This is a genomic window from Actinopolymorpha cephalotaxi, assembly GCF_013408535.1.
Taxonomy (GTDB): domain Bacteria; phylum Actinomycetota; class Actinomycetes; order Propionibacteriales; family Actinopolymorphaceae; genus Actinopolymorpha; species Actinopolymorpha cephalotaxi.
This window is the reverse complement of record NZ_JACBZA010000001.1, coordinates 1,431,738-1,489,408: the sequence shown is the minus strand read 5'-3', so window position 1 is coordinate 1,489,408 and position 57,671 is coordinate 1,431,738. Positions and strand designations below refer to the sequence as shown.

The following is a 57,671-nucleotide window of genomic DNA, read 5'->3' as shown; positions in this document are numbered from 1 at the left end:
ACCGGGGCTGGATTCCCAGCCTTCGGTCCACCGGCGCACCGAAGGCGCCCACCCCGCCCGCCGGCGAGGTCACCGTGATCGCGCGGGTCCGGGCCAGCGAGGCCGCGGACCGGCAGGTGCCGGTGAACGACGGGCAGGTCCGGTTCATCCAGGTCCGGGCGATCTCGGCGGCCGTGCCGTACCCCCTGCTCGGCGACTACATCGAACTCGCCCGCCAGATCCCCGCCCAGCGCGCCGACCTCCCCCACATGCTGCCGCCGCCGGAGCTGTCGGAGGGGCCGCACCTGGCGTACGCGTTCCAGTGGTACATGTTCGCGCTGATCGCGGTCGGCGGCGCGATCTTCCTGGCGTACGACGAGGCACACGAGGGCCGGCTGCGCGAACGGCTCCGGAACATGCGGGTCGAACCCAACGAACCCCGCCAACCCGGCCAACCCCGCCAAGCGCCCGGGCGCACCGCACCCGGACGCACACCCCCGGGGCGAACCCCCGGACCGCCCGACCGCCCCGGCCCGCCCGGTCCGACAGGCACTCGCGGGCACTCGGGTGGGAGCGCGACACTGGAGGACGAGGACAGCGCACGGCGTTCCACCTGACGGCGGTGAGGAGCGTGGGCATGGCGGCACCCATCGAGGACTACGCCATCGTCGGCGACATGCAGACCGCCGCCCTGGTCAGCAGGTCCGGCTCCATCGACTGGCTGTGCTTCCCCCGCTTCGACTCCGGCGCGTGCTTCGCCGCCCTGCTCGGCGAGGCGGACAACGGCCACTGGACGGTCGCTCCCCGCGGCGGCTCGGCGCGTGCGGCCCGGCGGCGCTACCGAGGCGACACGCTGGTCCTGGAGACCGAGTGGGAGGTCCCCGAGGGTGCGGTCCGGGTGATCGACTTCATGCCGCCCCGGCACCAGGCGCCCGACATCGTGCGCATCGTCGAGGGCATCTCCGGGCGGGTGCCGATGCGCAGCTGCCTGCGGCTGCGCTTCGACTACGGCACCGTCGTCCCGTGGGTCCGCAAGATCGACCAGCAGATCGCCGCGGTCGCCGGTCCGGACGCGGTCTGGCTGCGCTCCGACGTACCCACGTACGGGCGGGACTTCGCGACGTACTCCGACTTCGAGGTGTGCGCGAACGACCGGGTGCGGTTCGTACTCACCTGGCATCCCTCCCACCTGCCGCCGCCGACCCCGGTCGACGCCGACGAGGAACTCGCCCACACCGAGGCGCTGTGGAAGGCGTGGTCGGGGCAGTCCATCTACGCCGGCCCGTGGCGGGAGGCGGTGCAGCGTTCGCTGCTGACATTGAAGGCGCTGACGTACGAGCCGACCGGCGGGATCGTGGCCGCGGCCACCACCTCGCTACCCGAGGACATCGGCGGCAGCCGCAACTGGGACTACCGCTACTGCTGGCTGCGCGACGCCACCATGACGTTGTCCGCGCTGATCCGCAGCGGGTACGACGAGGAGGCGGCCGCGTGGCGCCAGTGGCTGCTGCGCGCGGTGGCCGGATCTCCGGCCGACCTGCAGATCATGTACGGCGTGGCCGGTGAGCGCCGGCTGCTGGAGTACGACCTGCCGTGGCTTTCCGGCTACGAGGACTCCCGCCCCGTCCGGGTCGGCAACCTGGCGGTCGACCAACTCCAGCTGGACGTGTACGGCGAGGTGATCGACGCCCTCGCGCTGGCCCGCCAGGCCGGGCTCGACCCGCACGAGGAGTCGTGGTCGCTGCAGGCGGTGCTGATCTCCCACCTCAGTGAGCACTGGCACGACCACGACGAGGGGATCTGGGAGGTACGCGGTCCGCGCCGGCCGTTCACCCATTCCAAGGTGATGGCCTGGGTGGCGATGGACCGCGCGGTGAGGGCGGTCGAGGAGTACGGGGTGCGCGGCCCGGTCGGGAAGTGGCGCGCCGTCCGGGACGAGATCCACCGCGAGGTGTGCGCCAAGGGGTACGACGCCGACCGCAACACCTTCACCCAGTCGTTCGGTTCCCGCGACGTGGACGCCGCGCTGCTGCTGATCCCACAGGTCGGCTTCCTGCCGCCGGACGACCCGCGCGTGGTGGGCACCATCGAGGCCGTGCAGCGCGAGCTCACCCGCGACGGGCTGGTGATGCGCTACCCCAGTGACGAGGGCGGCCGGCGCGGCACCGACGGGATGCCCGGGACCGAGGGGACCTTCCTCGCGTGCACGTTCTGGCTGGCCGACGACCTGGCGATGATCGGGCGTACGCGCGAGGCATGCGACCTGTTCTGCCGGCTGCTGGACCTGCGCAACGACGTCGGACTGCTCTCGGAGGAGTACGACCCGCGCCACCGCCGGATGGTGGGCAACTTCCCGCAGGCGTACAGCCACATCGCGCTGATCAACTCGGCCCTGCACCTGGACGGCGGCACCCCGGTGCGCAGCGACCCGAACCACGCCGCCTCGCAGGAATGAGCTCCGGGCTCGGGACGTCCAGGATTCTTCCGCGGAAGAATGCTCGTGCCGCCGAACGGCCTCCGCCCTTTTTCCGCGGAAGAATCCGCCACTCCGATCCCTTGTGAGTGCCGGCTTTTCCGAGGACGTCCGGTAGCCCGGGCAAGCGTGAAGACCGGCGGTGGTCCTGGGCACCGGTCGTCTTCACGCTTCGCCGCGGCGGGCCAGGTCGAGGCGAGAGTGTGAAGAGTGAGGGTGGCTCTGACCACCCGGACTCTTCACGTTCGCCAGGCATCGGCCCGTTCGCTTCGCGTCGCCCCCCGCACGACCCTGGCGCCTGTCGCCTTGTCCTCGGCGTTCTTCCGCGGAGGAACGACCTGGGATCGGGACGAGCTGGGAAGACTTATGGGGCCTATGGCACCCACAAGTCTTCCCAGCTTGGGAAAACTCCGCGAACCCCGCGGCGGTCAGGCTCCGGCGGTCGCGTCGAGGTGCTCGGTCAGCCGGTCGGCCGCCAGCGCGAGCGCGGTGTCCAGCCGCTCGACGTCGCGGCCACCCGCGTGCGCGAACGAACCGTTGCCGCCCGCGCCCCCGCCGATCGCGCGACCGGCCGGTGTCAACAGCTCCTTGGCGGTGCCGCGACCCGCCGACGACGGGTCGACCGCCAGCACCAGCTGCGCCCTGCCGTCGTACGCGCGAGCGAGGACGACGCCGCCGGGCCGGTCCCGCGGACCGCGTTCCAGCACCGCCTGCGCAAGCTCCCGGAGGTCGACGTCACGCGAGTCCACACCGCCCGCATCGACACCGCCGGGCTCGTCCACCCGGCTCGCCACCAGCCAGCCGCCGGACGCGGTGTCCCGGCGCCTGCTCACCAGCCGGTCCGCACCCGCCAGCAGGTCCGCCCGGCGGCGCTTGCCGAGCTCCCGTTCGGCGTCGGCGAGATCTGTGAGCCGCCGCCGGAGCTGGTCGAGGATCCGGTCCCCCGACGCGCCGGAGCCTGACCGACCGGACCCGCCGGACCCGCCGAGCAGGTCCTGGATCTGTTCCAGCAGCCGGTGTTCGTGGTCGGCGTACCGCAGCGCGTCCACGCCGGTCAGCGCCTCCAGCCGGCGTACCCCGGCACCGACGGAGGACTCTCCCACGATCCGTACCGGCCCCGCCGCGCTCGCGTGCCCGACGTGCGTGCCGCCGCACAGCTCTCGGGAGAAGTCGCCGATGTCGACGACCCGGACCACCTCGCCGTACGTCTCGCCGAACAACGCGATCGCACCCGCGGCCCGCGCCTCGGCCTGGCTGGTCTCCCACACGCGCACCTCGGGATCGGCCAGCAGCCGCTGGTTGACCCCGTCCTCGACCGCGCGCACCTGGTCGGGGTCCAGCGGCGCGAAGTGCGACACGTCGAACCGCAGCCGTCCCGGCGCCACCAGAGAGCCCTGCTGGCGCGCGTGGCCGCCGAGGTGCTCCCGGAGAACCGCGTGCAGCACGTGCGTCGCGCTGTGCGAACGCGCGGTCGCCTGCCGGCGCCGCACGTCGACGGTCGACTGAGCCGGCTCACCCGGCCGGAGTTCGCCGTGGACCACCTCGACCTCGTGCACGTGCAGGCCGCCGGGCCCACGCCGGGTGTCCAGCACCCGCAGGCTGGTGTCGCCGTCCGGCCCCGGCGACCCGGAACCGGACGCCACCCGGATCGTTCCGGTGTCACCGACCTGGCCACCGGACTCCGCGTACATCGGCGTGCGGTCCAGGACGAGCGTGCACCGCTCCCCCTCGGTCGCCACCGCGAGCTCGCGGCCGTCGCGCACCAGCGCCAGCACGGTGCCGTCCGCCTGGTGGCGGTCGTAGCCGACGAACCGGGTCGGCCCGTGTCGCTCGGCGAGCGCGCGGTAGGGCACGTCGACGTCGCCGGACGCCGAGGTTCGCGCCTGCCGCGCCCGCTCACGCTGGTGCTCCATCAGCGCCGCGAACCGGTCGGTGTCGACCGTGAGTCCCGCCTCCGCCGCCACCTCGACGGTGAGGTCGACCGGGAAGCCGTAGGTGTCGTGGAGTTCGAACGCCGTACGGCCGGACAGCGCGGGCCGCCGCCCCGAGGATCCCGCGGTCCGCGCCGGCTCCAAGGACCCCGAGGGTCCCGAGGGTTCCGGTGTTCCGGACTCCGCCCTCGCCCGCCGGATCGCGGTGTCCAGCAGCCGGGTGCCGTGCGTCAGTGTCCGGCCGAACGCCTCCTCCTCGTGCGCGATCGCCTGCCGGACCAGCGCGCGGTGCCCGGAAAGCTCCGGCCAGGACTCCATGTGTGTGTCGACCACCTGGTCGGCGAGGTCGGCGAGCACAGGCGACTCGACCCCGAGCAGACGCGCGTGCCGGACCGCCCGGCGGACCAGCCGGCGCAGCACGTAACCACGCCCGTCCGGGCCGGGCAGTACGCCGTCGGCCAGCAGGAACGATGCCGCCCGCACGTGGTCGACGACGATCCGCGCGGACAGCTCCGGCGACCGGGTGCGTGATCCCGACGCCTGGCCGAGCACGCTCGACAGCACCGGCAGGAGCGCGTCGGTGCGGTGGATGTGGGGTACGTCCTGCAGCACCACGGCCGCGCGTTCGACGCCGAGCCCGGACTCCACGCACGCCTGCGGCAGGTCACCGACGATCGGGAAGTCGTCGTCGGTGCCGCCCTCGCCGCGTACGTGCCGCATGAACACGAGGTTCCAGACCTCGAGGAACCGGTCGGGGTCCGCGGCCGGTCCGCCGTCGCGGCCGAACTCCGGGCCCCGGTCGTAGAAGATCTCCGTGCACGGCCCGCACGGCCCGGGCCCGCCGGTGGACCAGTAGTTGTCGGCCATGCCGAGCCGCTGGATGCGTTCGGGCGGGATGCCGATCCGCTGCCAGCGGGCCGGGGTCTCGTCGTCGTCGCGGTAGACGGTCGCCCACAGCCGGCCGGGGTCAAGGCCCAGGCGTTCGGTGAGGAACTCGTACGCCCACGGCACCACCTCGTCCGGTCCATAGGAGCCGAAGGAGAAGTTGCCGAGCATCTCGAAGAACGTCGTGTGCCGGTCGGTGTGCCCGATTCCTTCGATGTCGACGGTCCGCACGCACTTCTGCGCCGAGGTGAGCCGGGTCGCGGGCGGGGTGGAGAGCCTCAGGAAGTACGGCTTGAACTGCACCATGCCGGCGGTGGTGAAAAGCATGGTGGGGTCGTCGGTGACGAGGGAGGAGGACGGTACGACCTGATGGTCGCGGTCGGTGAAGAAGTTCAGGAAGGTACGGCGGATGTCGACGGTGCGCACGAGAGGCCTCGGTTCTTCGAAGATCGGCGGAGCGAACGGGAATCGCGTTCACGCCGAGCCGGACCGAGGGCCGGTCGAGGAGTCAGCGAAGACGGACCTCGGCGCCCAGCTCGGCGCACCTAGCTCGCTGTCCGACCCGCATCGCTCGACCCTTCTCGCTCACGTCGTTGTTGTCGACTGCTGCCGACGGCTCACGCCGCCCGGCCGGTGTCGTGCACCGGTCACCCGGACGGCTCTCGTCCGTGCCACGTGTGCCCAGCCACGTGTGCCGAGCCCAGTATGCCGAGCCCGGCCTGCCGGCTCCAGCGGGTTTTCCGGAGCCGGACCACCGGTCAGGTCGCCGGCGCGTCCACCTTCTCCGCGGAGAAGTCCGGTTGCTCCTCCAGGTCCGGCGCCCGGGTCACTCCGGTCCGGTGCGCGGTGACCTCCGCCAGCGCGGCGCCGGCTCCCGTGAGCCGGATCTCCAGCCGATCGGCAGTCACCTCGCCGAAGGGATGAATCCGGCGTACCCCGATGGTGCCGCCGGCCGCCACCACCGTCCCGTCGACGAGCACCTCGTGCGCGGTGACGTGCTGCCCGGCCGCGAGATCCTCACCGAGAACCACGTGGTCGAACGACATCCGCGCACCGAGGTCGACCCGGACCACCGTCGTGACCGCGTCCGTCGTGCCCGCGTCCGTCGGCGCCCCCGAACGTGTCGTCGGGTCCGGCTCGGCGGTCAGCACACCCGGCCGCCCGGACCCGAAGCGGCGTCGCAGCTCCGCACCGAACTCGCCCAGCCGAGCACGGTCGTGGTCGTCCAGCAGCCCACGCCGGTCCGGCGGGACGTTCAGCAGCAGGCCGGCGCCGAGCCCCACCGAGCGTTGGTGGATCGCCAGCAGGTGCTCCAGGCTCTTCAGCGTCGCCAGGTCGTCGGACTGCCAGAACCAGTGCCGCCGGATCGGTACGTCACACTCCGGCGGCAGGTAGCGACCCTCGCCGAGCCATGCCCGGTCACCGCCCTCGCTGCCGGTGTCGCCGTCGACCGCGGAGACGACGTACTCACACGGGTCGGCGGCCAGCCCGTCCTCGTTGCCCACCCAGCGGATGGTGGGGCGGCCCATGTTGAACACCATCGCGTCCGGCTGGTGCCGGTCGAGCACGTCCATGATCCGGTCCCAGTCGTAGACCCGGCCCTCGGAGCCGGCGCCGTCGAACCACACCTCGAACAACGGGCCGTACCGCGTGCAGAGCTCGGTCAGCTGGCGGACGTAGAAGTCGTCGTAGGCGGCCGGGTCGGCGTAACAGGCGGCGTTGCGGTCCCAGGGCGACAGGTAGAGCCCGAGGCCGAGCCCCGCGTCCCGGCAGGCCTGGGCGAGCTCCTCGACGACGTCGCCGCGCCCGCCCCGCCACGGCGAGGACCGGACGGAGTAGTCGGTGGTGTCGGTCGGCCACAGGCAGAAGCCGTCGTGGTGCTTGGCGGTGAGCACGACATAGCGCATGCCGGCGTCGACAGCGGTGTCCACCCACTGCCGCGCGTCCAGGTCGGTGGGCGCGAACCCCGAGGGCGGCAGCGTGCCGTCGCTCCACTCCTTGTCGAAGAACGTGTTGATGCCGAAGTGGCAGAACATCCCCATCCCGGCGCGCTGCCAGGCCAGCTGTGCGGGCGTCGGGCGTCGGCTCGAGGGCACGGCGTGCGTCATGGGCGCTCCCTGGGGTCCGTCCGGGTCACTTCAGCCGCCTCTTCTGTTGCGATCTTCTGTCGCGATCTTCCGAGGCGGGTCGAACCCTAGGCCATCCCTCCGACAGGCCGTCCCAGGACTTTCTACGAGAGCTCCGGGTGGCCGGTCGCCTCGTCGGCCAGCCGGGGCAGCACCTCGCCGATGGGAGTACGCAGGACCGCCGACGCCACGTCGTCGTACGGCGTCGGCTGGGCGTTGACCACGACCAGCCGGGCACCCGCCCGCAGCGCGACGTCGCACAGGCCGGCCGCCGGGTGGACCTGCAGCGACGTACCGATCGCGAGCAGCAGGTCACACGCGCGGGCCGCCTCCTGCGCGGCCAGCAGCACCGCGCGGTCCAGCGACTCCCCGAACGAGATCGTCGCCGACTTCTGGATGCCGCCTCAGCGCAGGCAGCGCGGGTCCGCCTCGCCGGTCTCCACCCGGGCCAGCACGTCGCGCATGGGCGTACGAAGCCCGCAGTCCACGCAGGTCACCCACCAGATCGTGCCGTGGATCTCGATCACCCGCCGCGACCCCGCGCGCTGGTGCAGCCCGTCGATGTTCTGCGTGACGACCGCGGCCACCAGGTCGGCTTCCTCCAGCCGGGCAAGTGCGGTGTGGGCGGGGTTGGGCCGGGCCGACCAGGCCGGGTGGTCGAGTCGGCGGCGCCACGCCTCGGCGCGCAGGCCGGGGTCGGCGAGGTAGTCCTGCAGAGTGGACAGGCGCTCGGCCTTCGGGTCCCGGGTCCACACGCCGTTCGGGCCGCGGAAGTCCGGGATGCCGGAGTCGGTGGAGATCCCGGCGCCGGTGAGGACGGTGACTGTGCCGGCCGTACGCAGCCAGGCGCCCACGGAGCGGTCGTCCTCGAAGACACCACCGGACCCGCCGCCAGCCGCCATGCCACCGACCGTACGCGAGGACGCGGGCGGACCGCGACCGGCCGCAGCGGACCGTCCCGCGGCGCCGCACCCGAGCGCACCCGGCGTGACGGAGGCCGGCCCGGCGCTCCGGGATGCCCAGACTGGTCGGACCACCCAGCGTGTCAGTGCGCATGGCGTGACCGTCATGAGGAAGGATGAGGCACCGTGGATCTTGGCGTGCGGGACCGGGTGTTCCTACTCAGTGGTGCGAGTCGCGGGCTGGGCCGCGCGGTGGCGGAGGTGCTGGTCGCGGAGGGTGCCTACGTGGTGATCTCCGCGCGCAGCGAGGAGGGCGTGCAACGCGCCGCCGCGAGCCTGGGCACCGCGCGGGCCGTCGGTGTCGCGGCCGACAACGCCGAGCCCGCCTCGTCCGAACGCCTCGTCGCCACCGCGATGGCGAAGTGGGGACGGCTGGACGGCGCGCTGATCAGCGTCGGCGGGCCCGCGCCCGGCACCGCGATGGACGCCGAGGACGAGCAGTGGCGGTCGGCGTTCGAGTCGGTGTTCCTCGGTGGCCTGCGGCTGGCCCGCTCGGTCGCCACGGCCTGCCGCGACGGCGGCTCGATCGCGTTCGTCCTGTCGAGTTCGGTGCGCGCGCCGATTCCGGGGCTGGCGATCTCCAACGGCCTGCGCCCCGGCCTGGCCGGGCTGGCCAAGACGCTGGCCGACGAGCTGGGGCCGGCCGGCGTACGCGTCAACGCCCTGCTGCCCGGCAGCTTCGACACCGAACGCACCCGCGAGATCGCCGACCAGAGCCCCGATCCGGAGGCCTACCGCCGCCGGCGCGAGGCGGAGATCCCGCTGCGGAGGTACGGCTCACCGCTGGAGTTCGGCCGGGTGGCGGCGTTCGTGCTCGCCCCGGTGGCGTCGTACATGACCGGTACGACGGTCTCCGTCGACGGTGGCGCCACCCGCGCGATCTGAGGTCGTACCCCAAGTAGCGCGGGCGCCCCCGCGCTACAGCGTGCCCTGCGCCTCGGCCTGGGGTCGGAACTGCGTCCGGTAGAGCTCGGCGTACAGCCCGCCGGCGGCCAGCAGCTGCTCGTGCGTCCCGCGCTCGGCGATCCGCCCCTCGTCCAGCACGACGATGAGGTCGGCGTCGCGTACGGTCGACAGCCGGTGGGCGATCACCAGCGACGTCCGGCCGGTCAGCGCGGTGGCGAGGGCCTTCTGCACCGCGGCCTCCGACTCCGAGTCCAGGTGCGCGGTCGCCTCGTCCAGGACGACGATCCGGGGCGCCTTGAGCAGCAGCCGGGCGATCGCGAGGCGCTGCTTCTCCCCGCCGGACAGCCGGTAGCCGCGTTCGCCCACCACGGTGTCCAGCCCGTCGGCCAGTCCGCTGACGAGCGTCCAGATCTGCGCGGCCCGCAGCGCCTCGACGAGCTCGTCGTCGGTGGCGTCCTGCCTGGCGTACAGCAGGTTGGCCCGGATGGTGTCGTGGAACATGTGCGGGTCCTGGGTGACCACCCCGATCGCCGACCGCAGCGACTCAAGCGTGAGGTCGCGGACGTCGATGCCGCCCACCCGCAGGGCACCCGAGGTGACGTCGTACATCCGGGTGACCAGGTGCGTCATCGTCGTCTTGCCCGCACCGGACTGCCCGACCAGCGCCACCAGCTGCCCGGCTTCGGCGCGCACCGACACCTCGTGCAGCACCTGGGCGGACGCGGTCTGGTCGAGGACGGCGACGGTCTCCAGCGACGCCAGCGAGACGTCGGCGGCGCGGGGGTACTCGAAGCTCACCCGGTCGAACTCGATGCTCGCGGGCACGCCGGCCGGCAGGTCGCGGGCGCCGGGGAGGTTCTTCACCAGCGGCTCCAGGTCGAGCACCTCGAACACCCGCTCGAAGCTCACCAGTGCGGTCATGATGTCGACGTGCACGTTGGACAGCGCGGTCAGCGGGCCGTACAGCCTGGTGAGGTACGCCGTCAGCGCCACCAGTGTTCCGACGCTCAGTGCTCCGGCCACCGCCTGGACACCGCCCCAGCCGTAGACCAGCGCCACCGACAGTGAGGCGACCAGCATCAGCGCGGTGAAGAACACCCGGCTGTACATCGCCTGGGTGACGCCGATGTCGCGGACCCGGGCCGCCCGCTGCCCGAACGCCTCGTCCTCCGCCTCGTGCCGGCCGAACAGCTTCACCAGCAGGGCGCCGGACACGCCGAGCCGCTCGGTCAGCATCGAGTTCATCTGCGCGTTGAGGTCGTAGGACTCCCGGGTGATCGCCTGCAGCTTGCGTCCCAGCCAGCGCGCCGGCAGCAGGAACAGCGGCAGCATGACCAGCGAGACCAGGGTGATCTGCCAGGACAGCACGAACATCGCACTCAGCGTGAACACGGCGGTGAGGAGGTTGCTGACGACGTTCGACAGCGTGGAGGTGAACGCCTGCTGTGCGCCGAGAACGTCGTTGTTGAGCCGGGACACCAGGGCGCCGGTCTGGGTACGGGTGAAGAACGCCAGCGGCATCCGCTGGATGTGCGCGAACACCCGCGAGCGCATGTCGTAGATCAGGCCCTCGCCGATCCGAGAGCCGCAGTAGCGCTCGACCAGGCCGAGGGCGCCGGTCAGCACGGCGATGCCCGCGACCACCAGGGCCAGCCGGACCACCAGGCTCGAGTCCTTGCCGAGCACGCCCTCGTTGATGATCTCCCGGAAGATCAGCGGCGTGACCGCGCCGGCGGCGGCGTCGACCGCCAGCAGCACCGTCAGGCCGACGACGAACCCCTTGTAGGGCCGGGCGAACGCCGCGATCCGCCGGATCGTGCCGGGCGCCAGCCGCCGGCGGGCAGCCGAGCGGTCCCGGGTGAAGGAACGCATCGTGCCCCAGCCACCACCGTGCATGCTCAAGGCGCGGTTTCCCTTCGTCGGCGACCGTCCGCACGGACCGTCCGCACAGTGAACCCCCTGGCCGGTGAAGGTCTTCCCCGGCCAGGGGGTTCTTTCGTCAGGGCATCATGGTCTCGCAGAGACCGGCCCAGCCCCCTGGTGACCCCCGCGGTCCCAAGGCCGTGGCCTGCCTTCCGTACGTGTGCTCCTCGCGTCTGACGGGGGGCGTACGGCGGCGCGGCGTCAGGCCCGCACCTTCTTGGCCCGGGTCGCCCCGCCCCTGCTGCGAAGCCGCACCCCGGACTCGCTCAGCAACCGGTGCACGAACCCGTAGGAACGGCCGGTCTCCTGAGCGATCGTGCGGATGCTCTTTCCTCCGTCGTACCTTCGTCTCAGATCCGCGGCGAGCTTGTCCCGCTGTGGTCCGGTGACCCGAACGCCCTTCTTCAATGTCTCGACCACGCTTGCCTCCGCTGGCGAGTTGGCGGTTGCCCTGGGGCTCACATGGCAGAGCCGCACGGCATTCGATCAACCCACCAATGCCCGATGATCGGTCGGACCATGCGCGTCGGCAACACCTGATCGCCACGATTACCGATTCGCAATCCGGCGGATGTCGTCCGAACCGCCGAAATCGGGCGTCCGGGCCGGCTCAGGCGAGCGACACCAGGTCGGCGTAGTCGGCGTTCCACAGGTCCTCGACGCCGTCGGGGAGCAGCAGGACACGCTCGGGTTCGAGCGCCTCGACCGCGCCCTCGTCGTGGGTGACGAGCACGATCGCACCCTTGTAGGACCTGATCGCGCCCAGGATCTCCTGCCGCGACACCGGGTCGAGGTTGTTCGTCGGCTCGTCCAGCAGCAGGACGTTGGCGCTCGAGCACACCAGCCGGGCCAGTGCCAGCCGGGTCTTCTCCCCGCCGGAGAGCACCCCGGCCGGCTTGTCCACGTCGTCGCCGGAGAACAGGAACGAGCCGAGCACCTTGCGCGCCTCGGTGTCGGTGAGGTGCGGCGCCTCGGCCAGCATGTTCTCCCGGACCGTACGCGTGGTGTCGAGCGTCTCGTGCTCCTGGGCGTAGTAGCCGAGCCGGAGGCCGTGACCCGGCACCACCTCGCCGGTGTCGGGCCGCTCGACCCCGGACAGCACCCGGAGCAGAGTCGTCTTCCCCGCGCCGTTCAGCCCGAGGACGACCACCCGGCTGCCCTTGTCCACGGCCAGGTCGACGTCGCTGAACACCTCCAGCGAGCCGTACGACTTCGACAGCTCCTGCGCTGTCAACGGCGTCTTGCCACAGGGCGCGGGCTCCGGCAGCCTGATCCTGGCCACCCGGTCGGCCTTGCGCTCGGCCTCCAGCCCGGAGACCATCCGCTCGGCCCGGCGGGCCATGTTCTTGGCCGCGGTCGCCTTCGTCGCCTTGGCCCGCATCTTGTCCGCCTGGGCCATCAGCGCGTTCGCCTTGCGCTCGGTGTTGGTGCGCTCGCGCCTGCGCCGCCGCTCGTCGGTCTCGCGCTGGTCGAGGTAGGTGCGCCACCCGACGTTGTAGACGTCCAGCTCCGCGCGGTTGGCGTCCAGGTGAAAGACGCGGTTGACAGTCGCCTCGAGCAGGCCGACGTCGTGGCTGATCACCACCAGGCCGCCCTTGTAGGAGCGGAGGTACTCCCGCAGCCAGGTGACCGAGTCGGCGTCGAGGTGGTTGGTCGGCTCGTCGAGGAGCAGGGTGTCGGAGCCGGAGAACAGGATCCGGGCCAGCTCGATCCGGCGCCGCTGACCGCCGGAGAGGGTGCGCAGCGGCTGGGCCAGGACGCGTTCGGGAAGGCCCAGGCTCGCGGTGACCTGGGCGGCCTCGGACTCGGCGGCGTACCCGCCGCGGGCGAGGAACTCCTCCTCGGCCCGGGCGTACTTCCGCATCGCGCGGTCGGTGCCGTTGCGGGCGCCGACGCCGGCCATCTCCAGCTCGGCGGAGCGGAGCTGGTCGACCACCTGGTCCAGACCGCGTGCAGACAGCACGCGGTCGCGGGCGGTGATGTCGAGATCGCCGGTACGAGGGTCCTGCGGGAGATAGCCGACCGAGCCGGACCTGGTGACGGTGCCGGCGGCCGGCTGGCCCTCGCCGGCGAGGACTCGGGTGAGGGTCGTCTTGCCGGCGCCGTTGCGGCCGACCAGGCCCACCCGGTCGCCGGCGGCGACGCGGAAGGAGAGGTCGGAGAGGAGAAGACGGGCGCCGGCACGAAGTTCGAGACTGCTAACGGTAATCAAGGGGGAACGCTCCGGAGTCGAACGGACACAGGGGACACGTGGGCAACGGAGTGTCCGGTCACGCAATCCGGATGAGCATGTCCGCCAGTGTAGAGGCCGATCTCGGTGAGCCGCGACCCGGTTGTTCCGGGTGAGCCGCGACCCGGCGGTGGCCCGGCGGTGGAGGCCCTGGTTGTGGGGTCACGCCAAGCGGCAGGACCGGACGTTGGCGCGGAGGGCAGGTCGGACCGGCGGGCCGGCCGCATACCCTCGATGCGGCCCCGCTGTCCGGACTGCTTTCTGGGCCGGACCGAACCACGAGGAGTTCCACTGATGACACCCCACCGCCGGCTACCCACCCGCGACCTGGCGCTGATCGCGCTGTTCGCGGCCCTGATCGCGGTGCTCGGGCTGCCGGGATCGATCGCGCTGTTCGGCAGTGCCGTGCCGATCACCGCGCAGTCGCTCGGGCCGATGCTGGCCGGGTCGATCCTGGGTGCGCGCCGCGGGCTGCTGGCGACGCTGACGTTCTGCGCGCTCGTCCTGGCCGGGCTGCCGCTGCTGGCCGGAGGGCGGGGCGGGCTCGGGGTACTGGCCGGTGCGTCGGCGGGCTACTTCGTGGGCTTCCCCCTGGGCGCCTGGGTGACCGGCTGGCTGACCGAACGCCTGCTCCCCCGCTACCGGGCGTACAGCATCCCGGCCGGGCTGGTCGCCAACGTCGTCGGCGGCATCGTCGTGGTGTACGCGATCGGCGTTCCGGTGCAGGCGTGGCGGTCGGGCACGACCGGGCTGGTGGCCACGCTGGTCGCGGCGGCGGTGTTCCTGCCCGGCGATCTGATCAAGGCGGTGCTCGCGACGCTGGTCGCCCGCGGTGTGCACGCGGGCTACCCGACGCTGGGTACGGCCGAGCCCGAGGGCCCCGCCGACGATGACGAGCCGGCCGGGGCCTCGGACGACGCCACCGATCCCGGGGGCGAGAAGCCGACCGGCTCCACCCGCCGCACCCGGCGATAACGTTCGCCTCGATGCCCATCTCCCGCGACGTACGCCGCCGGGCGGCCGCCGAGCCGGACCGGCCGGCGCTGGTCGGTGCGTCCGGGACGGTCAGCTACGGCGAGTTGGCGGCCCGCGCCGAAACCCGGTCCGAGGCGCTCGCCGCGTCCGGTGTCGCCGCCGGGCACGCCGTCGTCTGCGCGGAGTCCGAGCCGGCCGACCTGCTGGCCGCCGTCCTCGCCGCCGACCTGCTGGAGGCGGCCGCCGTGGTCGCCGACGCCGACTGGCCGGATGCCGTACGCGAGTCCGCGGTGGACGCCGCCCGCGCACTGGTGGACCGGCACGGCACCGCCGTGAGCCTGGTGGTGTTCACCTCCGGCAGCACCGGCACGCCCCGGCCGGTGGCGCGTTCCCGCCGGTCGTGGACGTTCAGCTTCCCGACGTTCTCCGCGCTCACCGGCGTCGGCGCGCAGGACACGGTGCTGGTCCCCGGCCGGTTGTCCGGAAGCCTGTTCCTGTACGGCGCCCTGCACGCGCTGACCGTGGGCGCGGCCGTGCACGCGCTGCCTTCCTGGTCGCCCATCGAGGCCGCCCGGGCCTGCGCGTCCTGCACCGCCGTGCACCTGGTGCCGAGCATGCTCGCCGAACTGCTGGACCGGCTCGACCCGGCGACCAGCCGGCTGCGGACCGTCGTGTGCGGCGGGGCCCACCTCGACCCCGGCGTCCGCGCGGCGGCCGTCGAGGCGGGAGTGGAGGTGGTCGACTACTACGGCGCGGCCGAGCTCTCCTTCGTGGCGATCCGCAGGCCCGGTCTGCCACCGGACCGGCTGCGGCCGTTCCCCGAGGTGGCCGTCGACGTCCGCGACGGCGTGATCTGGGCCCGCGGCCCCTACCTCGCGCTCGGGCTGGACCGCGACCCCGACGGGTTCGCCACGGTCGGCGACCACGGCGTACGCCACGACGACGGAACGCTGTCGGTGCACGGCCGCGGCGACGCGGCGATCACCACCGGCGGGGCGACCGTCGTCGCCGAGGCGGTCGAACACGTGCTGCGGCAGGTGCCCGGCGTGGCCGAGGTGGCCTGCGTCGGTACGCCGCACGAACGGCTGGGGCAGGTCGTCGCCGCCGTCGTCGAACCCCGGCCGGACCGCGCACCCGCCCTGGCCGAGCTGCGGGCGGCCGCGGCGTCGGGCCTGCCGGCCACGGACCGGCCACGGCTCTGGTATGCCGTCGACCGGCTCCCCCGTACCCCCGCCGGCAAGGTGGCCCGGGCCGAGGTCGGCGCCGGCCTGCGTGACGGCACGCTCGGCGCCCGGGTGCTGACGTGAGCCTCGGTTCCGGCTCCGTCCCCGGCACCGCTCCGGTCCTGGTGGCCGCCCGGCGCACACCGCTGGCCACGGCGGGCCGCGGCCTCGCCCGGCTGTCCGCCGACGAACTCGCCGCGCCGGTGCTGCGCGCCCTGCTCACCGACCTCGGGATCCCCGTCGATCCGGACGCCGCGCCGGACGCGGAGGGGGGCGTCGGGCCGAGCGCCCTGGTCGCGGACGTGATCCTCGGCAACACGATGGGCCCCGGCGGGAACGTCGCCCGGGTGGCGGCCCTGCGCGCCGGGCTCGGCCCGGCCGTACCCGGCCTGACGGTCGACCGCCAGTGCGGCAGCGGCCTGGAGGCGGTGACGCTGGCGGCCGGTCAGGTCCGGGCGGGCCGGGGCAACCTGTACCTCGCCGGCGGGGTGGAGAGCGCGTCCACCGCTCCGGTGCGGGCGTGGCGGCCGGACACCCCGGGCGAGGAACCACGCCCGTACGACCGCGCGCCGTTCGCTCCCCCGCCGTACGCCGACCCGGAGATGGGCGCGGCCGCCGACCTGATCGCCCGCGAGGCCGGGATCGGCCGGGAACGCCAGGACGCCTACGCCGCGCGCAGCCATGCCCGGGCGGTGGCGGCCGCGGCGGCCGGGCGGTTCGCCACCGAGATCGTCCCGTTGGCCGGATGCGACCGCGACGACCGTCCCCGAGCCGGGCTGGACGTGACCCGGCTGGCGCGGCTGCGGCCGGCGTTCGTCCCCTTCGACGAGGGCGGGACGGTCACCGCGGGCAACTCCTGCGGCGTCAACGACGGTGCGGCCGCCGTCGCCGTCGTCTCCGAACGACTGCGCGCCGCCCGCGGCTGGGCCGGGCTGCGGCTGGTCGACTGGGTGTGCACCGGCACCGACCCCGGCCGGCCCGGGCTGGGGCCGGTGTCCGCCGTACGCACCCTGCTGGACCGACAGGGACTCAAGCTCGCCGACGTGGGGGCGATCGAGTTCGTGGAGGCCTTCGCCGGGCAGGTGCTCGCCTGCGCCGACGCGCTCGACCTGGACCCGGAACGCATCTGCCCCGACGGCGGCGCGCTGGCGCTCGGCCACCCGTGGGGCGCGAGTGGCGCGGTCGTCCTGGTCCGGCTGTTCTCCCGGATGGTGCGCGCCGACGGTCCCGGCCTCGGGCTCGCCGCGGTCGCGGTCGGCGGCGGGATGGGACTGGCCGCGCTGGTGGCCAGGGTACCCGCCGGCAGCCCCGCCGGCACGTCCGCCGGCAGGTCCGACGGGGCCCGGCCGTGATCGAGCTCCGCGGCGTCTCCCACCGGTACGGCCCGCGGACCGTGCTGTCCGGGCTCGACCTCCAGCTCTCCGAACGCCGCATCGGCGTCGTCGGCGCCAACGGCTCGGGCAAGTCCACCTTCGCGCGGCTGCTCAACGGCCTGGTGCTGCCGACCCGCGGGCAGGTGCTGGTGGACGGCTACGACACGCGGACGGCCGGCCGGGAGGTGCGCCGCCGGGTCGGGTTCGTGTTCAGCGACGCGGAAGCCCAGGTGGTGATGCCCACGGTGGCCGAGGACGTCGCGTTCGGGCTGCGCCGGTCCGGGCTGTCCCGGGCCCAGATCGCCGAACGGGTGGACGCCGCGCTGTCGGCGTACGGCCTCGCGGAGTACGCCGACCACCCGGCCCACCTGCTCTCCGGCGGGCAGACCCAGCTGCTGGCACTGGCCGGCGTCCTGGTCACCGAACCCGGCACCCTGGTCTGCGACGAGCCGACCACGCTGCTCGACCTGCGCAACGCGCGGATGGTCACCGCGCTGCTGGCCTCGCTGCCCCAGCGGGTCGTGCTGGTCACCCACCACCTGCCGCTGCTGGCCGGGTTCGACCGGGTGCTGGTGCTGCACGAGGGCCGGCTGGTCGCCGACACCGACCCGGCCTCGGCGGTCGCGGCGTACGAGGAGCTGCTGGCGTGAGCGGGTCCTCCTACGCCGGCACGCTCGGGCTGTACCAGCCGGGCGGCTCGCTGTTGCACCGCGCGCCCGCCGGCGCGAAGCTCGCGGGCCTGGCGGTGGCCGCGGTCGGCGTACTGCGGATCACCACCGTGCCCACCCTCGCCCTGGCGTTCGCGGCGACGTTGCTGGCCGCCGGGCTCGCCCGGATTCCCTGGCGGGTGGGCCTCGCCCAGCTGCGGCCGGTGCTGTGGTTCGCGGTGCCGCTGCTGGCGTTCCAGTGGGTGACCGCCGGGCCGCACCGGGCGGTGCTGGTCGTCGGGCAGCTGCTGTTGATGGTCACGCTGGCGGCGCTGGTCACGCTCACCACCCGGGTGTCGGCGATGCTGGACACGTTCGAGGCGTGCCTGCGCCCGCTGCGGCGGGTGGGGGTGAGCCCGGCCCGGGTGGCGCTGGTGCTGGCGCTGACGGTGCGCTGCGTACCCCTGGTCGCCCAGACCTTCGCCGAGACCCGGGAGGCGCAGCGGGCCCGCGGCCTGGAACGCAGCCCGGCCGCACTGGTCGTCCCGCTCGTCATCCGGTTGCTCAAACGGGCCGACGCGATCGGTGAGGCACTGGCCGCCCGCGGCGTCGACGACGACCCCGATGACCCCGATGCCGGGCCGGGTCAGGCGGGTGGAGGTTCGGCCCGGGTGAGGTAGGCCGCGACGCCCTCCCGGGTGGCGCCGAGCTGTTCGGAGATCGACCACGCGGCGGCGACGACCAGCGGGGCGTACTCCTCCATGCGTTCCTCCGGCATCCGCCCGGCCGGCGCGGAGACGCTGAGCGAGGCGACGGGCAGGTCTGCGCCGTCGAACACGGCCGCGGCGAGCGTACGGATCCCCGAGGTGCGTTCGGCCCGGGAGAACGCGACGTTGCGCCGGCGGATGCCGACCAGTTGCTTGCGCAGCACGTCCGGCTCAGTGGGATCGGCGGGGTCGGCAGTGCCAGCAGGGTCAGCAGGGTTGGCCAATGAGGTGTCCCGGGTCCCGGCGGTGACCGGCCGGGCGAGCACCAGTTCCTGCACGTCGTACGGCAGGGCGGCGAGCAGCACCTTGCCGGGCGCGCCGAGCGGCAGCGGGATCGGGGCGCCGAACTCGGTGTAGGTACGCCGCAGCGGATGGCGGCTCTCCACCTGGTCGATGACCGCGCGTTCGCGGGTGGGCAGGAGCACGTGCAGGCCGACCGTCTCCTCCACCTCGTCGCGCAGCCGGGTCATCACCGGGCGGGCGGCGTCGAGGACGCTGGCCGGTGCGGCGCCGACCCTTGCCAGCCGCAGCAGCAGGGGGCCGAGCGCGTAGCGGCGGTCGCGGGACTGGCGGACGAGGCCGTTGTCCTGCAGCGCGCTGAGCAGCCGGTGGGTGGTGCTCGTCGACAGGCCAGTGCGGCGCGCGATGTCGCTGATGCCGAGCTCGGGATGCGCGGTGTCGAAACAGCGCAGGATGACGACGGCGCGATCGATGGACTGTACGCCGCGGCGCCGCCCGGACGTCGCGGCCTTCATCGATGTCATCGATGTGGTCGCTGCCACGGCTGCCGTGGCTGTCGTGGGAGTCGGGGACGTCGCGGCCGGTTCGTTCGGCGAATCCTCGCGATTCGTTTGACCTCACCCTTCCGGCGGTGCGTAGGCGGTGCGTCGGTGGTGCGCAGTCACGGGGGTCCTGAATTGCGAGAGATTATCCCACTTGGCGGCATTGACCGGCAGCGTTTCCGGCGACGGACATCACCGGCAGCGACCCCCTGCTGCCCGGTCGTACGCGAGGACGACCACCCCGTGCGGTCGGCCGGCATCCTCACGCGGCGCCGAACCGGCCGGTTCGCGCACCTCGCCCCGGACCCCGCCAGCGGATAACCTGCGAGCGCGAACCGGGCGGAGCCCGGGCGGTGAGAGGAGCCGGCGTGCACGTAGGTCTGATTCTCCCGATGGGTGACGAGCAGGAGCCCGGAGTTCCCCGCGGCTACGCCGGCATCCGCGACCTCGCGGTCCGGGCCGAGGCGCAGGGCCTGGACTCGATCTGGGTCTACGACCACCTCGTCGGTGACTCCACCGACGACGGTGCGGGCTCCCCGTGGGAGGCCTGGACCATGCTCACCGCACTGGCCGAGGCCACCTCGACCGTCCGCCTGGGCGCCCTGGTGCTGTGCACGGCGTTCCGCCCGCCCGGCGTACTGGCCCGGATGGCCGACACCCTGCAGGAGGTCAGCGGCGGCCGGCTGGTCCTCGGCCTCGGCGCGGGCTGGCACGAGCCGGAGTTCCAGGCGTTCGACCTGCCCTTCGACCACCGGGTGGGCCGGTTCGACGAGGCTCTGCAGATCATCACCACGATGCTGCGCAGCGGGCGGGCCACCTTCTCCGGTGAGTACCACCGGGTGCAGGACGCACCCGTGCGCGACCGCCCCGACCGTCCGGTGCCGCCGGTGCTGGTGGCGGGTGTCCGGCCGCGGATGCTCGGCCTCGCCGCGCAGTACGCCGACCAGTGGAACCTCGCGTGGTTCGGGCTGCCCGGCGAGCGTTTCCGCCAGGCCAACGCCGCGCTCGACCAGGCCTGCCGCGACATCGACCGCGATCCGGCCACGCTGGCCCGCACCGCGGGTGTGCAGGTGGCCGCGCCGACCGCCGCCAATGCCGGGGAGTTGCCGGAGCGGCTGATCCGGGGCGACGTGGACGACGTGGCCGAGGCGTTCGCCGCCTGGGAGGCCGAGGGGGTCTCGGAGCTGATCTGCTCACCGGACCCGGCCGACGCCGACACGGTGACGTTGATCGCCGACGCCTGCGCGCGCTACCGGGAGAACGCCGCTCGTTCGGCCGGCGCTTCCGCGCCCGCTCGGTAGCCAGGGCTCGTACGGCGATGGTTCAGGCGGGTTCGGCCGGATCGGTGAGGCGCAGTCGTACGGCACGGAACCGCTCCGGCGTCGCCCGCAGCACGGCGAGCTTCGGGTCGGGGACGTCCAGGTGCGGGCCGGTCACGAGTTCGCGCAGCGGCGCCAGCCGAGGGTCCTGCAGCACCTGACCCACCGCCCGGCGGTCACCGCCGACCACCACGGCGGCCAGGTCGGACAGGTGCGGCAGCACCACCCGGGCCGTCACGTCGGCCGCCGCCGCGAACGCCTCCCGGGCCTGCTTCTCCCGGCGCCGGGCGAACCGCTGCTGCGACCAGCCACCGGCGGCCGTGCGGCCCTGCACCAACCGCGAACCGACCTTGGAGACCCGCAGCGCCGCGCCGTCGAACACTCCCGCGGCGTACCCGCCCATCCGCACCAGCACCACGGCGACCGTGCGGTCCCGGGCAACGTGCGCGACCAGTCCGGCGTACGGCAGGTCCTGATCCGACCCCGGCTGGTCGGCGGAGAGCGGCGGGAAGGGCACGTCGACCTCCACCCGGGCACCGTCGGCGGCGTACACCGTCACCGACGTGCGGTCGGCGGACACCTCGACGGGCCCGCGGGCCGAACCCTCACCCTCCGGCGCCTCCGCCCCGCCGGACGCCACCACCGGCCCGCCGTGCCGGGTGAGAAAACCCGCCAGCCAGCGGTCGAGCCGCTCCGGCCCGACCGTCAGCTCGCGGGTGGTTTCCCCTGCGCCGGAAGGCTTTCCGGACGCCGGCCCGGAGGCCGGATCAGACGTTGAAGCCGAGGGCACGCAGCTGTTCCCGACCCTCGTCGGTGATCTTGTCCGGGCCCCACGGCGGCATCCAGACCCAGTTGATCCGGAACGCCTGCACGATGCCGTCGAGGGCGACCTGCGTCTGGTCCTCGATCACGTCGGTCAGCGGGCACGCGGCCGAGGTGAGGGTCATGTCGATGGTCGCCACGCCCTCGTCGTCCAGGCTCACGCCGTACACCAGGCCGAGGTCGACGACGTTGATGCCCAGTTCCGGGTCGACGACGTCCTTCATCGCCTCGAGCAGGTCGTCCTCGCTCGTCTTCACGGCCTCGCTCATCGGCCGGCTCCCTTCTCGTCGGTCTCGTCGGGCTCGTCTGTGTCATTGGGCTCGTTGGGCTCGGCGGGCTCGTCGTGGTCCGCCTGCGCCTTCGCGGTCGCGTCCTTCCACGCCATCCAGGACAGCAACGCGCACTTGATCCGGGCGGGGTACTTGGACACGCCGGCGAACGCGATGCCGTCCTCCAGCACGTCCTCGTCGGGTTCGAGCTGCCCCTTGGACTGCATCAGCGTGAGGAACTCGTCGTGCAGCCGCAAGGCTTCCTTGACGGTCTTGCCGTTGATCAGGTCGTACATCACCGACGCCGACGCCTGGCTGATCGAGCACCCCATGCTGTCGTACGACACGTCCGCGACCGTCGCGCCGGTGCCCTCGCCCTCCAGGTGCACCCGCAGCGTCACCTCGTCACCGCAGGTGGGATTGACGTGGTAGACCTCGGCCTCGAACGGCTCCCGCAGGCCCTTGCCGTGCGGGTTCTTGTAGTGGTCCAGGATGATGTCCTGGTACAACGCCTCGACCTGCATCAGGTCAGCACCGTCCTGTCGTCTGCTGCTGTCAGCTCGTGGTGGTCGCGCCGGAACCGCCCGACCGCCCGCTCGTCCCCACCGCCGGGTCGGCGACGCCGAAGAACCGCCGCACCTGCTCGATCCCGTCGGCGAGCACGTCGACCTCGGCGCGGTTGTTGTAGAGGTAGAACGTCGCCCGGGTGGTGGCCGGAATCTTGTAGCGGCGCACGATCGGCCAGGCGCAGTGGTGCCCGACGCGCACCATGATGCCCAGCTCGTCGAGCACCTGGCCCACGTCGTGCGGGTGGATCTCGTCGACCACGAAGGACACCGCACCGCCGCGTGCCTCCGCGGTCGGCGGCCCGATGATCCGCACGCCGGGGATCGCCGGCAGGCGTTCCAGCGCGTACGCCGTGAGGTCGCGTTCGTGCGCCTCGACCGCCTCCATGCCCACGGACTGGAGGTAGTCGACCGCGGCACCGAGGCCGATGACCTGCGCGATGTTGGGTACGCCGGCCTCGAACCGCTGCGGCGGCGGGGCGAAGGTCGTCCCCTCCATCCGCACCACCTCGATCATCGACCCGCCGGTGAGGAACGGCGGCATCGCGGCCAGCAGCTCGTGCCGGCCGACGAGGACGCCGACGCCGGTGGGCCCGAGCATCTTGTGGCCGGAGAACACCAGGAAGTCCACGTCCAGCGCGGCGAAGTCGACCGGCTGGTGCGGCACCGACTGCGCGGCGTCCAGCACCACCAGGGCGCCGACGGCGCGCGCGCGGGGCACGATCAGGTCGAGCGGGTTGACCGTGCCGAGCACGTTGGACTGGTGGGTCAGCGCCACCAGCTTGGTGCGCTCGTTGATCAGCTGGTCGATCTGGGACAGGTCCAGCCGGCCCTCGTCGGTCAGCCCGAACCACCGCAGGGTCGCGCCGGTGCGCCGGCACAGCTCCTGCCAGGGAACGAGGTTGGCGTGGTGCTCCATCTCGGTGACGAGCACCTCATCGCCCGGTCCGATCCGGAAGCGCTCGGCCTCCGGCCCGGCGGTGGCGGCGTTGCTCATCGCGTACGCCACGAGGTTGATGCCCTCGGTGGCGTTCTTGGTGAACACCACCTCGTCCACCCCGGCACCGACGAACGCGGCGATCCGGGCCCGCGCGGACTCGTAGAGGTCGGTCGCCTCCTCGGCGAGCCGGTGCGCGCCCCGGTGCACCGCGGCGTTGTGCTGTTCGTAGAAGTCCCGCTCGGCGTCGAGCACCTGGCGCGGCTTGTGCGAGGTGGCCCCGCTGTCGAGGTAGACCAGCGGCCGGCCACCGGGCATGACCCGCTCGAGGATCGGGAAGTCCTTGCGGATCCGCTCCACGTCCAGGCCGGTCCGGTCCACGGTCACGACGACGTGCCTGCCTTCTGGTAGCCGGCGTACCCCTCGGCCTCCAGCTTCTCGGCGAGCTCGGGGCCGCCCTCCTCCGCGACCCGGCCGTCGACGAAGACGTGCACGTAGTCGGGAGTGATGTAGCGCAGGATGCGGGTGTAGTGGGTGATCAGCAGGACACCCTTGTCACCCTTGCCGTGGAAGCGGTTGACGCCGTCGGAGACGACCTTCAGGGCGTCGATGTCCAGGCCGGAGTCGGTCTCGTCCAGGATCGCGAACTTCGGGTCGAGCAGCTCCAGCTGCGCGATCTCGTGCCGCTTCTTCTCACCGCCGGAGAAGCCCTCGTTGACGTTGCGCTGCGCGAAGTCGGATCCCATGCCGAGCTGCTGCAGGGCGCCGTTGACGTCCTTCACCCAGCTGCGCAGGTTGGGCGCCTTGCCGTCGACGGCGGTCTTGGCCGTACGCAGGAAGTTGGCCACGGACACCCCGGCCACCTCGACGGGGTACTGCATGGCGAGGAAGAGGCCGGCACGGGCGCGCTCGTCCACGCTCAGGGACAGCACGTCCTCGCCGTCCAGGGTGACCGTGCCGCGGGTGATCTGGTACTTCGGGTGGCCGGCGATGGAGTAGGCCAGCGTCGACTTGCCCGACCCGTTGGGACCCATGATCGCGTGGGTCTCCCCCGACCTCACGGTCAGGTTGACCCCGCGCAGGATCTCCTTCGGGCCGGACTCGGTCTCGACGGAGACGTGCAGGTCGCGGATCTCGAGGGTGCTCACGGATTCAGGCTCCAGTTCTTGCGGGGTCAGGCTTGGGAGTTCAGCGGGTGGTGGACGTCGACCAGCACGTCGTCGCCGTCGATCTTCACGGGGTAGACCGGCACCGGCTCGGTGGCCGGGAGTCCGGTCGGGGCGCCGGAGTTCAGGTCGAACCGCGAGCCGTGCAGCCAGCACTCGATCTCGCCGTCCTCGACCTCGCCCTCCGACAGCGCCACCTCCGCGTGCGAGCAGACGTCGTGGATCGCGTGGACGTCGCCCTCGCTGCTGCGGACGACCGCGACGGGCACACCGTCGACGACGACGGGGAGCGCCCCGACGTCGGGAAGGTCGGCCAGCGGGCAGGCGCGCAGGTAGTCGGTCACGCTCCCACCTCCGGCGAGGACGCGGCCGGTGCCAGCGGCACCGCGGTGGAGGAGGCCGGCGGCAAGCCGACGTTGCGCTCGAGCTCCTCCTCGACGTGGCCCATCAGCCGCTCGCGCAGCTCGGGGACGCCGATGTGACGGATGAGGTCGGCGAAGAAGCCGTGCACGACCAGCCGGCGGGCCTCGTCGGCCGGCACGCCGCGCGACTGGAGGTAGAACAGCTGCTCGTCGTCGAACCGGCCGGTGGCGCTGGCGTGGCCCGCGCCCTCGATCTCGCCGGTCTCGATCTCCAGGTTAGGTACGGAGTCCGCGCGGCAGCCGTCTGTCAACATCAGGTTGCGGTTGTGCTCGTACGTCTGGATTCCCTCGGCCACCTTGCGGATCAGCACGTCGCCGACCCACACGGTGTGCGCGCCCTTGCCCTGCAGCGCGCCCTTGTACTCGACGTTGCTGCGGGTGTGCGGCTGGTTGTGATCGACGAACAGCCGGTGCTCGAGGTGCTGGTCGGCGTCGGCGAAGTACAGGCCGAGCGCCTCGACCTCACCGCCCGGACCGGCGTAGGACAGGTGGGTGTGCAGGCGTACGAGGTCGCCGCCGAAGGTCACCACGACGTGCCGGACGTGGGAGTCCCGGCCGATCAGCAGCGCCTGGTGCCCGGCGTGCACGGCGTCGTCGGCCCAGTCCTGCACCGACACCAGCGTCACCTTGGCGCCGTCGCCGACGGACAGCTCGACGTTGTCGGCGTAGGTCGCCGAGCCCACGTGGTCGAGGACCACGACCGCCTCGGCGTACGCCTGGACGTCGACGAAGGTGTGGCCGTAGCTCGCACCATCCGCCGCCTCGCCGCGCACGGTCACCACCACGGGCTCGGCCGGGCGCGCCTCGGCCGGGACGGTCACCACGGTGGCCTGCGCGAACGACGTCCACGCCTGGGCGCTCACCCGGTCGCCGGGCTTGTGCACCGAGCCGAGCCGCCGGTCGTCGCGACCCACGGTCTCCACCCGGACCTCCGGGCCCGCGGACACGTCGACGACCACCTTGCCGGTGGCCTCCGCCGAACCGTCGTTAAGTCCACGCAGCCGCTTCAGCGGGGTGAACCGCCACACCTCTTCCCGGCCCGTCGGGACCGGGTGGTCGGCCAGGTCGAAGGAGCCCTCCGGGTGCAGGTGGGACGCGGGCTTGGCGTCCGCGCCCGCGCCGTGGGAGTGCGCCTGGCCGGCCGAGCCCGCGGGGGTCGGCGGCGGGCCGGCGGCCGCGCCGGTGTCGGGCGAGAGCACCTGGGACGCCACGGCTGCGCGTTCCTGCGCGGCCTCGGCGCCGGTGTGGGTCTGGTCGTGATCGGGCATGTCGGGTGTCGCTCTCACCTTCTCGTCGTACCAACAGGTCGTCGGCCGCGGTGTGGTGCGGCCCGCCGGGGCGAACCGGAGTCGCCGGCGGCCGCACCGCCACCGCGGGGTTCAGCCGACGGACCCCTCCATCTGCAGCTCGATCAGCCGGTTCATCTCCAGCGCGTACTCCATCGGCAGCTCACGCGCGATGGGCTCCACGAAGCCGCGCACGATCATCGCCATCGCCTCGTCCTCGTTGAGCCCGCGGCTCATGAGGTAGAAGAGCTGGTCGTCGGTCACCTTGGAGACCGTGGCCTCGTGCGCCATCTCCACGTCGTCCTCGCGGACGTCGACGTAGGGATAGGTGTCGGACCGGCTCACCTGGTCGACCAGCAGCGCGTCGCACTTCACCGTGCTCTTGGAGTGGTCGGCGCCGTCCTGTACCTCGACCAGACCGCGGTAGGAGGTACGGCCGCCGCCGCGGGCCACCGACTTGGAGATGATCGAGGACGACGTGTGCGGCGCGCAGTGCACCATCTTGGCGCCCGCGTCCTGGTGCTGGCCCTCGCCGGCGAACGCGATGGAGAGCGTCTCGCCCTTGGCGTGCTCGCCCATGAGGTAGATCGCGGGGTACTTCATCGTGATCTTCGAGCCGAGGTTGCCGTCGACCCACTCCATCGTCGCGCCCTCGGCCGCGGTCGCCCGCTTGGTGACGAGGTTGTAGACGTTGTTGGACCAGTTCTGGATCGTGGTGTAGCGGCAGCGGGCGTTCTTCTTCACGACGATCTCGACCACAGCGGAGTGCAGCGAGTCGGTGGAGTAGATCGGTGCGGTGCAGCCCTCGACGTAGTGCACGTAGGCGCCCTCGTCGACGATGATCAGCGTCCGCTCGAACTGGCCCATGTTCTCGGTGTTGATCCGGAAGTACGCCTGCAGCGGGATCTCCACGTGCACGCCCTTCGGCACGTAGATGAACGACCCACCCGACCACACGGCGGTGTTCAGCCCGGCGAACTTGTTGTCGCCGGCCGGGATCACCGTGCCGAAGTACTCCTTGAACAGCTCCGGGTGCTCACGCAACCCGGTGTCGGTGTCGACGAAGATGACACCCTGCTCCTCGAGGTCCTCGCGGATCTTGTGGTAGACGACCTCGGACTCGTACTGCGCCGCGACACCCGCGATCAGCCGCTGCTTCTCCGCCTCGGGGATGCCCAGCTTGTCGTAGGTGTTCTTGATGTCGTCGGGCAGCTCGTCCCAGGTGGTCGCCTGCTTCTCCGTGGACCGCACGAAGTACTTGATGTTGTCGAAGTCGATCGTCGACAGGTCGGCGCCCCAGGTGGGCATCGGCTTGCGGTAGAAGAACTTCAGCCCCCGCAGCCGCATGTCGAGCATCCACTCGGGTTCGTTCTTGAGAGCGGAGATCTCCCGCACGACCTGCTCGGACAGGCCACGCTTGGCGGTCGCGCCCGCGACGTCGGAGTCGGCCCAGCCGTACTCGTAGCGGCCGATCCCCTCGAGTTCGGGATGCGCGGTCGTGCTCATGAAGAATTCCTCCCAGTCCGGGATCGAACACTGTGGGTCGTGCGGTCGTTCGTTTGGTTCGTCTGGTTCGTCGGGTTCGTCGGGTTCGTCGGGGTGGTGGTGCCTTCGGGGGCCTGCGGCCTCTCGGACCGGCCGGCCCCGCCGGGGCGGGGTACGTGGGTCGTGCACACGCCGTCCCCGTGCGCGATGGTCGCCAGGCGCTGGACGTGCCGCCCGAGCAGCCGGGAGAACACCTCCGTCTCCGCCTCGCACAGCTGCGGAAACTGTTCGGCCACGTGGGCCACCGGGCAGTGGTGCTGGCACAACTGCTCACCCGTACCCGCCGGCTCGACCGAGGCAGCGTACCCGTCCTCCGACAGCGCCTCGGCGAGCGCGGTTGTTCCCTCGTCGGCCGGGAACGCCGTGGCGACCGAGCGGTAACGCTCCTCGAGCCGGCCGACGAGCAGCCGGGCGAAAGCTTCCAGCGCGTCCTCCCCGCCGGTCTCGCGGATGTAGCGCAGGGCGCTCACCGCCAGGTCGTCGTAGGCCTGGTGGAACGCACTGCGGCCCTCGTCGGTGATGGCGAAGACCTTGGCCGGGCGCCCGCGCCCACGTGGTCCGCGAACCCGCTGCTCGCGGGCCGCGACGACGCCCTCGGCCACCATCGCGTCCAGGTGGCGGCGGATCGCGGCGGGAGTGACACCCAACTGGTCGGCGAGCGCGGCCGCCGTCTGCGGCCCACGCTCGAGGATCACCCGGGCAACGCGTTCCCGGGTGGACTCATGCCCGGCCTCGGCGTCCGCATGCGCAGCACCGCTCACCCCGGCGGGCGCGGGGCCCGGGGGTGTGGAGTGCGACGCCAACGGGGCCGGAGCCACCGTGGACGACCGGGTGTTTTTCACAACGCCATTGTGCTGTTATTCGTCCGGACAGGCTAGTGAGGCCGCCCTAAGTCCCCCGGTGTGAGGGTCCGATCCGGCTGCGACCTTGGTCACATCGAGCCGCGTTCCGGGACGAACCGGACGCCGTGCCGCACCGAATCCCGGCCGCCGGACCTCCCAGGGGCCGGACCTAGACTCCCAGAGTGGGCGATCTGGTGATCGAGATCGAGGATCTCGTGGTGCGCTACGGGCGGGGCGGCTCCGCCGTCACCGCGGTGGACGGACTGAGTCTCACCGTCCGGCAGGGCAGTGTCACCGCCTTCCTCGGCCCCAACGGCGCCGGCAAGACCTCCACGATCGAGACGGCCGAGGGCTACCGCCGGCCCGACAGCGGCCGGGTGAGCGTCCTCGGCCTGGACCCGGTGGCCGACCGGCAGGCGCTGATGCCGCGCCTCGGCGTGATGCTGCAGGAGGGCGGCGCGTGGTCGGGCGTACGGGCCGAGGAGATGATCCGGCACGTCGCCAGGCTGCACGCACATCCCCTGGACGTAGGCCTGCTGGTGGACCGGCTCGACCTCGGCAGCTGCGGGCGTACGCCGTACCGCCGGCTGTCCGGCGGGCAGAAGCAGCGCCTGGCCCTGGCCACCGCCCTGGTCGGCCGGCCCGAGCTCGTCGTTCTGGACGAGCCCACCGCCGGACTGGACCCGCACGCCCGGCGATCCACCTGGGAGCTGGTCGAGGAGCTGCGCCGCGACGGCGTGTCGCTGGTCCTCACCACGCACTACATGGAGGAGGCCGAACGCCTCGCCGACCAGGTGTACGTCATCGACCACGGCCGGGTGATCGCCTCCGGCTCCCCCGCCGAGCTGACCTCGCGGGGCGCCGCGAACTCGCTGCGCTTCCGCGGGCCGATGGGACTGGACGTCCGGTCGCTGCGGGCCGCGCTGCCGGCCGGGAGCGAGGTACGCGAACCCGCGCCGGGCAGCTATCTCGTCCTCGGCGAGATCGACCCGCACCTGCTCGCCACGGTCACCGCCTGGTGCGCCGCCAACGGCGTGCTCGCCGACGACCTCGCGGTCGAACGCCACACCCTCGAGGACGTCTTCCTCGAGCTCACCGGACGGGAGCTGCGCGCGTGAGTGCCGCCACCTTCACCCCCCGCCCCGGCGCGGCGTCGCTGCCCCGGATGGTGGTCGCCCAGGGGCTGATGGAGGCGCGGCTGCTGTTCCGCAACGGCGAACAGGTCGTCCTCGCCCTGGTCATCCCGCTGCTGCTGCTGGCCGCCGGCACGCTCGCCCCCGGACTGTCCCTCGGCCCGCAGCGGCGCATCGACGTGCTCGCGCCCGGGGTCATCGGCCTCGCGGTGATGTCCACGGCGTTCACCAGCCTGGCCATCGCCACCGCGTTCGAACGCAGGTACGGCGTGCTCAAACGGCTCGGCGTCTCCCCCCTGCCCCGCACCGGGCTGCTGGCCGGCAAGGTGCTCGCGGTCCTGATGGTGGAAGTCGTGCAGGTCGTGCTGATCGGCGCCGTGGCGTACGCCCTGGGCTGGCGGCCCAGCCTCGGCGCCGGCACCGTCGGGGCGGTCGTGGTGCTGGTGGTCGCGGGGACGAGCGCCTTCGCCGCGCTCGGGTTGCTGATGGCCGGGACCCTGCGCGCGGAGGCGACCCTGGCCGGCGCCAACCTCGTCTACCTGCTGCTGGTGGTGTGCGGCGCGACGCTGGTGCCGGTGACGTCCTACCCCGCCGCGATCCAGCCTCTGATCGGCTGGCTGCCGTCGGCGGCGCTGGCCGAGGGCCTGCGGCAGGTTCTCGGCGCGGCCGGTGCGACGGCAGTCCCTTCGTGGGGTGCCGTGGCGGGCAGCGTGGGCATCCTGGTCGCCTGGCTGCTCGCGGCGGCGCTGGCCACCTCGCGTACGTTCCGCTGGGAGTGAGCCGGGCGAACCGCCCGAGCCGGACATCCCGCCCCGGCCGGACCCGAGGGGAGCCCGAGGGGAGCCGGGGCCCGAGGGGAGCCGACCGGCGTCCGGGTGTGGCCGCATACCCTTGGCGCGTGCAGGTCCCCCGTCCTTCTCTCGGCCAGATCCGCGGCCTGGCCGTCGCCTCCGTGGTCGCCAACCTCGCCATCGTGGTCACCGGCGGCGCCGTCCGGCTGACCGGTTCGGGGCTCGGCTGCCCCACCTGGCCAAGGTGCACCGAGACCTCGTTCGTCTCCCACCCCGAGCTCGGCCTGCACGGCGCGATCGAGTTCGGCAACCGACTGCTGACGTTCGCCCTCGCGATCGTGGTGGGGCTGACCTGGCTGGCGGCGATGCGCTACCTCCCGCGCCGCCGTGACCTGCGGTGGCTGTCCGGGATCCTGCTGCTCGGCATTCCCGCGCAGGCCGTCATGGGCGGCATCACCGTGCTCACCCACCTGAACCCGTGGGTGGTGGGAGCGCACTTCATGGTGTCCCCCGCGCTGGTGGCGGTGGCCGTGGTGCTCGCCCGGCGCACCCGCGAACCCGGCGGGCCGATGGTGGCGACCGTTCCCCGACCGGTCCGGGGGCTGGCGTACGGCCTGTTCGCGACCGCGGTCGCGGTGCTCTACCTCGGGACGGTGGTCACCGGAAGCGGCCCGCACGCCGGCGACCTGAAGGCCCGGCGCAACGGCCTGGACCCGGCCGCGGTGAGCCAGGTGCACGCCGACGTGGTGTTCCTCCTGATCGGCCTCACCGTCGGGATGCTGGCCGCGGTCTGGGCCACCGGCGCACCGGCGCGTGCCCGGCGGGCCGCGCTCGCCCTGCTGCTGGTCGAGGTGGGCCAGGGGGCAGTCGGGTTCGTGCAGTACTTCACCGGCCTGCCCGCCGCCCTCGTCGGGGTGCACGTCGGCGGCGCGGCGCTCACGCTCGCGGTCGCGACCTGGGTGCTCGTCGGTACGCGCGAACCCGCGGCGACCGCGGACGAGCCGGCCGGCACCCGGGACGCGGCGGAGACGTCCGCGAGGAGGTCCAGGGTGGGGCCCACGGTGCGGTCCAGGGCGCTGACCGTCCGCGGCATCACCCCGGCCGGCCGGCGGGCCTGACCGGCGCCGCGCATCCCTCCGCGCAATCCCGCGGAACCCACGTACGACCCACGAAACCCAGGCGCCACGCGGAACCCGGGCGCAAACGCGAGGACCCGCGGTGGCACCTGGCCACCGCGGGTCCTCGTACTCTCAGCTGCCCCGGAGGGCGCGGATGTCAGGAGGCGCGGCTGTTGCGCCCCTCGCCCCGGCGACCACCGTGGTCGACGCGGCCGCCACCGCCACCGGTACGGCGCGGCCGGCGTCCGCCGGAACCGCCCCGCCCGCCGCGGCCGTGCCCACCACCACGCGGACCGGAGGGCTCGACCGCCGGCCGGGTCACCACGATCGGCGTACCCGAGGCGGCGACGTCCCGGACGGCCTCGTGCCCGGGCTCGACGTCAACAGCGGCCGGGGTGACCTTCGCCAGCTTGTGCAGCTTGGCCACGTCGCGCCGCTGGTCCGGCTGGACCAGCGAGATGACCGTGCCGGTCGCCCCGGCGCGGGCCGTACGGCCGGACCGGTGGAGGTAGTCCTTGTGGTCCGCGGACGGGTCGTAGTGCACCACGAGGTCCACGTCGTCGACGTGGATCCCACGGGCGGCCACGTCGGTGGCGATGAGCACCCGGGGCGCACCGGAGGCGAACCCGGCGAGGGCCCGCTGCCGGGCACCCTGCTTGAGGTTGCCGTGGATGGCCGCCGCGGGGACGCCCGCGTGGCCGAGCTGGCGGACCAGCCGGTCGGCGCCGTGCTTGGTACGGACGAAGAACAGCGTCCGGCCCGGGCGGGCCGCGATCTCCGCGGCCACCGCCACCTTGTCGTCCGCGCGCAGCGTGAAGACCCGGTGGTCGACCGACTCCACCGGCGCCGCGGCCGGCGCGACCGCGTGCACGGCCGGGTCGGTGAGGTACGTACGGACCAACCGGCTCACGCCGCGGTCCAGGGTGGCCGAGAACAGCATCCGCTGCCCGCCGGCCGGCGTCATGTCCAGCAGCTTGGTGACCGCGGGCAGGAAGCCGAGGTCGGCCATGTAGTCGGCCTCGTCCAGCACGGTGACCTCGACCTCGCCGAGCGAGCACTCGCCCTGCTCGATCAGGTCGATCAGCCGGCCGGGGGTGGCGACCACGACGTCGACGCCGCCGCGCAGCGCCAGCACCTGGCGCCGCATGGACGCGCCGCCGTAGACGGTGGTGAGCGAGGCGTTGATCCGCCGGGCCAGCGGGGTCAGCACGTCGGCGACCTGCTGGGCGAGCTCCCGGGTCGGCACCAGGACCAGCCCGCGGGGCGTGCCCGGACGACGGGAGTCGACGCCCGCGCTCAGCCGGGCGAGCATCGGCAGACCGAACGCCAGCGTCTTGCCGGAGCCGGTCTGCGCCCGGCCGAGCACGTCGCGACCGGCGAGGGTGTCGGGCAGGGTGCGGGCCTGGATGGCGAACGGCCGGTCGATCCCGCGCCGGGAGAGCGCCTCGACCAGCCGCTCGGGCAGGCCGACCTCGGCGAAGCTCGCGGGCAGGTCGGCGGACTCGGCGACCGAGGCCGCGTCCAGGGCGGCGTCGAGCTCGCGCTCGTACGCGGCCAGCCCGTCCTGTGCCGGCGCGGACGAGGGCCGGCCACCGTTGCGCGGCGGGCGGGTGCTGCGGCCCCGGGAACGACCCGACGGTGCCGCGTCACCGCGGCCGCGTGGAGCGTAGGAACCCGAGGACCCGGAGGAACGCGAGGAGCCGGACGAACGGCTGGAACCAAAGGAGGAACCGGAGGAACGCGAGGCACTGCTGAAGTCAGAGGTGGTACGACGAACGCGGCGGGAATGTTCCGCCTCGGAGTACTGGGGCATGAAGAAGGACAGCTCCGTGAAAAGGCTGCGGCCGCGACTTCCGGTCCGCGGTGCGCGCGACGCCCGGCCGGCACGCGAGAAAGGGCCTGGCAGGCGGAAACGGGACAACGCTCGGAGGGCGACCATGCGGGCGGCTCGCCCACAGGAGGGACGGCGGACGCCGTCGCAGAGGAATCATACCCATGTGACCCTTCGCGGCCACAATCGGGTTCCGTAGGCTCTGCCACCATGAGCAACGCCGCGAGCGCCGGCTCCGGTGGCATCACCGACGGTCACCGGATGTCCCTTGCCTCACCCACCGGCCGGTGGGTGCTGACCGCCGCGATCCTCGGCTCCGGCATGGCCCTGCTGGACGGCACGGTGGTCACCATCGCACTGCCCGCCATCGGGCGGTCCCTCGGTGGCGGGCTGCTGGTCCAGCAATGGGTGCTGGACGGCTACCTGCTCACGCTCAGTGCACTGCTGCTCCTCGGCGGGGTGCTCGGCGACCGGTACGGCCGGCGGCGGGTGTTCACTCTCGGTCTGGTCGTGTTCACGCTGGCCTCGCTGGCCTGCGGGCTGGCGCCCACCGGGCCGGTGCTCGTGGTGGCCCGGCTCGCCCAGGGCGTCGGTGGTGCCCTGCTCGTCCCCGGCAGCCTCTCCCTGATCGACGCTTCGATCCGCCCCGAGGACCGGGGCCGGGCGGTGGGCACCTGGGCCGGGCTCACCGGCGTGGCCGCCGCGGTCGGCCCGTTCGTCGGCGGCTGGCTGGTGGTCGCCGCGTCCTGGCGCTGGGTCTTCCTGATCAACCTCCCGATCGCCGTGGTCGCGCTGGCGCTGACCGTCCGGCACGTGCCGGAGAGCCGCGCCCCGGTCACGCCCCACCGGCTGGACGTGCTCGGCACCGTCTGCGTCGTCGCGGGACTCGCAGGCCTGACGTACACGCTGATCGAGGTGCCCGCCCGGGGCTGGATACCCGCGACCGTGGTCGCGGTGATCGTCGGCGTCGCCGGTCTGGTCGGCTTCCCGCTGGTGGAGCGGCGTTCACCCGATCCGCTGCTCCCGCTGGACATCTTCGGATCCCGGCAGTTCAGCGGCGCCAACCTCACGACGTTCGCGGTGTACGCCGCGCTGGGCGGCGCGTTGTTCCTGCTGGCGTTGCAACTGCAGCAGTCCCTCGGCTACTCCGCGCTGGCCGCGGGCGTCGCCAACCTGCCGTTGACGGTGCTGATGATGCTGCTCTCCCCCAGGATCGGCGCCCTCGCCCAGCGCATCGGACCCCGGCTGCCGATGACGATCGGGCCGCTGGTCGCCGCGGCCGGCCTGGCGATGATGGCCCGGATCGTGCCGGGCACGTCGTACTGGACGGTGGTGCTGCCCTCGGTGGTGGTGTTCGGGCTGGGCCTGGCGACCACCGTGGCGCCGCTGACCTCGACCGTGCTCGCGTCGGTGCCGGAGGCACGGGTGGGCACGGCGTCCGGCGTCAACAACGCGGTGGCGCGCACCGCCGGACTGCTGGCGGTGGCGATCCTGCCGCCGGTCGCCGGCGTGGCCATGGGCGGCGGTCCGCTCGGGCCCGGCTACGTCCGGGCGATGGTGATCGCGGCGGTGGTGTGCGCGGCCGGCGGGCTGATCGCGTGGGCGACCGTACGCCGGGGAACGCCGGTCGACCCCCACCCGCTGGCCGGGCTGCAGCAGTGCTGCGGCGATCCCGCCACCCGGTGCGCGCACGAGGAGCAGCCCGCCCCCTGACCGCCGGGTTCCTGCCGATGCGAGCCGCGTCCCGGACGACTCCGGGCCAGGTCGGTCCTCGACCACCCGGCCGTCGGGCCTCAGCCGACGAGGCGGTCCCGCAGCACCCGCGCCCGGTCGGCGCCGAACCCGCCGCGTTCGAGGTAGCTCGCCACTCCGCCGTACGTGCTGTCCAGGTGTTCGAGCGTGGTCAGCATCACCTCCGGCGGCGTCGGCTGGAGCCCGCGCATGATCTCCCGGATCCGCGGGTCGGTGACGGCCTCGAGGGTGGCGGCGTTCTCCTCCGCGAGCCGGCCCTCGGTCAGGGCGTAGTCGGCGGCGATGGTGGCCGTCTCCACCCCCGCGAGGTGCAGCGCCATCGCGACGACCATCCCGGTGCGGTCCTTGCCGCCGGCACAGTGCACCACGACCCCGCCGGGCGGGGCGTCGGCGATCGCGGCCACGGCGGTGGCGAACAACTGCGGCCGCAGGTCGAGCATCGCGGTGTAGATCTCGGCGAGGGTGAGCCACTCGTGGTCGGGGTCGGCGGGGTTCTGGACCGGCACGTGGCAGTGCAGCGGCGTACCGGCGAACGGGCTCGGGGCGCGCTCGCACTCGATGTCCCGGCGCAGGTCGAGGACCCGGCTCACGCCGTACGCGTGGACGGCGGCCACACCCTGCTCGGTGAGGCGGTGCGGGCTGTCGGTGCGGATCAGCGCGCGGTGCCGGATCGCCCGGCCGTCGCCGGTCGGCAGGCCGCCGAGGTCCCGCGCGTTGCGGCAGTCGGGCCAGTCGAGGTGCCGGGACGGCAGGCCGTCCAGGTCGAGCGCGGCCTCGACGTCGTCGCGTACGTCGTCCCGCAAGTCGTCGGAGGAGGAGTTCTGTCGACCGTGCGAACCAGCCATCTGTGCGGTGCACCCCTTCACAGCATGTCCCATCGCCACGTCGCGCCCGGGCGCGCGACGACCGATCTTCAGCCTACGCAGGCGAGGGGTCCGCGCGGCGGATGTGTTCGGGAACGGTCAGCGGGTCAGCAGCGGGTCGAGCGCGACCGCCACGAACAACAGCGCGAGGTAGAGGTTGGACCAGTGGAAGAAGCGCATCGGCCGCAGCGCGGGACCGGTCTGCCCGCGCGCCACCCGGCGTACCAGCGCGAACGCCTCCACCATGACGACGGCGCCCAGCACGGCGGCGGCGACGGGGTACAGCCAGCCGGTCGGTGCGATCGGCCACAGCGCCAGGGAGGCCAGCACCGTCGCGGCGGAGTAGGCCACCACCTGCCGGGCCACGGCGCGCTCGGTGGCGACCACCGGCAGCATCGGCACGCCGGCCTCGGCGTAGTCCTCGCGGTAGCGCATCGCCAGCGTCCAGGTGTGCGGCGGCGTCCAGAAGAACACCACCAGCACCAGCGCGAGGGGCGCCCAGTCGAGCGAACCGCGTACCGCCGTCCACCCGATCACCACCGGGAAACAGCCGGCGATGCCGCCCCACACGATGTTCTGTGACGTACGCCGCTTCAGCACCAGCGTGTAGACGAGGATGTAGAACGCGTTCGCGGCCAGCGCGAGCCCGGCCGACAGCCAGTTGACGAGGAAGCCCAGCCACAGCGTCGCGACCAGGCCGAGCACGAGGCCGAAGACCGCGGCGTTGCGCGGGCCCACCGCGTGCCGGGGCAGGGGCCGCCGGCGGGTGCGGCGCATCCGCTCGTCGATGTCGCGGTCGAGTACGCAGTTGAGGGTGTTGGCGCTGCCCGCGGCGGCGATGCCGCCGACCATCGTGGCGAACACCAGGCCGAGCGACGGGACGCCTCGCTGGGCGAGGAACATCACCGGCACGGTGGTGACGAGGAGGAGCTCGATGATGCGGGGCTTGGTGAGCGCGACGTACGCCGCCACGACGTCCCGCCAGTGCGCCCGGCGCGGCGGGGAGGTGTGCCCGTCCCCCGCGCGCGGCCCGGAGGTGCGGTCGTCGGAGGTGCGGTGGCCCGAGGTGCGCGACCCCGAGGTGGTGGGGCCAGAAGCGATGGGGCCGGAGTCGACTGCCGCCACGAACACCTCGTCACCGGGAGTGCGGATCGGCCGGACGGTCCGGCCGCACGATCGGCGCAAGTCTAGGAGCCGTACCCCGGCAGGCCGTCCCCGGGCTTGCGGTGCCCCGCGGGCAGGGGCTCATACGCTGCCCATACCCCCACAGTCCGGACACATCGGCCGCCTCGCGGGGAGGGTTCCGGCGCCTCGTGCCGGGTAGGCCGGAGAACTGCGCCGCACCGCGCGGGTGAATCCGGACCGATCCCGGGCTGCGCGGTGGACGGCACCGCCGCGCGAGCAGATCCGCACGTGGGTAGGCTCGCAAACGATGGCTTCCGCATCTCCTGACAGGAGTCGATCAGCCGTATGACTTCCAGCGACGCACTCGCCCCCCTCGACTGGACCGACGTGGACAAGCGGGCCGTGGACACGATCCGCGCGCTCGCCATGGACGCGGTCGAGAAATCCGGCAACGGCCACCCCGGCACCGCGATGAGCCTGGCGCCCGCGGCGTACCTCCTCTTCCAACGGCTGATGCGCTACGACCCCGCCGACCCCGACTGGATCGCGCGCGACCGGTTCGTGCTGTCCGCCGGCCACACCAGCCTCACGCTCTACATCCAGCTCTTCTTCGCCGGCCTGCTCGACCTGGAAGACCTCAAGCACTTCCGCAAGTGGGGCAGCCGCACCCCGGGTCACCCCGAGCACGGGCACACCGCCGGGGTGGAGACGACGACGGGTCCGCTGGGACAGGGTCTCGGCAACGCCGTCGGCATGGCCATGGCCGCCCGCCGCGAGCGCGGTCTGCTCGACCCGGACGCCCCCGCCGGCACCAGCCCGTTCGACCACCGGATCTTCACGATCGTCAGTGACGGTGACATCGAGGAGGGCATCAGCCACGAGGTCAGCTCGCTGGCCGCGCACCAGAAGCTCGGCCACCTGATCGCGCTGTACGACGAGAACAAGATCTCCATCGAGGACGACACCACGATCGCCCTGTCGGAGAACGTCGCCGAGCGCTACGACGCCTACGGCTGGCACGTGCAGACGGTGGAGTGGAAGCGTTCCGACGACTACGTCGAGGACGTCCAGGCGCTGTACGACGCCTACCAGAAGGCGATCGCCGAGACCGACCGGCCGTCGCTGATCGTCCTGCGCACCATCATCGCCTGGCCCGCGCCGCACGCCCAGAACACCGGCAAGGCGCACGGCGCCGCGCTCGGCTCCGACGAGGTGGCCGCCACCAAGCGGATCCTCGGCTTCGACCCGGAGAAGTCGTTCGTGGTGGACGACAACGTCCTGGAGCACGTACGCAAGCTGCGCGAGCGCGGCGGCGAGGCGCACCGGGAGTGGACCGGCTCCTTCTCCGCCTGGCGGACCAAGAACCCCGAGCGCGCCCAGCTGCTGGACCGGATGCGCGAGCGCCGGCTGCCCGAGGGCTGGACCGACCGGATCCCGACGTTCGAGGCGGGCAAGGCCGTCGCCACCCGCAAGGCGTCCGGCGCGGTCATCTCCGCACTCGCGCCGGCGCTGCCGGAGCTGTGGGGCGGCTCGGCCGACCTGGCCGAGTCCAACAACACCACGCCCGACGGCGAGCCGTCGTTCATCCCGCCGGAGTACGCCACCAAGGAGTTCGCCGGCGACTGGTACGGCCGGGTGCTGCACTTCGGCATCCGCGAGCACGGCATGGGCGCGATCCTCAACGGCATCGCCCTGCACGGCGGCACCCGCCCCTACGGCGCGACGTTCCTCGTGTTCAGCGACTACATGCGCCCGTCGGTCCGGCTGGCCGCGCTGATGCAGCTGCCCGTTCTCTACGTCTGGACGCACGACTCGATCGGCCTGGGCGAGGACGGGCCCACCCACCAGCCGGTCGAGCACCTCGCCGCGCTGCGGGCGATTCCCGGGCTGGACGTGATCCGGCCCGGCGACGCCAACGAGACCGCGGCGGCGTGGCAGTTCGCGCTCGACCGGCCCACCAGCCCCAAGGGCTTCGCGCTCTCCCGGCAGAACCTCCCGACCTTCGACCGTTCGGAGGGCAGCGGGTTCGCGCCGGCGAGCGAGGTCGGCCGCGGCGGCTACGTCCTGGTCGACGCGCCCGGCGACGCGGTGCCCGACGTGATCCTGATCGCCACAGGGTCGGAGCTGCAGATGGCGGTGGCCGCCCGCGAGCAGCTCGCCGAGGAAGGTGTCGGGGCGCGGGTCGTCTCGATGCCGTGCGTGGAGTGGTTCGACGCGCAGGAGAAGTCCTACCGCGACACCGTGCTGCCGCCGACCGTGCGCGCCCGGGTGTGCGTCGAGGCCGGCATCGCCCAGCCGTGGTACCGCTTCGCCGGTGACGCCGGCCGGATCGTCTCGCTCGAGCACTTCGGGGCCTCGGCGGACTACCAGACCCTGTTCGAGGAGTTCGGCTTCACCGCGGGCACGGTGGCGCAGGCCGCCAGGGAGAGCCTGGCGGCGGTGCGCGCCTGAAGGCCCGACACCCACACAGCTGAAAAGGAGACTCGATGAACGACCGACTTGCCGCACTGTCCGACGCGGGCGTGGCCGTCTGGATCGACGACGTCTCGCGTGGCCGCCTGTCCACCGGCAACCTCGCCGAACTCGTCGCCGACAAGCAGGTCGTCGGGGTGACCAGCAACCCGACGATCTTCGCCAAGGCGGTGGGCAACGCCGACGACTACGCCGAGCAGAACCGCGACCTGGCCGCCCGGGGCGTCGACCTCGAGGAGGCCGTACGCGCGATCACGACGTACGACATCCGCTGGGCCTGCGACGTCCTGCGCCCGGTCTACGACCGCACCGACGGCGTCGACGGCCGGGTGTCGCTGGAGGTCGACCCGCGGCTGGCCAAGGACACCCTGAAGACCGTCGCCGAGGCACGCGCCCTGTGGTGGCTGGTGGACCGGCCCAACCTGTTCATCAAGATCCCGGCCACCCGCGAGGGCATCTCCGCGATCACCTCCGCGCTCGCCGAGGGCATCAGCGTCAACGTCACGCTGATCTTCGCCCTCCAGCGCTACCGCGAGGTGATGGACGCCTACATGGCCGGGCTGGAGAAGGCCAAGGAGAACGGCCTGGATCTGAGCCGGATCGGCAGTGTCGCGTCCTTCTTCGTCAGCCGGGTCGACACCGAGTACGACAAGCGGCTGGACAAGATCGGCACCGAGGAGGCCAAGTCCCTCAAGGGCAAGGCGGCCATCGCCAACGCGCGGCTGGCGTTCGAGGCCTACGAGGAGGTCTTCTCCTCCGACCGGTGGAAGGCGCTGGCGGCCGCCGGGGCCAAGCCGCAACGGCCGCTGTGGGCGTCCACCTCCACCAAGGACCCCAAGATGCCGGACACGATCTACGTCACCGAACTGGTCACCGACGGCGTGGTCAACACCATGCCGGAGGCCACGCTCGAGGCGTTCGGCGACCACGGCGAGGTGCAGGGTGACAGCGTGCGCGGCCGCTACGACGAGGCCCGCAAGCTGATCGCCGACCTGGAGAAGCTCGGCATCGGCTACGACGAGGTGGTCGAGCAGCTCGAGGTCGAGGGCGTGGAGAAGTTCGAGGCCAGCTGGAAGGAACTGCTGGACACCGTCCGCGCCGCACTCGAGGGAGGAAACAAGAAGTGAGCGCCGAAGGGCTCACCGTCGAGGTCACCCGGCCCGAGGAGGACGCGGTAAGCCGGCTGGTCGAGGACAAGGTCGCTTCCAGGCTCGCCGCCAAGGACGCCACGCTGTGGGGTCCGGACGCGGAGCCGGAGGCGTCGATCCGGCTGGGCTGGGTCGACCTGCCGCACACGTCGCGGCCGCTGCTCGCCGAGATCGAGGCGTTGCAGGCGCAGCTGCGCCAGGAGGGACTGGACCACATCGTCCTGTCCGGCATGGGCGGCTCCTCGCTGGCCCCGGAGGTGATCACCGCCACCGCGAACGTCCCGCTGACGGTGCTCGACTCCACCGACCCGTCGGTGATCAGCCGGGCGATCGGGCAGGACCTCGACCGCACCGTGCTCGTGGTCTCCAGCAAGTCCGGCTCGACGGTGGAGACCGACAGCCACCGGCGGGCCTACCTCAAGGCGTTCGCCGACGCGGGGATCGACGGCCCCAGCCGGATCGTCGTCGTCACCGACCCCGGCTCGCCGTTTGCCGAGCTCGCCGAGTCCGAGGGCTACCGCAAGGTGTTCCTCGCCGACCCGAACGTCGGCGGCCGCTACAGCGCGCTGACCGCGTTCGGGCTGGTCCCGGCCGGCCTGGCCGGAGCCGACGTCGCCGAGTTGCTCGACCAGGCCGAGGCGGTGCTCCCGACGCTGGCGCAGGACAGCGCCGACAACCCCGCCCTGGCGCTGGGCGCCGCGCTGGGCGCCGGGCACCAGGCCGGACGGGACAAGGTCGTGCTCGGCGAGGGGACCGCCTCCGTCACCGGGTTCGGCGCGTGGGCCGAGCAGCTCATCGCCGAGTCGACCGGGAAGCTCGGCCGCGGCCTGCTGCCGGTCGACGTCGGAGGCACCTCCGACACCACCCCCGGGTGGGCGAACGCCGGACCCGACGTCACCCCGGTGGCGATCGGCACCCCCGAGCTCGCCGTGCCCGGCCTGGTCGTCACCGACGGCTCGCTCGGCGCGCTGCTCCAGGTGTGGGAGACGGCCGTCGCGGTCGCCGGCCGGCTGATCGAGATCAACCCGTTCGACCAGCCCAACGTCGAGGAGGCCAAGAAGGCCGCCCGCTCGCTGCTGGACCAGCCGCCCGCGCAGGAGTCCGCCTCCTCCCCCGTCTTCGTCGACGGTGCGGTCGAGGTCTACGGCGACGAGAAGCTGCTGGCCGGTGCGAGCACCGTCGAGCAGGCCCTCGCCGCCATCGTCGGGGCGGTGCCCGAGCACGGCTACCTCGCGCTGCTGGCCTACCTCGACCGGGACGCCGACGCCGCGGTAGCCCGGCTGCGTCCCGCCCTGGCCGCCTCGGCGCCGTTCCAGGTGACCTTCGGCTTCGGGCCGAGGTTCCTGCACTCGACCGGGCAGTACCACAAGGGTGGGCACCCCAACGGCGCGTTCGTGGAGATCACCGGGGCCGTCACCGACGACCTCGCGGTCCCGGACCGGCCGTACACCTTCGGGCATCTGATCACCGCCCAGGCCGCCGGTGACCTCGGCGTCCTGCGGGACAAGGGATTCCCCACCCTGCGACTCCACCTGACCGACCGGTCGGCCGGTCTCACCCAGCTGCTGGACGCGGCCGGAAAGGTGCGCACATGACCGACGCAGGAGGAACGACCGAAGCCGGGGCCCAGCGGGGCGCCGGCTCCAACATCGTGGGGGTACCGGCCGACACCGAACCCCTGCACTGGCCGGCCGCGGCGGTGTCGACAGCCGAGACCAACCCGCTGCGCGACCCGCAGGACCGCCGGCTGCCGCGCATCGCCGGCCCGTGCGGCCTGGTGATATTCGGCGTCACCGGCGACCTGGCCCGCAAGAAGCTGATGCCTGCCGTCTACGACCTCGCCAACCGCGGGTTGCTGCCGCCGGGGTTCGCCCTGGTCGGCTTCGCCCGGCGGGACTGGGAGCACGAGGACTTCGAGCGCGTCGTGCACGACGCGGTCAAGGAGTACGCCCGTACGCCGTTCCGGGAGGAGGTCTGGAAGCAGCTGTCGGAGGGCTTCCGGTTCGTGCCCGGCGAGCTCGACGACGACGCGTCGTTCGAGCGGCTGCGCGCCACCATCGACGACCTCGACCGCGAACGCGGCACCAACGGCAACCACGTCTTCTACCTCTCGGTGCCGCCGAAGCTGTTCCCGGTGACCGTGCGCCAGCTGAAGAAGCACGGCCTGGCCGACCAGGGCGAGGACCACTGGCGCCGGGTCGTGGTGGAGAAGCCGTTCGGGCACGACCTGGCCAGCGCCCGCGAGCTGAACGCCATCGTCTCGGAGGTCTTCTCCCCCGAGCAGGTCTTCCGGATCGACCACTACCTCGGCAAGGAGACCGTCCAGAACATCCTGGCGCTCCGCTTCGCCAACCAGCTGTTCGAGCCGGTCTGGAACTCCAACTACGTCGACCACCTGCAGATCACCATGGCCGAGGACGTCGGCATCGGCGGCCGGGCCGGCTACTACGACGGCATCGGCGCGGCCCGCGACGTCATCCAGAACCACCTGCTCCAGCTCGTGGCGCTGACCGCGATGGAGGAGCCGGTGAGCTTCGACGCGGCGAGCCTGCGGCTGGAGAAGCAGAAGGTCCTCGCCGCGATCCAGCTGCCCCGGCGGCTCGACCTGCACACCGCGCACGGGCAGTACTCCGAGGGCTGGGCCGGCGGGACGAAGGTACGCGGATACCTCCAGGAGGAGGGCATCCCGCCGGACTCCCGGACCGAGACCTTCGCCGCGATCAAGCTGGACATCGACAACCGGCGGTGGGCGGGCGTCCCGATCTACCTCCGGACCGGCAAGCGGCTCGCCCGCCGGGTCACCGAGGTGGCCGTGGTGTTCAAGAAGGCCCCGCACCTGCCGTTCGCGTCCACCGCGACCGAGGAACTGGGCAACAACACGCTGGTGATGCGGATCCAGCCCGACGAGGGGATCACCCTGCGGTTCGGCTCGAAGGTGCCGGGCAGTCAGATGGAGATCCGCGACGTGACGATGGACTTCGCCTACGGCGGCGCGTTCACCGAGTCCTCGCCGGAGGCGTACGAACGACTGATCCTCGACGTGCTGCTCGGTGACTCCCCCCTCTTCCCGCAGCACGAGGAAGTGGAGCTGTCCTGGCGGATCCTCGACCCGATCGTCAACTACTGGGCCGACCACGCCAAGCCCGAGCAGTACCCCGCCGGCACATGGGGTCCGGCGTCCGCCGACGAGATGTTGGCCCGCGACGGCCGGGCCTGGAGGCGTCCGTGATCATCGACCTGTCCGACACCACCGCGAGCAAGATCGCTTCCGCGCTGGTCAGGGCGCGTGCCAGTTCGGGCAGCCCGGCGATGGGCATGGTGCTCACCCTGGTGGTCATCGCCGACGAGAGCAGTCACTACGACGCGATCCGGGCGGCGCTGGAGGCGGCGAAGGAACACCCGTCCCGCATCCTCGGCGTCATCCCCCGCGGCGGTCGCGGCTCGGCCCGGCTGGACGCGGAGATCCGGGTCGGCGGCGAGGCCGGCCCCGGCGAGAACGTCCTGCTCCGCCTGTACGGCGACCTCGCGCGGCACGCCGAGTCGGTCGTGATGCCCCTGCTGCTGCCGGAGTCGCCGGTGGTGGTGTGGTGGCCGAACAAGGCGCCGGAGGTCCCCGCGCAGGACCCGGTGGGCAGGCTCGCCCAGCGGCGGGTGACCGACGCGGCGTCCTCGCGCCGGTCGCTGGACACGCTGATCTCGCACTGTGGCAGCTACCAGCCCGGCGACACCGACCTGTCGTGGACCCGGATCACGCCGTGGCGGGCGCTGCTGGCCGCCGCCCTGGACCAGCCGCACAGCCGGGTGACCGGTGCGACCATCGAGGCCGAGCGCGGCAACGCCAGCGCCGACCTGCTGGCGGCGTGGCTGTGCAGCCGGCTGCGGGTGCCCACCAAGGTGAAGGCCAGCAAGGGACCGGGCATCACCGCGGCCCTGCTGCACTCCGACGCGGGCGACATCGCCATCACCCGGCCCGACGGGCGGCTGGCGCGCTACACCGTGCCCGGCCAGCCCGAACGCCACGTGGCGCTGAAGCGCCGGGACACCTTCGAGTTGCTGGCCGAGGAGCTGCGCCGCCTCGACCCCGACGACGTGTACGCCGAGACGGTCACCGAACTCCTCGACCGGGCGCACGGCAACGGCCGGGGCACCAGGTCCGGCCACTCCGCGCGTACGTCCGACAAGTCCGCCGGTACGCCTGCCGGCGAACGCCCCGCGCGCGGATCCGGCGGCGACGAATCGGCCGGAGCCGACGAAGCGGCTCGCCCGGCCCGGAAGGCGTCCGCTGGGCGAGCGCCGGCCGACGAGGCGCCGGCCAAGAAGACGACAGCCAAGAAGGCGCCGGCGAAGGAAGCGGCCGCGAAGAAGGCTCCCGCCAAGAAGGCTCCCGCGAAGAAGACGGCAGCCAGGAAGGCGCCGGCCAAGGAAGCAGCGGCGAAGAAGGCACCGGCCAAGAAGGCACCCGCCAAGAAGACGGCAGCCAGGAAGGCGGGCGGCTGATGGGTGCGCCCGAGGTCGTCGTCCACGCCGACAAGGACCTCCTGGCCCGCGCGGTCGCGGCCCGCCTGGTGACTCGGGTGGTCGACGGCCAGGCCGGTGGTGGCACCGCACACGTGGTCCTCACCGGCGGCGGCATCGGCACCGCCGTCCTCGCCGCGCTCGCCGACGCACCGGCCCGGGACGCGATCGACTGGTCCCGCCTGGACATCTGGTGGGGTGACGAACGCTTCGTGCCGGACGGCGACCCCGAACGCAACGAGACCGGTGCGCGGGCGGCGCTGCTCGACCACGTGCCGATCACCGCGGACCGGGTACACCCGATGCCGGCCGCGAACGGTGCCGGCGGTGACCGCCCCGAGGACGCGGCCCACAGGTACGCCGAGGAGCTCCGCAAGGCGGCCCGGCCGGAGGACCACGGGCCGGTCCCGCGGTTCGACGTGCTGATGCTCGGCGTGGGCCCCGACGGCCACGTCGCGTCGCTCTTCCCCGAGCACCCCGCGGTGCACGAGGAGGAGCGCTCGGTGGTGGCGGTGCACGGTGCGCCGAAGCCGCCGCCGACCAGGCTGTCGCTGACGTTCCCCGCGCTCAACGCCGCCCGCGAGGTGTGGTTCCTGGTCTCCGGGGAGGAGAAGGCCGGTGCCGTACGCCTCGCTCTGGGCGGGGCCGGACCGGTGCAGATCCCCGCGGCGGGCGTACGCGGCCGGCAGCGCACCCTGTGGCTGCTGGACCGTTCCGCCGCGAAGGAGCTCCCGGTCGAGCTGACCCGGCCCACCGAGCACTGACCCGGTCCTCCGAGCACACAGCCCGTCGAGCACTGGTCCGGCCTACCGCGTGGTGGCCGGGCCGGTGCTGGACCGGACCACCAGCCGGGTGTCCACGACGTACCTCGCGTCCCTGAGGTCGTCGTTGCCGAGCAGGCCGAGCAGCAGGTCCACCGCGGCGCGGCCGGCCTGCCCGGCCGGGGCGGAGACGGTGGTGAGCTGCGGTGTGGTGGTCGCGGCCACCACGTCGTCGCAGCCGACGACGCTGAGGTCCCCCGGCACGTCGACGCCGGCGCCGGCGAGCCCGGCGAGGATTCCCTGCGCGAGTACGTCGTCGAAGGCCACCGCCGCGGTGGCGCCGGTGGCGAGCAGGCCGGGAACGCATGCGATGCCGGCGTCGTACGTCGGCCGCCGCGCGTCGACGGTCACCAGATCCAGCCCGCGGGCGTCCGTGGCGCGTCGCAGGGTGCGGCGGCGTTGCTGGTGCGCCCAGGACGTCCTCGGGCCGTTGACGTAGGCGATCCGCCGGTGGCCGAGGGCGGCGAGGTGTTCCACCGCCTCGCTCATCCCCCGGGTCGGATCGACGAGCACCCGGGGCAGGCCGGCGAGGTCCCGGTTGACCAGGACGACCGGCCGGCGTTCGGCGTGTTCGCGTACCCGCGCGGCCCGCAGCCGCGACGACACCAGCACCACTCCCTCGACCTGCCCGGTGAACCTCGCCAGCAGCGCGTCCTCGCGCGCGGGGTCCTCGTCGGAGTCGCCGAGGAAGACTCCGTACCCCGCCAGGTCGGCAGCCTGTTGCGCACCGCGTACCAGCGGCGGGAAGAACGGGTTGGCGATGTCCGGGACGACCAGCGCGATGGTGGCGTACCGGCCGGTGGACAACCCCCGTGCCACCGCGTTCGGGAGGTAGCCCAGCTCCGCGGCCACCGCACGGACGTGCGCCACCGTCGCCGGGCGCAGGAGTTCGGGCCGGCCAAACGCGCGGGAGACGGTGGCCCGCGACACCCGGGCCGCTTCCGCGACCTCGCGGATCGTCGGCGCCGCACCCCGCCGCCGGGAGACCTCGCGCATGCCTCGCTCAGCTCGCGACCGCGACCGGGCCGCCGTCGGCGACGGACTCGTGCACGGCGGCCAGGATCGCCGTCACCCGCCGGCTCTCCGCGAGGCCGACCAGCGGCGGTGTCCCGTCGGCGACGCAGCCGATCATGTGCCCGACCGCGTACGCGAGCGCGCCCGCCGGCACGCCGTGCAGCACCGGCATGATCGAGATCCGCGGATACTCGAACTCCGTCGGCGTGGCCACCTCCACCTGGTCGTCCTTGCGGTCCAGGTGCACCACGCCGTGCTCGCCGACCACCTCGACGAAGGAGTCGGTCATCGTCGGGTAGGTGTCGGGATAGATCCAGCAGGACTCGAACGTCGCCACCGCGCCGGAGGCGAACCGCACCTGCGCCTGCATCGCGTCCGGGGTGTGCACGCCCCGCCTTTCGAGCACTCCTCGCACCGCCGTGGCGTACACCTCGACCGCGCGGTCCTCGCCGAAGAACCAGCACACCAGGTCGATGTCGTGGCTGGAAAGGAACCATGCGGGCGTGGTGCCGGCCGCCCAGGACAGCATCGTCGTGGGCACGTGGATCCGGTCGTTCTTGCGTGCGTACGCCATCCGCGGCCGGCCGATCCGGCCCGCCTCGATCGCGGCCTTCGCCTGCGCGTAGCTCGGGATCCAGCGGTGGTTGAACGACGTCATCGCCGCGACGCCGGTCTGCTCCACGGCGGCGATCACCTCGTCGGCGTCGGCCAGGCTGGTGGCGAGCGGCTTCTCCACCAGGATCGCCTTGCCGGCCCGCGCGGCCTCGACCGCGATCGGGGTGTGCAGGTGGTCCGGGGTGGCCACGATCACCAGGTCGACGTCGGTACGCCCGAGCAGGGTGCGGTAGTCGTCGGTGGCCACCTCCGCGCCGTGGCGGCGGGCGACCTCGCGCGCGGCCGTGTCGGGAACGCTCGCCACCCCGACCAGCCTCGCCCGCGGATCGGCGGCCACCACCGCGGCGTGCGCCGCGCCCATCACCCCGGCCCCGACGACTGCGACACCGACACCAGCACCGGCACTGGCACCAACCGGGTCACCCGCGTCAGCTCGCCGACCTTCCGTCATGTCTGCAAACGGTTGCACACCACGGACCAACGAACAACTCGGCCAGGTTGCCGATTTCGGCATGGGTCCCTGGCCGGTCCTCGATTGACGTGCAACCGCTTGCACGGAAGACTCGTCGATTCCAGGACCCCGTGCGGGAGGAGTGACGTGGGGACACTCGGCTGGCTGGTGCTGGGCGCCTACTTCGTGGTGATGGTCGGGATCGGGGTGTGGGCCAGGCGCCGCATCCACGACGCCCGCGACTTCTTCGTGGCCGGGGGCCGGATGCCCTGGTGGCTCGCCGGCATCTCCCACCACATGTCCGGCTACAGCGCCGCGGTGTTCGTGGGGTACGCGGCGGTGGCCTACCAGGACGGCTTCACGTTGTACGTCTGGTGGGCGCTGACCATCACCGTCGCGATGTTCGTCGGGTCGGTGACGTTCGCGCCGCGCTGGCCCCGGCTGCGCAGGCGCTTCGGCATCATCTCGCCACTGGAGTACCTCTCCACCCGCTACAACGTGCCGGCCCAGCAGCTGCTCGCCTGGAGCGGCACCGCGCTGAAGGTGTTCGACGTGGGTGCGAAGTGGGCGGCGACCGCGATCCTGTTGCAGGTGTTCGCCGGCGTGCCGCTGGGCTGGGGCATTCTGCTCACCGGTGGCGTCACCCTCGTCTACTCCACGATCGGCGGGCTGTGGGCGGACGCGCTCACCGACTTCGGGCAGTTCCTCATCCAGCTGGTGGCGGGGGTGACGATGTTCGTGGTCGTCCTCGCCAAGCTGGGCGGCGTTCCGGCGATCTGGCAGCTGTGGGACCGGCTGCCCGCCGGGCACGGCAGCGCGTTCCACGGCGACTACACCGTCGGGTTCGTGCTGGCGTACCTCGTCATCTCCACGCTGTCCTACAACGGCGGCACCTGGAACCTCGCGCAGCGGTTCATCGCCGCGCCGACCGGCGGCCAGGCCCGCAAGGCCGCGCTCACCTCCGCCGTCCTCTACCTCCTGTGGCCGCTGGTGTTGTTCTTCCCGATGTGGGCGGCGCCGGTGCTGCTGCCGGACCTGGCCGACCCGTCGCAGTCGTACGCCCTGCTGGCCACCAGCCTGCTGCCGCAGGGACTGGTCGGGCTGGTGCTGGCCGGGATGTTCGCGCACACGATGGCGATGACCTCCTCCGACGCCAACGCGATCTCCGCGGTGGTGCTCCGGGACATCCTGCCGGCGGTGTGGCGGGGCGCTCGGACGCTGGGCAGCCGGGCCGAACTCGCGGTGGGCAGGTTCGCGGTGTTCGCGTTCATCGCGTTGTCGATGGCCATCGCGCTCGCGGCGGACTCCTTCGGCGGGGTGCTCGGCCTGATCGTGTTGTGGTTCGGCGCGCTGGTGGGGCCGATCGCGATTCCCATGCTGCTGGGCCTGTTGCCGGCTTTCCGCCGGTGCGGGCCGAGCGCGGCGATCACCTCCTGGGCGGTGGGGCTCGCGGTGTTCGCACTGGTGAAGTACGTCCTCGCCGACGCGATCGCCGCGCTGGGCGGTTCGCTGGGTACGACGTTCACGGTGGCCGGACCGGTGCTGTGCTCGTTCGTGGTCTTCGTCCTGGTCGGGCTGGTGCGCCCGTGGCGTGACCCCGAGAGTGCGGCGCTGGTGGCGGCGCTGTCGGAGGAGGACCCCACTCCGGCCGACGAGACGGGTGGGGTGACCGCGCATGCCTGAGCTGCCTCCGTCGACTGTCGGCCCCGGCCCCGGCCGCGCGGGTGCGGGAGCCGGGGACCCCGGTGAGTACGCCGCGGTGGCCGACCACCTCGTGCACGACGTGCTGGCCTGGTGGCTGCGCGAGGCACCGGACCGCAACCACGGCGGCGTCTTCACCTGCTGGGACAACGCCGGTGAGCGGCTGTTGTCCACCGACAAGTACACCTGGTCCCAGGGGCGCTGGACCTGGTTGCTGGCAGGCGTTGCCGATGCCGTCGAGCGCGGCGTTCTTCCCGGGCAAGGCGTGCTTGACGCCGCCGACCTGCGAGTGCTCGCCCGGCAGAGCGCGGCGTTCGTCCGTACGCACGCGGTCCTCCCCGACGCGACCACGGCGTACGTCACCGACGCCGTCGGCACCCCGCACGAGCCGGCGCCGGGTGCGGGTCTGCACACCAGCGTCTTCGCCGACTGCTTCGCCGCGCTGGGCCTGGCCGCGTGGGCGCGGGTCGGCCGGGAATTCCGCGGCGCAGAAGGCTCCGATGCCGCCGATGCTGTTGGGCCCGCCGAGGTCGCAGAGGCGGGCAAGCTGGCGTTGACACTGCTCGAGTCCGCTGCCGCTCGGGTCCGGAGCGGGCAGGCGCGCACCGACCCGTACCCGATCCACCCGGACTTCACCGCGCTGTCGTTGCCGATGATCTGCGTGGGCACGGCGACGGAGGTGTACGCGGCCACGGGCGCCGGCGCCGCTGCCGCGATCGCCGCCGAGGCGGGCGGCGCGATCGCCCATCAGCTGCGCGAGGGCGACGACCTGCGGGAGCTGATCCCCCGCGTCCCGGGCCGCGAGGACACCCTGCTGGCCCGGCACCGCACACCCGGCCACGCGCTGGAGTGCCTGTGGTTCCTGCTGCACGCGGCGGACACGGTGCCAGGGGTGGCCGACGCGCTCGGTGCCGACGCGCTCGGGGCCGATGGCGTGAACGGCGACCGGGCGTGGATTCCCGAGGCGGCCCTGCACGCGTTGCGGATCGGCTGGGACGACGAGCACGGCGGGCTGTTCCGTTACGTCGACCGTGACGGCGGCCGCCCACAAGGCCGGACGCTCGAGGATCCCTACGAGGTGCTGGTCCGCGAGACCTGGGACACCAAGCTGTGGTGGCCGCACGCCGAGGCGTTGTACGCCACGCGGTTGCTGGCGGTGAGGTTTCCGGCGTACGCACCCGAACTCTCCCGGTGGCACGAGCGGCTGCGAAGCTACACCTACGGCACGTTCCCGGCGGGGCGCGGGAAGGAGTGGGTGCAGATCCGCTCGCGCGACGGCACCCCGCTGGACCGCACGGTTGCCCTGCCGGTGAAGGATCCGTTCCACATCGCCCGTGCGCTGCTGCTGCAGGCCGAGCTCCTCGCCGCGCCCGGCGCCGCCGGACCCCGAACACCCAACTACGTCGAGAGGAACCACCAGTGACCGAACCGATCGTCCGTGTCTTTCCCGACCGCGCGAGTCTCGGCTACGCGGCGGCGGCCGACATCGCCGCCCAGCTGCGCGAGCGCCTGAACTACCAGAACTCCGTGCGGATGGTGTTCGCCGCGGCACCGAGCCAGCAGGAAACCCTGGACGCGCTGGTGGCCGAGGTGGGCATCGACTGGACCCGGGTGACCGCGTTCCAGATGGACGACTACATCGGGCTGCCGCAGGACGCGCCGCAGCGGTTCGGGCAGTGGCTGCGCCGGGCGGTCTTCGACCGGGTGCCGTTCAAGGAGGTGCACCTGATGCGCACCGACGGCGACCCCGAGCAGCGCGCGCAGGAGTACGCCGACCTGCTGGCGGCCGAGCCGATCGACCTGGTCTGCCTGGGGATCGGTGTCAACGGGCACATCGCGTTCAACGACCCACCGGTCGCGGACTTCGCCGATCCGGCAGCGGTGAAGGTGGTCGAGCTGGACGACACCTGCCGCCAACAACAGGTTGACGACGGCTGCTTCCCCACCTTCGACGACGTTCCGCCGACCGCGCTCACGCTGACGGTGCCCCGGCTGCTCGACGCGGACCAGCTGTTCTGCGTCGTGCCAGGGCAGGCGAAGGCGGACGCGGTCCGGCGTACGCTGAACGACCCGATCGGCGAGGCCTGCCCCGCGACCGCGTTGCGTACACACCGTTCGTGTGTTCTCTACCTCGACCAGGACTCCGCCGGTGCGCTCGACTGACCTCGGCGCCAGCCCGGAAACGAGCCGACGATGAACCCAGGACCCGCGTTCGAGATCGCCGGCCGCGACCCCGCGACCGGCCGGCGGTGCACGGTCGAGTTGGCCGGCGGGCTGATCACGCAAGTCCACGTTGACAGTCCGGATACCTCCGCCGGCGGCACCGACGCCACCAACCACACCGACAGCACCCCGGATGCCACGGAAACCGAACCCTGGTTGGCCCCTGGCCTGGTCGACCTGCAGGTCAACGGGTTCGCGGGGTTCGACGTGAACGCCGCCGACGCCGAGCCCGACACGATCGGCGCGATGGTCCGGGCGCTGTGGAAGGTCGGGGTGACCACGGTGGTGCCGACCATCGTCACCGCGTCCGAGGAGCACATCGTCACCTGCCTACGCAGGGTGGCGGCGGCTCGTGCGGACGACCCGATGGTGCGGCATGCCGTTCCGTACGTCCACGTGGAGGGTCCGCACCTGTCCGCGGAGGACGGGCCGCGCGGCGTGCACGACGCCGACCAGATCCGACCGCCGGACGTCGCGGAGTTCGACCGCTGGCAGCGGGCCGGTGCGGGCCTGGTGGGCATGGTCACCCTGTCGCCGCACTTCGCCGGCAGTACGCACTACATCAGCGCGCTCGCCGAGCGCGGGGTGTGGGTGTCGGTCGGCCACACCGGCGCCACCCCCGAGCAGATCCACGCGGCCGCCGACGCCGGCGCGAGGCTGTCGACGCACCTCGGCAACGGCGCGCACGCGGTGCTCGCCCGCCATCCCAACTACGTGTGGGCACAGCTCGCCGACGACCGGCTCACCGCGGGCTTCATCGCCGACGGGCACCACCTGCCGGCCGACACGTTGATCGCCATGCTCGCCGCCAAGGGGCCGGAACGGTCGATCCTGGTGTCGGACGCCACCACCCTCGCCGGTTCCCCGCCCGGGGTCTACCAGACGCCGGTCGGGGGCGCGGTCGAGTTGACCGCGCAGGGCAGGCTCTCCCACGTCGGTACGCCCTACCTCGCGGGCGCGGCGCGTCCGGTCACCGACGGCGTGGCCCACGTGGCGAACCTGGGCAGGTTCTCCCTCGCCGAGGCGCTGGCGCTGGCGACGACGTCGCCGGGACGGTTCGTGGGCGGCCGCGGCCGGTTGGAGGTGGGCGCGTCCGCGGACCTGGTGACGTTCCACTGGAGCCCGGGCAACCCGACGTTGACAGTGGAGCAGGTCGTGGCCGCCGGAACGCCGGTGGTGGGGTGAGCCTGGTCGGTGCGGCGACGGTGGACGTCACCCCTCCGGCCGGGCTGGCGATGTCCGGTTTCCTCGCCCGCACCTCGGCGGCGACCGGCACCCACGATCCGCTGACCGTCCGCGCGGTCACCGTCGACGGCACTGCGGTCGTCACCGTGGACGCCTGCGGGCTGCACGAGGACACCTGCCAGCGGGTCCGCGAACGCCTGCGCGTCGGCGACCTGACCGAGGTGGTCGTGGCCGCGACCCACACCCACGGTGGTCCCGCCGTGGTGCCGGGCCGGCTGGGCGGGCCGGTCGACCCCGGCCACCTCCGCCTGCTGGAGGACGCCTGCGTCGACGCCGTACGGACCGCGGTCCGCGGTGCCCGCCCGTCGCGGTTGCGGTTCGGCACCGGCGCGGACCCGGGTGTGGCCAGCAACCGGCGACGGCCCGAAGGCCCGACCGACCCCGCTCTGCCGGTGCTGGTGTGGACCGACGAGGCCGGCGCTACCGTCGCGGTCGTCACCGCCTACGCCTGCCATCCCGTCGTACTCGGCGCGGACAACACGTTGTGGACGGCCGACTATCCCGGGGTCGTCCGCCGTCAACTCGAGCTTGCCCATCCCGGCGCCGTCGCGGTCTTCCTCACCGGCTGCTGCGGCGACACCAACACCGGCCACTCCGCCTACGCCTCCACGCTGCAGGCGGCCGACAGCCGTACCTACGCCGCCTGCGAACGCGCCGGCACGGCGATCGCGCAAGCGGTCCTTGACACCCGGACCCGCGCCGTCGAAGGACCGGTCGGCGCGCGGTCGGCCGAGGTCGGCGTCGAACGCCTGGACGGCAGCACCTGGACGGCCCGGGTCAGCGTGCTCGACTGGTCCGGCGTCCGGTTGGTCGCCCTGCCCGGCGAGCCGTTCGCGGCGACCGCACTGGCACTGCGCGCGGCGGCGCCGGAACCCCTGCTGGTGTTCGGGTATGCCGACGGATGCCCGGGCTACTTCCCCACCCGCGAGGAGTACGCCTTCGGCGGGTACGAGGTGGAGGAGGCACACGTCTACTACGGCGCGCGGGCGGCGTTCGCACCCGGCAGTGCGGAGCGCCTCGGCGCCGAGGCGCTCCGCCTGCTCGGCCTCAGCGGCTGAAGTGGATCAGCTTGTGGTTGACGAACTCCTCCATGCCGTAGCGCCCGAGCTCCCGCCCGAAGCCTGATCGCTTGACCCCGCCGAACGGGAGTTCGGCCGCGCTGCCGACGAAGGCGTTCACGAACACCATGCCCGCCTCGAGCCGGTCGGCGACCCGCCGCGCCTGCTGTTCGTCGTCGCTGAAGACGCATGCACCGAGGCCGTACGGCGTGGTGTTGGCGAGTTCGACCGCCTCCTCCTCCGAGCCGACCTGGTAGACCATCGCTACCGGGCCGAAGAGTTCCTCGGTGTAGGCGCGCATCCCCGGCCGGATACCGGTGAGCAGGGTGGGTTCGTACCACGCGCCCGGCCGGTCCATCCGCCGGCCGCCGGCCAGCACGGTGGCGCCCTTGTCGACCGCGTCGTCCACCTGCTCGGCCAGCATCCGCACCGCGTTCTCCGACGACAGCGGCCCCATGAACGTGTCGGCGCTGGTCGGGTCGCCGGGACGGACGTCCCGGGTGGCGGCGGTGAAGCGTTCCACGAACGGCTCGTAGTGCTCGTCCAGCACGATGATGCGCTTGGCGGCGTTGCAGGCCTGCCCGGCGTTGCCCATCCTTCCGACGAACGCCTGGCGTACGGCCCGGTCGAGGTCGTTGGTCCCGAGGACGAGGAACGGGTCGGAGCCGCCGAGTTCGAGGACGACCTTCTTCAGGTTGCGACCGGCGATCTCGGCCACCGCGGCACCCGCGCGTTCGGATCCGGTGAGCGAGACACCCTGGATCCTCGGGTCGGCGATCAGCTCGGCGACCTGCTCGTTGCTCGCGAAGATGTTGACGTACGCACCACTCGGCAGCCCGGCGTCGGCGAAGATCCGCTCCATGGCGAGTGCGGACCGCGGGCACTGTGGTGCGTGCTTGAGCAGCATCGTGTTGCCCAGCATGAGGTTCGGGGCGGCGAACCTCGCCACCTGGTAGTAGGGGTAGTTCCACGGCATGATGCCGAGCAGCGTCCCCACGGGTTCCTTGCGGACGACCGCCCGGCCGCCGGAGGCCACGTCCAGCTCCTCGTCGCCGAGGAACGACGGCCCCTTGTCGGCGTAGAAGCGGTAGATCGACACCACGATGTCGATCTCGCCGGCGGCCTGCGCGACCGGTTTGCCCATCTCCTGGGTGATCACGGCGGCGAGCTCGTCCTTGCGCTGCTCGTACAGCTCGGCCACGCGGGTCAGCACCGCGGCCCGTTCCTTCGCGGGGGTACGCCGCCACCCCTCGAACGCCTCGTCCGCCCTGCTCAGCGCTTCCGCGATCTGCGCGTTCGTCGCCTGTGGGTACTCCTGAACGGTTTCGCCGGTGGCCGGGTCGACGACCCGGTAGTCGGTGCTGGCGGTCGCGGTCATACGCGTCATCCCCTCGTCTTCGGCCCTGCCGTCGTTGGCAGGCCGTCGCTGTCGGGCCGTCCTGCCAGGCTACGTGCGGTGGCACGGCGGATCGAGGACGCGAGGTGCAACCGGCCGGTGGTGGACGAGTCGTTCGGTCCGGCACGGCGGGGTAGGTGACGCCGGCGGGCCGGCCCGGCGCGTTCGCGCCAGGACCGGCCCGCCGCCTGTGCCTGTTGCCGTTCTGGTGCTGTTCTGGTGCTGTTCTGGTGCCGGTCTGGTGCCGGTCTGGTGCCGGTCTGGTGCCGGTCGGATCAGGACCGCAGGTCCAGGCCGAGGTCCAGCGCCGGCGCCGAGTGCGTCAGCGCACCCACCGCGAGGTAGTCCACGCCGGTCTCCGCGTATGCCCGGGCGACGTCGAGGGTGAGCCCACCGGAGGCCTCCAGCAGGGTTCCGCCTCCCACCGCGCGGGTACGCCGGACCGCCTCCGCGCACTCCTCCGGGGTGAAGTTGTCCACCAGAACCAGCTCCGCCTTGGCGTCCAGTACCGAGTCGAGCTCGTCCAGCGTGGTCACCTCGACCTCGGCCGGCAGCTGCGGGGCGTGCCGGCGAACCGCCTCCAGCGCGGCGGCAGCGGACCCGGCGGCGAGCACGTGGTTGTCCTTCACCAGCACGGCGTCACCGAGTCCGAGCCGGTGGTTGACTCCGCCGCCGCACCGGACGGCGTACTTCTGCAGCAGGCGCAGGCCGGGCAGCGTCTTGCGGCTGTCGCGGACAGCGCAGCCGGTCCCGGCGACGGCGTCCACCCAGGCAGCGGTGAGCGTCGCGATGCCGGACAGGTGGCACACCAGGTTGAGGGCCGGCCGCTCCCCGGTGAGCAGCGTCCGGACCGGTCCCCGCAGGACCAGCGCGGGCTCGCCGGCCACCAGCCGGGTCCCGTCCTCCACCTGGTGGAGCACCTCCACCTCTCCGGGTGCCAGCAGGTCGAAGACGGCGGGTACGAGAACGCCTCCGGCGAGGACGCCCGGCACCCGCGGCGTGACCTCCGCCTCGGCCACCGCGTCCACGGGAACGGTCGCGGCCGTCGTCTCGTCCGGGCCGTACCGCAGATCCTCGGCCAGCGCCGTGCTGAGCACCCGCAAGGTGTCGTTGACATCCAGGCCGGCGCGGCTCAGCGCCTCGGCCACACCGGGCGAGAACCCCTGTGCGGACTCGGCGATGTCGTCGGAGTCGTAACGCGAACGAGTGGGCACCGTCATGCCACACCTCCCAGGTCGAGCGCGGGCAGCAGGGTGGGCTCGCCGGACGTGTCCAGGCCCACCACCAGACTGCGCCGCCACCGTTGGTCGTCTCGTACGAGATGGTCGTGCCGGACGTGGCAGCCACGTGACTCCGTACGCGTGGAGGCCGCGAGCACCAGCGCCCGGGCCGCCAGGTGGAGTGCGGCGTCCTCGACGTCGGCCCGCCCGGCGGGTCGTACGCGCGAAGCAGCCATCGCGTCCAGCGACTTGGTCACGATCGCGAGCCCGGCCTGGTCCCGGCCGATCGCCGCGTGCCGGCTCATCAGCTGCTGCAGTCCGGGCCGGTCCGCGACCGGCTCGGCCTCCAGCGCGCCGGCCGCGTCGTCGGCCCGGCTCGCCGACCGGCGCGCGGCCAGGCCGGTGGACAGGTCCGCCACCACGGCCTTCGCGGCCCGGCGACCGACCACCAGTCCTTCGAGCAGGCTGTTGGAGGCCAGCCGGTTGGCGCCGTGCAGGCCGGTGCGGGCGACCTCCCCCGCCGCGTACAGGCCGGGCACCCCGGTCCGGCCGTCGACGGTGGTCACCACGCCGCCGCAGCTGAAGTGCGCCGAGGGTGCCACCGGGATCGGTTCGGACGAAGGGTCCACTCCGATCGCCCGGCACGCGGCGTACACCGTGGGGAAGCGCGCCCGGAAGGCCTCCGCCTTCAGGTGGGTGGCGTCCAGGAACACGTGGTCGTCCACTCCGCCGGGCACGTCGGCCAGCCGGCGGATGATCGCCGCCGAGACCACGTCCCGGGGCGCGAGGTCCTCCAGCGGGTGGACGCCGGCCATGACGCGTT

Annotated in this window: 47 protein-coding genes and 1 pseudogene (2 of these 48 cut by a window edge); 24 read left to right on the top strand and 24 right to left on the bottom strand. The window is 72.8% G+C overall.

The features are described from left to right. Both FHR37_RS06675 and FHR37_RS06670 read left to right on the top strand, forming a co-directional pair. Positions 1 to 596, top strand: partial view of an SURF1 family cytochrome oxidase biogenesis protein gene (locus FHR37_RS06675; RefSeq protein WP_092882981.1) — the 3' portion only. The gene continues 352 nt to the left of window position 1, outside the view; 596 of the gene's 948 nt are visible here — the last part of the coding sequence; its start codon lies beyond the left edge, outside the window; its stop codon occupies positions 594 to 596. A gap of 20 nt (positions 597 to 616) precedes the next feature. After that, positions 617 to 2,434 carry a glycoside hydrolase family 15 protein gene (locus FHR37_RS06670; RefSeq protein ID WP_092882982.1) on the top strand — a complete coding sequence of 606 codons (1,818 nt, stop codon included), beginning with the start codon at positions 617 to 619 and terminating at the stop codon, positions 2,432 to 2,434. Positions 2,435 to 2,880: 446 nt separating this feature from the next. On the opposite strand, the gene alaS is transcribed toward FHR37_RS06670, so the two are convergent. The 3 genes and pseudogenes from alaS to FHR37_RS06655 all read right to left on the bottom strand — a co-directional run bounded on the left by alaS (position 2,881) and on the right by FHR37_RS06655 (position 8,296). After that, positions 2,881 to 5,694 carry an alanine--tRNA ligase gene (alaS, locus tag FHR37_RS06665; protein WP_092882983.1) on the bottom strand — a complete coding sequence of 938 codons (2,814 nt, stop codon included), beginning with the start codon at positions 5,692 to 5,694 and terminating at the stop codon, positions 2,881 to 2,883. Between the two features lie 332 nt (positions 5,695 to 6,026). Continuing rightward, positions 6,027 to 7,376 (bottom strand): alpha-L-fucosidase, encoded by a 1,350-nt coding sequence (locus FHR37_RS06660; RefSeq protein ID WP_092882984.1) that lies wholly within the window; start codon positions 7,374 to 7,376, stop codon positions 6,027 to 6,029. 122 nt (positions 7,377 to 7,498) lie between these two features. Continuing rightward, positions 7,499 to 8,296: pseudogene (locus FHR37_RS06655) on the bottom strand (SIR2 family NAD-dependent protein deacylase). A gap of 186 nt (positions 8,297 to 8,482) precedes the next feature. On the opposite strand from FHR37_RS06655, the gene FHR37_RS06650 reads away from it, so the two are divergent. Then, positions 8,483 to 9,241, top strand: coding sequence for an SDR family oxidoreductase (locus tag FHR37_RS06650; RefSeq protein WP_092882985.1), 759 nt, complete (start codon positions 8,483 to 8,485; stop codon positions 9,239 to 9,241). A 33-nt stretch (positions 9,242 to 9,274) separates the two neighbouring features. Here the strand turns inward: FHR37_RS06650 and FHR37_RS06645 are convergent, their stop codons facing one another. The 3 genes from FHR37_RS06645 to FHR37_RS06635 form a co-directional block, all read right to left on the bottom strand. Next, a complete protein-coding gene (locus FHR37_RS06645; RefSeq protein WP_092882986.1) occupies positions 9,275 to 11,158 on the bottom strand; it encodes an ABC transporter ATP-binding protein in 1,884 nt (627 codons plus the stop codon). Between the two features lie 228 nt (positions 11,159 to 11,386). Further along, positions 11,387 to 11,605 (bottom strand): helix-turn-helix domain-containing protein, encoded by a 219-nt coding sequence (locus FHR37_RS06640; RefSeq protein WP_092882987.1) that lies wholly within the window; start codon positions 11,603 to 11,605, stop codon positions 11,387 to 11,389. Positions 11,606 to 11,795: 190 nt separating this feature from the next. Beyond that, positions 11,796 to 13,397 carry an ABC-F family ATP-binding cassette domain-containing protein gene (locus FHR37_RS06635; protein ID WP_092882988.1) on the bottom strand — a complete coding sequence of 534 codons (1,602 nt, stop codon included), beginning with the start codon at positions 13,395 to 13,397 and terminating at the stop codon, positions 11,796 to 11,798. A gap of 312 nt (positions 13,398 to 13,709) precedes the next feature. Between FHR37_RS06635 and FHR37_RS06630 the strand changes: the two genes are divergently transcribed. From FHR37_RS06630 to FHR37_RS06610, 5 genes are read left to right on the top strand one after another with little or no spacing between them, the layout of a single operon-like run. Next, entirely contained in the window at positions 13,710 to 14,390 is a 681-nt protein-coding gene (locus FHR37_RS06630; RefSeq protein ID WP_092882989.1) for a biotin transporter BioY, read from the top strand. A gap of 11 nt (positions 14,391 to 14,401) precedes the next feature. Beyond that, positions 14,402 to 15,697: a class I adenylate-forming enzyme family protein gene (locus FHR37_RS06625; protein WP_092882990.1), complete on the top strand. Its 1,296-nt coding sequence runs from the start codon at positions 14,402 to 14,404 to the stop codon at positions 15,695 to 15,697. Further along, positions 15,694 to 16,965, top strand: a complete 1,272-nt coding sequence (locus FHR37_RS06620) for a thiolase family protein (protein WP_202818029.1) — start codon at positions 15,694 to 15,696, stop codon at positions 16,963 to 16,965. Before FHR37_RS06625 ends, FHR37_RS06620 begins: the two co-directional genes overlap by 4 nt. Next, entirely contained in the window at positions 16,962 to 17,636 is a 675-nt protein-coding gene (locus FHR37_RS06615; protein WP_092882991.1) for an energy-coupling factor ABC transporter ATP-binding protein, read from the top strand. The genes FHR37_RS06620 and FHR37_RS06615 overlap by 4 nt, the downstream gene beginning before the upstream one ends. Next, a complete protein-coding gene (locus FHR37_RS06610; protein ID WP_092882992.1) occupies positions 17,633 to 18,313 on the top strand; it encodes an energy-coupling factor transporter transmembrane component T family protein in 681 nt (226 codons plus the stop codon). Before FHR37_RS06615 ends, FHR37_RS06610 begins: the two co-directional genes overlap by 4 nt. Here the strand turns inward: FHR37_RS06610 and FHR37_RS06605 are convergent. Then, positions 18,280 to 19,164: an IclR family transcriptional regulator gene (locus FHR37_RS06605; RefSeq protein WP_092882993.1), complete on the bottom strand. Its 885-nt coding sequence runs from the start codon at positions 19,162 to 19,164 to the stop codon at positions 18,280 to 18,282. The two genes, FHR37_RS06610 and FHR37_RS06605, sit on opposite strands and share 34 nt — an antisense overlap. 386 nt (positions 19,165 to 19,550) lie before the next feature. On the opposite strand from FHR37_RS06605, the gene FHR37_RS06600 reads away from it, so the two are divergent. Then, a complete protein-coding gene (locus FHR37_RS06600) occupies positions 19,551 to 20,483 on the top strand; it encodes an LLM class flavin-dependent oxidoreductase (protein ID WP_139238907.1) in 933 nt (310 codons plus the stop codon). A gap of 22 nt (positions 20,484 to 20,505) precedes the next feature. Here the strand turns inward: FHR37_RS06600 and FHR37_RS06595 are convergent, their stop codons facing one another. The 9 genes from FHR37_RS06595 to FHR37_RS06555 all read right to left on the bottom strand — a co-directional run bounded on the left by FHR37_RS06595 (position 20,506) and on the right by FHR37_RS06555 (position 28,275). Next, on the bottom strand, positions 20,506 to 21,291 hold the full coding sequence (locus FHR37_RS06595) for an acVLRF1 family peptidyl-tRNA hydrolase (protein ID WP_092882995.1): 786 nt from the start codon (positions 21,289 to 21,291) through the stop codon (positions 20,506 to 20,508). Beyond that, complete coding sequence (locus tag FHR37_RS06590) at positions 21,269 to 21,592, bottom strand: metal-sulfur cluster assembly factor (protein WP_092882996.1); 324 nt, start codon at positions 21,590 to 21,592, stop codon at positions 21,269 to 21,271. Before FHR37_RS06590 ends, FHR37_RS06595 begins: the two co-directional genes overlap by 23 nt. After that, positions 21,589 to 22,116, bottom strand: a complete 528-nt coding sequence (sufU, locus tag FHR37_RS06585) for a Fe-S cluster assembly sulfur transfer protein SufU (RefSeq protein ID WP_092882997.1) — start codon at positions 22,114 to 22,116, stop codon at positions 21,589 to 21,591. The genes FHR37_RS06590 and sufU overlap by 4 nt, the downstream gene beginning before the upstream one ends. A 31-nt stretch (positions 22,117 to 22,147) precedes the next feature. Beyond that, positions 22,148 to 23,482, bottom strand: a complete 1,335-nt coding sequence (locus FHR37_RS06580; protein WP_275936396.1) for a cysteine desulfurase — start codon at positions 23,480 to 23,482, stop codon at positions 22,148 to 22,150. Further along, the gene (gene sufC / locus FHR37_RS06575; RefSeq protein ID WP_092882998.1) at positions 23,479 to 24,243 is read right to left on the bottom strand and encodes a Fe-S cluster assembly ATPase SufC; all 765 of its coding nucleotides are present in this window, start codon (positions 24,241 to 24,243) and stop codon (positions 23,479 to 23,481) included. Before sufC ends, FHR37_RS06580 begins: the two co-directional genes overlap by 4 nt. 26 nt (positions 24,244 to 24,269) lie before the next feature. Then, a complete protein-coding gene (locus tag FHR37_RS06570; RefSeq protein WP_092882999.1) occupies positions 24,270 to 24,605 on the bottom strand; it encodes a non-heme iron oxygenase ferredoxin subunit in 336 nt (111 codons plus the stop codon). Next, a complete protein-coding gene (gene sufD, locus FHR37_RS06565) occupies positions 24,602 to 25,969 on the bottom strand; it encodes a Fe-S cluster assembly protein SufD (RefSeq protein WP_237768722.1) in 1,368 nt (455 codons plus the stop codon). The genes FHR37_RS06570 and sufD overlap by 4 nt, the downstream gene beginning before the upstream one ends. Before the next feature lie 93 nt (positions 25,970 to 26,062). After that, positions 26,063 to 27,475, bottom strand: a complete 1,413-nt coding sequence (sufB, locus tag FHR37_RS06560; protein ID WP_092883000.1) for a Fe-S cluster assembly protein SufB — start codon at positions 27,473 to 27,475, stop codon at positions 26,063 to 26,065. Further along, positions 27,472 to 28,275: a helix-turn-helix transcriptional regulator gene (locus FHR37_RS06555; RefSeq protein WP_202818048.1), complete on the bottom strand. Its 804-nt coding sequence runs from the start codon at positions 28,273 to 28,275 to the stop codon at positions 27,472 to 27,474. The genes sufB and FHR37_RS06555 overlap by 4 nt, the downstream gene beginning before the upstream one ends. Before the next feature lie 263 nt (positions 28,276 to 28,538). Here FHR37_RS06555 and FHR37_RS06550 point away from each other — a divergent pair, with 263 nt between their 5' ends. The 3 genes from FHR37_RS06550 (at position 28,539) to FHR37_RS06540 (ending at position 31,398) form a co-directional block, all read left to right on the top strand. Further along, the gene (locus FHR37_RS06550; RefSeq protein WP_092883001.1) at positions 28,539 to 29,474 is read left to right on the top strand and encodes an ABC transporter ATP-binding protein; all 936 of its coding nucleotides are present in this window, start codon (positions 28,539 to 28,541) and stop codon (positions 29,472 to 29,474) included. After that, positions 29,471 to 30,268: an ABC transporter permease gene (locus FHR37_RS06545; protein WP_092883002.1), complete on the top strand. Its 798-nt coding sequence runs from the start codon at positions 29,471 to 29,473 to the stop codon at positions 30,266 to 30,268. The genes FHR37_RS06550 and FHR37_RS06545 overlap by 4 nt, the downstream gene beginning before the upstream one ends. Before the next feature lie 119 nt (positions 30,269 to 30,387). Beyond that, positions 30,388 to 31,398, top strand: coding sequence for a COX15/CtaA family protein (locus FHR37_RS06540; protein WP_237768723.1), 1,011 nt, complete (start codon positions 30,388 to 30,390; stop codon positions 31,396 to 31,398). A 157-nt stretch (positions 31,399 to 31,555) separates the two neighbouring features. Here the strand turns inward: FHR37_RS06540 and FHR37_RS06535 are convergent, their stop codons facing one another. Beyond that, on the bottom strand, positions 31,556 to 33,211 hold the full coding sequence (locus tag FHR37_RS06535; RefSeq protein ID WP_092883003.1) for a DEAD/DEAH box helicase: 1,656 nt from the start codon (positions 33,209 to 33,211) through the stop codon (positions 31,556 to 31,558). A 228-nt stretch (positions 33,212 to 33,439) separates the two neighbouring features. Here FHR37_RS06535 and FHR37_RS06530 point away from each other — a divergent pair, with 228 nt between their 5' ends. Beyond that, complete coding sequence (locus tag FHR37_RS06530) at positions 33,440 to 34,942, top strand: MFS transporter (protein WP_092883004.1); 1,503 nt, start codon at positions 33,440 to 33,442, stop codon at positions 34,940 to 34,942. 80 nt (positions 34,943 to 35,022) lie between these two features. Here FHR37_RS06530 and FHR37_RS06525 read toward each other — a convergent pair whose 3' ends face one another. Beyond that, complete coding sequence (locus FHR37_RS06525) at positions 35,023 to 35,826, bottom strand: tyrosine-protein phosphatase (protein ID WP_092883005.1); 804 nt, start codon at positions 35,824 to 35,826, stop codon at positions 35,023 to 35,025. Positions 35,827 to 35,943: 117 nt separating this feature from the next. Further along, positions 35,944 to 36,969 (bottom strand): heme o synthase, encoded by a 1,026-nt coding sequence (locus FHR37_RS06520; RefSeq protein ID WP_237768724.1) that lies wholly within the window; start codon positions 36,967 to 36,969, stop codon positions 35,944 to 35,946. A gap of 345 nt (positions 36,970 to 37,314) precedes the next feature. Here FHR37_RS06520 and tkt point away from each other — a divergent pair, with 345 nt between their 5' ends. From tkt to pgl, 6 genes are read left to right on the top strand one after another with little or no spacing between them, the layout of a single operon-like run. Then, positions 37,315 to 39,420, top strand: coding sequence for a transketolase (gene tkt, locus FHR37_RS06515; protein WP_092883007.1), 2,106 nt, complete (start codon positions 37,315 to 37,317; stop codon positions 39,418 to 39,420). 35 nt (positions 39,421 to 39,455) lie between these two features. Next, the gene (gene tal, locus FHR37_RS06510) at positions 39,456 to 40,568 is read left to right on the top strand and encodes a transaldolase (protein WP_092883008.1); all 1,113 of its coding nucleotides are present in this window, start codon (positions 39,456 to 39,458) and stop codon (positions 40,566 to 40,568) included. Next, entirely contained in the window at positions 40,565 to 42,184 is a 1,620-nt protein-coding gene (locus FHR37_RS06505; RefSeq protein WP_092883009.1) for a glucose-6-phosphate isomerase, read from the top strand. The genes tal and FHR37_RS06505 overlap by 4 nt, the downstream gene beginning before the upstream one ends. Continuing rightward, positions 42,181 to 43,818, top strand: coding sequence for a glucose-6-phosphate dehydrogenase (gene zwf, locus FHR37_RS06500; protein ID WP_092883010.1), 1,638 nt, complete (start codon positions 42,181 to 42,183; stop codon positions 43,816 to 43,818). Before FHR37_RS06505 ends, zwf begins: the two co-directional genes overlap by 4 nt. After that, on the top strand, positions 43,815 to 45,086 hold the full coding sequence (locus FHR37_RS32345) for a glucose-6-phosphate dehydrogenase assembly protein OpcA (RefSeq protein WP_092883011.1): 1,272 nt from the start codon (positions 43,815 to 43,817) through the stop codon (positions 45,084 to 45,086). The genes zwf and FHR37_RS32345 overlap by 4 nt, the downstream gene beginning before the upstream one ends. Further along, positions 45,086 to 45,868, top strand: a complete 783-nt coding sequence (pgl, locus tag FHR37_RS06490; protein ID WP_092883012.1) for a 6-phosphogluconolactonase — start codon at positions 45,086 to 45,088, stop codon at positions 45,866 to 45,868. Before FHR37_RS32345 ends, pgl begins: the two co-directional genes overlap by 1 nt. A gap of 42 nt (positions 45,869 to 45,910) precedes the next feature. On the opposite strand, the gene FHR37_RS06485 is transcribed toward pgl, so the two are convergent. Continuing rightward, on the bottom strand, positions 45,911 to 46,921 hold the full coding sequence (locus tag FHR37_RS06485; protein ID WP_092883013.1) for a LacI family DNA-binding transcriptional regulator: 1,011 nt from the start codon (positions 46,919 to 46,921) through the stop codon (positions 45,911 to 45,913). Positions 46,922 to 46,928: 7 nt separating this feature from the next. Next, positions 46,929 to 48,005, bottom strand: coding sequence for a Gfo/Idh/MocA family protein (locus tag FHR37_RS06480; RefSeq protein WP_092883014.1), 1,077 nt, complete (start codon positions 48,003 to 48,005; stop codon positions 46,929 to 46,931). 147 nt (positions 48,006 to 48,152) lie between these two features. Here FHR37_RS06480 and FHR37_RS06475 point away from each other — a divergent pair, with 147 nt between their 5' ends. Genes FHR37_RS06475 through FHR37_RS06455 form a run of 5 tightly spaced genes read left to right on the top strand, consistent with a single transcriptional unit; the run spans position 48,153 to position 54,232 of the window. Continuing rightward, positions 48,153 to 49,688, top strand: coding sequence for a sodium:solute symporter family protein (locus FHR37_RS06475; protein WP_092883015.1), 1,536 nt, complete (start codon positions 48,153 to 48,155; stop codon positions 49,686 to 49,688). Further along, positions 49,681 to 51,129, top strand: a complete 1,449-nt coding sequence (locus FHR37_RS06470; RefSeq protein ID WP_092883016.1) for an AGE family epimerase/isomerase — start codon at positions 49,681 to 49,683, stop codon at positions 51,127 to 51,129. Before FHR37_RS06475 ends, FHR37_RS06470 begins: the two co-directional genes overlap by 8 nt. After that, a complete protein-coding gene (locus FHR37_RS06465) occupies positions 51,126 to 51,869 on the top strand; it encodes a glucosamine-6-phosphate deaminase (protein ID WP_092883017.1) in 744 nt (247 codons plus the stop codon). The genes FHR37_RS06470 and FHR37_RS06465 overlap by 4 nt, the downstream gene beginning before the upstream one ends. 30 nt (positions 51,870 to 51,899) lie before the next feature. Further along, on the top strand, positions 51,900 to 53,114 hold the full coding sequence (locus FHR37_RS06460) for an N-acetylglucosamine-6-phosphate deacetylase (protein ID WP_092883018.1): 1,215 nt from the start codon (positions 51,900 to 51,902) through the stop codon (positions 53,112 to 53,114). Next, positions 53,111 to 54,232, top strand: a complete 1,122-nt coding sequence (locus tag FHR37_RS06455; RefSeq protein WP_092883019.1) for a neutral/alkaline non-lysosomal ceramidase N-terminal domain-containing protein — start codon at positions 53,111 to 53,113, stop codon at positions 54,230 to 54,232. Before FHR37_RS06460 ends, FHR37_RS06455 begins: the two co-directional genes overlap by 4 nt. Here FHR37_RS06455 and FHR37_RS06450 read toward each other — a convergent pair. From FHR37_RS06450 to FHR37_RS06440, 3 genes are all read right to left on the bottom strand, one after another. Further along, on the bottom strand, positions 54,222 to 55,610 hold the full coding sequence (locus FHR37_RS06450) for an NAD-dependent succinate-semialdehyde dehydrogenase (RefSeq protein ID WP_092883020.1): 1,389 nt from the start codon (positions 55,608 to 55,610) through the stop codon (positions 54,222 to 54,224). The two genes, FHR37_RS06455 and FHR37_RS06450, sit on opposite strands and share 11 nt — an antisense overlap. 293 nt (positions 55,611 to 55,903) lie before the next feature. After that, a complete protein-coding gene (gene nadC / locus FHR37_RS06445; protein WP_092883021.1) occupies positions 55,904 to 56,848 on the bottom strand; it encodes a carboxylating nicotinate-nucleotide diphosphorylase in 945 nt (314 codons plus the stop codon). Beyond that, positions 56,845 to 57,671, bottom strand: partial view of an L-aspartate oxidase gene (locus FHR37_RS06440; RefSeq protein WP_092883022.1) — the 3' end only. The gene runs 832 nt beyond the window's last position; 827 of the gene's 1,659 nt are visible here — the last part of the coding sequence; its start codon lies beyond the right edge, outside the window; the stop codon is at positions 56,845 to 56,847. The genes nadC and FHR37_RS06440 overlap by 4 nt, the downstream gene beginning before the upstream one ends.

Excerpts from the sequence above, each read along its gene's own strand:
- FHR37_RS06605 (WP_092882993.1), bottom strand. The coding sequence starts at position 19,164 with ATGACATCGATGAAGGCCGCGACGTCCGGGCGGCGCCGCGGCGTACAG.
- FHR37_RS06525 (WP_092883005.1), bottom strand. The coding sequence starts at position 35,826 with ATGGCTGGTTCGCACGGTCGACAGAACTCCTCCTCCGACGACTTGCGG.
- pgl (WP_092883012.1), top strand. The coding sequence starts at position 45,086 with ATGGGTGCGCCCGAGGTCGTCGTCCACGCCGACAAGGACCTCCTGGCC.
- FHR37_RS06670 (WP_092882982.1), top strand. The coding sequence starts at position 617 with ATGGCGGCACCCATCGAGGACTACGCCATCGTCGGCGACATGCAGACC.
- FHR37_RS06460 (WP_092883018.1), top strand. The coding sequence starts at position 51,900 with ATGAACCCAGGACCCGCGTTCGAGATCGCCGGCCGCGACCCCGCGACC.
- FHR37_RS06470 (WP_092883016.1), top strand. The coding sequence starts at position 49,681 with ATGCCTGAGCTGCCTCCGTCGACTGTCGGCCCCGGCCCCGGCCGCGCG.
- FHR37_RS06480 (WP_092883014.1), bottom strand. The coding sequence starts at position 48,005 with ATGACGGAAGGTCGGCGAGCTGACGCGGGTGACCCGGTTGGTGCCAGT.
- tkt (WP_092883007.1), top strand. The coding sequence starts at position 37,315 with ATGACTTCCAGCGACGCACTCGCCCCCCTCGACTGGACCGACGTGGAC.
- FHR37_RS06625 (WP_092882990.1), top strand. The coding sequence starts at position 14,402 with ATGCCCATCTCCCGCGACGTACGCCGCCGGGCGGCCGCCGAGCCGGAC.
- FHR37_RS06590 (WP_092882996.1), bottom strand. The coding sequence starts at position 21,592 with ATGAGCGAGGCCGTGAAGACGAGCGAGGACGACCTGCTCGAGGCGATG.
- FHR37_RS06530 (WP_092883004.1), top strand. The coding sequence starts at position 33,440 with ATGAGCAACGCCGCGAGCGCCGGCTCCGGTGGCATCACCGACGGTCAC.
- FHR37_RS06660 (WP_092882984.1), bottom strand. The coding sequence starts at position 7,376 with ATGACGCACGCCGTGCCCTCGAGCCGACGCCCGACGCCCGCACAGCTG.
- tal (WP_092883008.1), top strand. The coding sequence starts at position 39,456 with ATGAACGACCGACTTGCCGCACTGTCCGACGCGGGCGTGGCCGTCTGG.
- FHR37_RS06535 (WP_092883003.1), bottom strand. The coding sequence starts at position 33,211 with ATGCCCCAGTACTCCGAGGCGGAACATTCCCGCCGCGTTCGTCGTACC.
- FHR37_RS06630 (WP_092882989.1), top strand. The coding sequence starts at position 13,710 with ATGACACCCCACCGCCGGCTACCCACCCGCGACCTGGCGCTGATCGCG.
- FHR37_RS06450 (WP_092883020.1), bottom strand. The coding sequence starts at position 55,610 with ATGACCGCGACCGCCAGCACCGACTACCGGGTCGTCGACCCGGCCACC.
- sufU (WP_092882997.1), bottom strand. The coding sequence starts at position 22,116 with ATGCAGGTCGAGGCGTTGTACCAGGACATCATCCTGGACCACTACAAG.
- FHR37_RS06645 (WP_092882986.1), bottom strand. The coding sequence starts at position 11,158 with ATGCACGGTGGTGGCTGGGGCACGATGCGTTCCTTCACCCGGGACCGC.
- FHR37_RS06485 (WP_092883013.1), bottom strand. The coding sequence starts at position 46,921 with ATGCGCGAGGTCTCCCGGCGGCGGGGTGCGGCGCCGACGATCCGCGAG.
- nadC (WP_092883021.1), bottom strand. The coding sequence starts at position 56,848 with ATGACGGTGCCCACTCGTTCGCGTTACGACTCCGACGACATCGCCGAG.
- zwf (WP_092883010.1), top strand. The coding sequence starts at position 42,181 with ATGACCGACGCAGGAGGAACGACCGAAGCCGGGGCCCAGCGGGGCGCC.
- sufB (WP_092883000.1), bottom strand. The coding sequence starts at position 27,475 with ATGAGCACGACCGCGCATCCCGAACTCGAGGGGATCGGCCGCTACGAG.